The sequence below is a fragment of the Herbiconiux sp. 320_LB genome, assembly GCF_059691755.1.
This window is the reverse complement of record NZ_JCAWAD010000003.1, coordinates 627096-684766: the sequence shown is the minus strand read 5'-3', so window position 1 is coordinate 684766 and position 57671 is coordinate 627096. Positions and strand designations below refer to the sequence as shown.

The window sequence follows — 57671 nt, the reverse complement described above, 5'->3', positions numbered from 1 at the left end:
GTAGCGATCGGAACCGGCCAGCCGTGTCGTCGTGGAAACGGTCGAGAGCTGCGCGATCACGGACTCGGCGATCGTCTCGGCCCCGCCGATCACGACGATGCGGCTCGGCTGAAGGGCCCGGATCCGTTCCAGGACCACCGAAGGCACGGAGTTCTTCTGCGTGAGGAGCAGGGGCGAGTCCTTTCCGGCACCGGCGCCCCCGCTCAGCGAGTCGGCGGCGATCTCTCCGGATGCGACGAAGACCACGGGTGCGGTGTCGAACGTCGCCGCCGCGATCGCGGCCGAGACCTCGTACCTGTCCGCTCCACCGATCCGCTGGATGATCCGCCCCCGGGAGGCAAGCGCACTCTCGACGGCGAGCCCCACGGTGGCCGGGCCGCCGAGGATCACGACCCGGGTCGCTCCCAGCTCGTCGATCTGGGCGAGCGTGGTGTCGCTGATCGTGCCCTTCTGGGTCAGGAGGATCGGCGACCCGGCGACGCCCGCTGCCACCGATCCGCTCAACGCGTCCGGGAAGGTCTCGCCCGATGCCAGGAACACCGAGTCGGAACCGTTCGGGAACTCGGCCCGGGCCAGCGCGTTCGCCGTCTCATAGCGATCCGAGCCACTGACCCGGGTCGCGCGCGGCATCGTGTTGATGTTGCCGAGGAAGGTGTGCCACGCGCGGTGCTTGGGGCTGGGCGGGTAGGTGTCGGGAGTCAGGTTGGTCGCCGCGGAGGTCCAGACGACGAACCGACCGTTCGACGACAGCGACGGCACGTGGGATTCCGCGTTTCCCGGGTCGGGCACCCGGCTCCTGCTGACCAAGCCGACCTCGCCGGAGATCCGGTTCCTGCTGTAGACCTGGGCTCCACCTCCGGTCGACCCCGCCGACTCGTACGCGACCACGCTCCCGTCTGCCGTGATGGACGGAGACGAGGCGACGACGGGGCTCGACCTGCCCTCGCGGCTCTCCAGGGTCGTCGTGCCCGTCGAGCGATCGTGGACGAACACGTGCGATTCCGACGGGATCGCCGTGGGGAGGAGGTTGCCCGCGCGACTCTCGAATGCGACGCTCCGCCCGTCTCCGGAGAGATCGACGACGACCGAGTCCCCGTTGGAGGCCGTGGAGCGGGTTCCGTCGACGGTGACGAGCTCGGTGACGTAGCGGGCGGTGTCCCTCAGGTAGACCTGCCGATGGCCCGCGGTCGGGAGAGCAGTGTGCGCGTCGGAGGACAGGAAGGCCACGTAGCGGCCGTCGGTGGAGACGGACGGCCCGGTCGCGCTCAGAGACGGATCGTCTTCGACGATCGTCGTCGCCCCGGTGCGGACGTCGACCTTGTAGGCCCTCGACCGCGGGACGACGTACGGGTCGCCGGGGAGGACGTCCGTGGCGTCGGTCTCGTAGACCACCGTGCTTCCGTCTCCGGACAAGTCGAGGGACCTCACTTCGGCATTGACGCTCTGCCCGGCAGCCACGTAGCTCGTGCTGATCTTGGAAATCGCGCCCGTGGCGATGGTGTACACGAACGCCTGAGCGGCCGACGTGCCGGACCCGGGCAGGAGATACCCGCTCGCGATGAAGGCCACGTACCGACCGTCGTCGGATACGACGGGCGCACGGCCGTACAGGGAGCCGGCCGGCAGGTCGTCGTTCTTCGTCAGCATCGTCGTGGTTCCGAGCACCGTGTCGCGGAGGAAGACCTGCGAACTGACGACGGACGGTTCGCTCCCGCCGCCGGGGATGAGATTCCACGCGTTGGAGGTGAAGGCGACGTATCTGCCGTCGGCCGAGACGGACGGACGCTCCGCCTGATCCTCGTTGTTGATCGAGGCGACTCCCGGTGACGTCACATCGATGAGCTGGATCTGGCCGGGGAGGGGTGGCGCGGCGTGGGCCGCGGGCGTGCCGGTGAGCAGGGCCGCGACGGCCCCGAGGGTGATCGCACCGGCGAGCGATCGGATGTGTCGGGTCATAGCTGAGAAAATATCACTGCAACTGTCGAAAAGCACGGGTTCGGTGAGAATTCGTCGGAAACTGCACGGTCGTAGGATGGCGGGAGGTCGACGAGGGGTGACGGTGCACGTGGAGACGACGGATGCGCGAGCCGACGGCGGGGCCGGGGCCGACGCGGCGACGGCCGACGAGACCGTGGCTGTCACAGCCGCCGACGGCGAGACCGGGGCCGGGGGCGGCGTGCGGGTGGCGATCGTGGACGACCACGAGTCGGTGCGCCTGGGCATCCGGGCCGCGTGCCAGGAGGCGGGGTTCGAGGTCGTGGCGACCAGCGCATCCGTCAGCGAGCTGTGGGTGGCCCTCGCGGGCACGAGCTGCGACGTCGTGGTGCTCGACCTGAGCCTCGGCGACGGGTTCAGCGTGACCGAGAACGTGCAGCACGCCCGCTCGATGGGCGCCGCCGTGCTGGTGCACAGCATCGCCGACCGGGTGGGGCTGGTGCGGGAGGCGCTCGCCGCCGGCGCGGCCGGAGTGGTGCCGAAGTCGGCCGCGACCAGCGTGGTGATCGGCGCCGTCGCCGCCGTCGCGCGCGGGGACGTGCTCAACAACCTCGAGTGGGCGAGCGCGATCGACGCCGACCGCGAGTTCGGCAAGGCCCAGCTCGCCCAGCGCGAGCGCGACGTGCTGCACCTCTACGCCTCCGGACTTCCGCTGTCGCAGGTCGCCCTGAAGCTCGGCATCAAGACCTCTACCGCGAAGGAGTACCTCGACCGGATCCGCGCGAAGTACGTCGAGGTCGGCCGCCCGGCGCGGTCGAAGGTCGAGCTGCTGCGGCGCGCCGTCGAAGACGGCATCCTCGCGCTCGACGACCCGGGCCAGGGCTGACCCGCGCCCGCACGGCGCAGACACCCATGACGGCCAGACCCCGTGACCACCGAGCCCCGATGAGCACGCCCACCCGCACCCCACCCGGCCGCCCCGAGCTCGGCCGCACCCCACCCGGCCGCACCCGCTTCAGCCGCGCCAAGATCGACAGCACCCTCGCCCGTCTCGAGGGCCTGTTCGGCTTCGGCTTCGCACTGCTCTCCCTCCCCGTGCTCAACGCCTCGATCGACACGCTGAAGCCCGAGTGGGCCTGGGGTGTCTCGATCGTGACCTTCGGGTCGATCGCGCTCGCCTTCGTCTGCTCCCTGGTCGGCCGCGGCATCCGCGTCAGCATGGCGCTCGTCGCGCTGCTCTTCGCGGTCACCCTGCTGCTCTGGCCCCTGGCGGTCCGCACCCCGGATGCCGCCCTCGGCGTGCAGCCGTGGCTCTGGTACATCGTGATCGTCGCGGTCGGCGCGGCCGGTATCTCGTTCCCCACCCTGTGGGCCGGGGTCTACACCGTCGCGGTGCCGGTGATGTTCGCGGTGCTGCGCATCCTGCCCGCCGGCGGCGGGGTGGGGTGGCAGCTCGCGACACTCGACGCGTTCTATGCGCTCGTGCTCGGCTCGTTCGTCGTGATCGTCATCACGACCCTCCGCGCGGCGGCCTCCCGGGTGGATGCGGCGCAGGCGACGGCTGTGCGACGCTACGCCGAGGCGGCCAAGCGGCACGCGACCGAGCAGGAGCGCACCCGGGTCGACACCGTCATCCACGACCGGGTGCTCTCGTCGCTGCTCGCGGCGGCGCGGGCGGTCTCGCCCGCCGACCGGGCGCTCGCGGTGCAGATGGCCGAGCAGGCGCTGGTCGCCCTGCACAGCGCCGACGCGGAGTCCGACGGCTCGGCCGACCAGCCCGTCGCCGTGCTCGTCGAGCGGCTCCGCGCCCTCTGCGGCACCCTCGACGCGGACATCGCCTTCGACGTGGAGGGCGATCTCGGCCAGGCCGTGCCGGCGCGCGTGCTCGAGGGGATGTACGCGGCCGCCGTGCAGGCGGTGGTCAACAGCATCCGGCACGCGGAGTCGCCGGGCCCGGGTCCCGATGGATCGGAAGCGGTGGCGGCAGCAGAAGCCGCTGCAGCAGCAGAGGCCGCGCCACCCGGCATCGAAGACCTCGAAGACACCGTCCCCCTCGCCCCGTCCCGCCGCCGGGTCGCCCGCAGCATCCGGATGCACGGCTGGGGCGTCGCCGGCCTCACCGTCGTGATCGCCGACACCGGGGTCGGCTTCGACGTCGACGCCGTGCCGGCCGATCGGCTCGGCCTCCGCATCTCCATCCGCGAGCGGCTCACCGCCGTCGGAGGGGCGGCCCACGTGCGCTCGGTGCCGGGGGCCGGCACCTCCGTCATCCTCGAGTGGTCGCCCGACGGAGGCCGCCCGTGATCTCCCTGCCCCGCACCCTCCTCGTCGGTCTCGCCGCCCTGTTCTCGGCGTTCCACATCGTGCTCGGCATCTCGGCGCTCGACGTGCCGGACTCGCCGTGGCCGGCCGTCGTCGCCATGGTGCTCTACGGCGCCGCCACGGTCGTCAGCCTCGCGCCGTCGAAGCGGGTGAGGATGCCCGCGGGCCTCGCCGCCGCGAACATCGCGGTGGTCGCGGTGGGCCTGATCCTGGTGCTGACCCAGCTCGATCCGGCCAGGCAGAACGGCTACGCCACCTGGATCGTCGGCGCGGTCGGCACCCTGATGACGATCACCGCCGTGCGGCAGCGGCCGTGGTTCGCCTGGGCGGGCATCGCGCTGATGCTGCTGGCGATGACGATCTGGTCGCGCGACATCCTGGCGCTGCCGGCGCTCGGGGCGACCGGCGGCCCGGTCTGGGTGGGCGTCGCCCACGCCGCGTCGCTCGCGATCGCGCGGGCGGCCCGGGATGCGCGGCTGCTCGAGCAGGCCGAGCAGCGCGCGGCCGAGTGGCAGGCGCAGGAGGAGGCCGAGTTCTTCGAACGACGGATGCGGCTGGCCCAGATGAACCGGCGGGTCGAGCCGATGCTCCGCACGATCGTCACCACCGACGGCGCCCTCGACGACGAGCAGCGCCGCGAGTGCCTGCACCTCGAGGCCGCGATGCGGGACGAGATCCGGGGCCGGCGGCTGCTGGACGACCGGGTGCGCACCGAGGTCATGCAGGCCAGGCGACGCGGGGTCGAGGTCACCCTGCTCGACGACGGCGGCATCGACGAGCTCGACCGGGCCGATCACGCCCGGATCACCGCGACGATCGCCCGCGAGATCGGCGAGACCACGGCCGACCGGGTGATCGTGCGGACCGCGCACGACGACGAGCAGGTGGCGGTGACGATCGTGGGGCTGAAGGCCGCCGACGAGGGGGCGGCGGAGGATCCCGAGGTCGCGCTCTGGGTGGAGGTGCCGCGTACCGCGAACGGGCCTGAACAGGCCCCGGACGAAGAAGTGCCGGGGGCCGACTGACGTCGACCCCCGGCGAGTCTTCGAGTCAGGACGACAACCCGAATATCGCCCTGACTCGCCCCCGGAGACGAGCCCGCTTACCCTAGTCGACCCGTTCCGGCGGTGCCGCTCCAGAAGAGAGACACCTTGCGATACCTATTCTGGTGACCCGGGCGCAAGCGCACAGTCGGTCTTTCGGTGGACATTTTCGCGAGCGCTTTCAGGAAGCGTTCACCGAGCATCCAGACGAGCGGCCGTTCAGACGAGCAGGCGACCCGCGACTCAGGCGCTGAAGCCCCGCCAGTGCCCGGCACCCGGATGCAGCGGCGCGCGCACGGTGCGCTGGCTGCGCTCCCAGGCGGAGGGGTTGATCCGCACCCCGGAGTGCAGCTCGTCGAGCTCTTCCTCCACGGCGGCCTCGACGACCGCGACCACGGCCGCGAGCTCATCGGGGGAGAGGGCTGGGGTCAGCACGCGCAGGGGCGTGGAATCCGTCGTCTCGTCCACATCGTCGAGGCTACATTAGATCCCAGGCCGCAGTGGGCCGGGCGTGGCCGGGGCGGAACCCGGACCGCAGAGGGGACCGGGGAATGAAGAACACGCTCGAATTCACAGGGCGGTACCTGCGGACGGTGCCGCTCAGCATCGCCTTCGCCGCCATCATCCTGATCACCTCCCTGATCGCCGGCACGTTCTTCGGCACGGCGTCGGAACAGACCCAGGCCGCCTGGGCCGCGGGCGTGACCACGACGGTCGACGCGGGCACCTGGTGGACGGTCTTCACGGCCCCGTTCATCCCGTGGGACCCGTTCCAGCTGGTCTGGGGCATCGTCGGTTCGCTGGTGCTGCTCGGGGTCGCGGAGCGGCACCTCGGCCGCCGGCGCCTCGTGCCGGTCTTCCTGGTGACTGGCTTCCTCGGGGTCGGCCTCGGGGTGCTGGTGCAGTGGGTCGGCTCGCTCGCCGGCGAGTGGTGGGCCGACGGCACGAGCGCCGACCTCACGATGGACCCCTTGACCCCGATCGTCGGTTCGATCCTGACCGCGAGCGCGTTCATGACCGCCCTCTGGCGCCGACGCGTGCGCCTGGTCGCCTTCGGTCTGCTGATTATGTTCGCGCTCTACGACGGCGACACCTCGACCGTGTACCGGCTGATCGCGGGCGTCGCCGGTCTCGTGATCGGGCACTTCCTCTCCGGGCGGGAGCACAAGGTCGTCTTCCGCAAGAGCTCGTTCGGCGAGGTGCGGCTGCTGATCGCGACGATCGTGCTCATCACCGCCCTCGGCCCGCTCGTCTCCCTCCTCAACCCCGACGGCAACGGCGCCTTCGGGCTGGCCGGCAGCTTCTACGGCGACATCTTCCCGAGCGCCGCCGACATCAACGACCTCTGCCAGACCGCGACCTCCTCGGCCTGCGACGACATGCGCCGGCTCGCCGCGCTCGGCGGCGTCGGCCCGATCGTGCAGACCTTCGTGCCGCTCGCGCTGCTGCTGGTCGCCGCCTGGGGCCTCCGTCGCGGCCGGCGGTTCGCGCTCTGGCTGGCCGTCGTCACCAACGTCGCGCAGATCGTGCTGGCCTTCGTCTTCCTCGGCCTCGCCGCCTCCTTCGTGCCGCTGATCGACGGCGACACCAGCGAGCTGCAGGCCGTCGACGTCGGGGAGTACATCGTCTGGGGCGGCTCGACGGTGCTGGTGCCGCTGGCCGTCGCCATCCTGCTCGTGATCGCGCGGAGGCGGTTCGCCGTGCGGGCGCCGCGGGAGGCCGTCATCCGCTTCGCCGTCGTCGTGATCGGCAGCTTCCTCGCGCTCTCGCTGGTGTACCTCGTGGCCGGCGGCATCACGATCGGGCAGTTCACGCCGAACGGAGTCACGATCGTCGACCTCGCCTTCGACCTGCCGCGTCGGTTCCTCCCCGTGACCATGGTCGGGGTCACCGGAGACGTCGTCGTGCCCTCGGCCGGGGTGACGCTGTTCCTGTTCCAGTGGATGGGGCCGGTGTTCTGGGCGGTCTTCACCGTGGCGTCCTTCCAGCTGCTGGCCTCGATGGAGCAGTCGGTCAAGGTCGGCGACCCGCAGCGCATCCGGGCCCTCCTCCGCCGGGGTGGGGGCGGCACGCTCGGCTGGATGACCACCTGGCCCGGCAACGTGTACTGGTTCGACCAGGCCCAGGATGCGGCGGTCGCCTACCGGGTGATCAACGGCGTCGCGATCACCATGAGCGACCCCGTCTGCCGCCCGGGCGACGAGGCGCGCACGGTGCGCGAATTCGTCGCGTTCTGCGACGCGCGCGGCTGGATCCCGGTCTTCTACAGCGTGCACGAGCAGTTCCTGCCGGTCTTCGACGAGCTGGAGTGGCAGTACATGTCGGTGGGCGAGGAGACGCTCATGCACCCGCAGTCGCTGGAGATGACGGGCAAGTCGTGGCAGAACGTGCGCTCGTCGCTCAACCGCGGGGTGCGCGAGGGCATGACCACGGTCTGGACCACCTATGACGAGCTCTCCCGCTCCTACATCTCGCAGATCAACGCGATCTCCGAGGCCTGGGTCTCGGAGAAGGAGCTGCCCGAGATGGGCTTCACGCTCGGCGCGCTCGAGGAGATCAAGGATCCCGACGTGAAGCTCATGCTCGCGATCGACGCCGAGGGGAAGATCGCGGCGGTCACCAGCTGGCTGCCGGAGTTCCGCGACGGGGTCCCGGTGGGTTACACCCTCGACTTCATGCGCCGCGCCGACGGCTCGATGGGCGGCACGATGGAGTTCCTGATCGCCTCCTCGGCTCTGCACATGAAGGAGGAGGGCGTCGAGGTGCTCTCGCTCTCGGGCGCCCCGCTCGCGGTCGCACCCGTGCCCAAGGGTGAGGAGCCGCCGGCGCCGACCGTGATGACCGGGCTCGCCGAGTTCTTGGCCAAGGCGCTCGAGCCGGCCTACGGGTTCTCGTCGTTGTTCAAGTTCAAGGCCAAGTTCAACCCGACCTACTCGACCATCTACATGGCCTACCCGAACCCGCTCGCGCTGCCCACGATCGGCGGCGCGATCGGCAAGGCCTACCTGCCGTCGATGAGCGGCAAGGAGGCGGTGTCGCTGGTGCGCACCCTCATCCCGCGCCGCTGAGCGGCGACATGGGCCTGCCTAGAGCGGGATGTTGCCGTGCTTCTTCGGGGGCAGGCTCGCGCGCTTGGTCTTGAGGGCGCGGAGGGCCTTGGTGATCGCCACGCGGGTGGCGGCCGGCTCGATCACGCCGTCGAGCTCACCGCGCTCGGCCGCGAGGAACGGCGAGGCCACGTTGTAGGTGTACTCGTTCGCGAGCTTGGTGCGCACGGCGGCGACGTCTTCGCCGGCCTCCTCGGCGCGCTTGATCTCACCGCGGTAGAGGATGTTGACCGCGCCCTGACCGCCCATCACCGCGATCTCGGCCGTCGGCCAGGCGAAGTTGATGTCGGCGCCGAGCTGCTTGGAGCCCATGACGATGTAGGCGCCGCCGTAGGCCTTGCGCAGGATGACCGTGACCAGCGGCACGGTCGCCTCGGCGTAGGCGTAGAGCAGCTTCGCCCCGCGGCGGATGACGCCGGTCCACTCCTGGTCGGTGCCCGGCAGGTAGCCGGGGACATCCACCAGCGTGAGGATCGGGATCGAGAAGGCGTCGCAGAACCGCACGAAGCGGGACGCCTTCTCACCGGCCTCGATGTTCAGGGTGCCGGCCATGGCGCTGGGCTGGTTGGCGACGATGCCGACGCTGCGGCCCTCGATCCGCGCGAAGCCCACCACGATGTTCGGCGCGTACAGCGGCTGGGTCTCGAGGAAGTCACCGTTGTCGACCAGGTGCTCGATGACGGTGTGCACGTCGTAGGGCTGGTTCGGCGAATCCGGGATGATCGTGTTCAGCTTGCGGTCCGCATCCGTCACCTCGAGCTCGACGGCGCTGTCGTAGACCGGCAGCTCGGCGAGGTTGTTGTCGGGGAGGAAGCTGAGCAGGGCCCGGGCGTAGTCGAGCGCGTCGTCCTCGTCGCTGGCCAGGTAGTGCGAGACGCCGGAGATCTTGTTGTGCGTGAGCGCGCCGCCCAGCTCCTCCATGCCGACGTCTTCGCCGGTGACGGTCTTGATCACGTCGGGGCCGGTGACGAACATCTGGCTGGTCTTGTCGACCATGATCACGAAGTCGGTGAGGGCGGGGGAGTAGACCGCGCCACCGGCCGCCGGGCCCATGATGATCGAGATCTGGGGGATGACACCGGAGGCGGCCGTGTTGCGGCGGAAGATCTCGCCGTACTTGCCGAGGGCGACGACGCCCTCCTGGATGCGTGCGCCGCCCGAGTCGAGCATCCCGATGATCGGGACGCCGGTCTTCAGCGCCAGATCCATCACCTTGATGATCTTCTCGCCGGCGACCTCGCCGAGCGAACCGCCGAAGATCGTGAAGTCCTGCGCGTAGACCGCGACCTGGCGGCCGTGGATCGTGCCGGTGCCGGTGACGACCGCGTCGCCGTAGGGCCGGGACTTCTCCATGCCGAAGGCGTGGGTGCGGTGGCGCACGAACTCGTCGATCTCGACGAAGGAGCCGTGGTCGAGCAGCTGCTCGATCCGCTCGCGGGCGGTCTTCTTGCCGCGCTTGTGCTGCTTCTCGATCGCCGCCTTGCCGGAGGCCGTCACGGCCTCGTGGTAGCGGTTCTTGAGGTCGGCCAGCTTGCCCGCCGTCGTCATCATGTCGGGGAGGGTGGTGCTGGGCTCGGTGGTCTGGTCGTCGCTCACGCCGTTCACTCTACCGGCCAGTCCTCGGGCCACCTCGTTGATGAAACCCTACAAAACCACCGGGGCGGCTTGTCACGAAGTAGCGTGGGCGCATGGATCTGCCGCTGTCCGCACCCCTCTCGCCCAAGCTCGTCTGGCTGGCCCAGGCCGGTTCGACCAACGACGTGCTGGTGCAGGCGGCGACCGGGCCGGCGGGGGCGGACTGGCCCGCGTTCTCGGTCGTCGCGACCGACGACCAGGTGGCGGGCAAAGGCCGGCTCGGGCGGGTATGGACGGCGCCGGCGGGGCGTTCGCTCGCGGTCTCGGTGCTGCTGCGGCCCCCCGCATCCGTCGACCGCGACCGCTGGGGGCTGCTGCCGCTCGTGGCGGGGCTGGCGATGGCGCGGGCGGCGGACCGGTTCCTGGCGGGGGCTAGCGGGGTGACCGGCGCGAGCGGCTCGAGCGGGGTGACCGGCGCGAGCGGCGCGCCCGGCGCTCCCGTCGCCCTCAAGTGGCCGAACGACGTGCTGGTGGGCGAACGCAAGCTCTCGGGCATTCTCGCCGAGTTGCTGCCGGATGCGGCGGGCCTGGTGATCGGCACCGGCGTCAACCTCTCGCTCCGGGCCGACGAGCTGCCCACCCCGCAGGCGACCTCGCTCGTGCTCGCGGGGGCCGACCCGACGGCGGTGACGGCGGATGCGGTGCTCGCGGCCTACCTGGAGGAGCTGACCGCGCTCTTCCACGCCTGGGCCGACCACGGGGGAGACCCCGTGGCGAGCGGGCTGCTCGACGCCGTCGTCGACCGCTCGGCCACGCTCGGCCGTGCCGTGCGGGTGGAGCTGCCCGGCCCGTCGATGCGGATCGGGACGGCGCGCGCCATCGATCCATCGGGGCGCCTCGTCGTCGACACGGCCGAGGGCGAGCTCGTGGTCGCCGCGGGCGATGTGACGCATCTCCGGCACAGCGACAGCTGATTCCGGGCCGGAGCCGCCAGACTGTGCTCATGACCGGGCGGAACGAGGAGACGGAGCGCTTCGGCTGGGGCGCGCCCGCCGCCGCATCCGGTCATCCCGCCCCGCAGGCTCCGGCCTTCGACGACCTGCTCGGCGGCATCCCCCAGCCCTACGGCTTCGCCGGCCACACCGACCACACCACGAACGTCGAGCCGGTGCGGGAGCCCGCCCCCGAGACGATCCTGCTGCGGGTGCGCCCGCACGCCCGGCGCCTGGTGCTCCCCGTGCTGATCCTGTTCGCGACCGTGACGGCGTTCGGCTGGTACGGCGGCCGGTTCCCGGAGGAGTGGCAGAACTGGCTGGCGCTGGGCGCCGCCGCGGGGCTGCTGTTCTTCGGCACGATGCTGCCCTTCTTCGCCTGGCTCGGCCACCGGTACACCCTCACCGACCGCCGCATCATCGCCCGCAGCGGCTTCGTCGTGCGGCACCGGCAGGACCTCTATCTCGCCCGGGTCACCGACGTGCGCCTCCGCCGCGGTCCGCTGCAGGCGATGGCGGGCTCGGGCGACGTGCGGGTGACCGCCGGCCCCGACCTGACGCTCGTGCTGCACGACGTGCCGAGCGCGCGCCTGGTCGCCGGTCTCCTCGGGGAGCTCACCGAGCATCCGACGCCCTCCACGCCGTACTACGGCGCGGGTAAACTGGTGCCGTGACTTTTCGAGTGGGCGTGATCGGCGGCGGACAACTCGCGAGGATGATGGTGCCCCCGGCGATCGAGCTGGGCATCGACATCCGGGTGCTGGCCGAGAGCGAGGGCATGGCGGCCGCGATCGCGGCCACCGCGGTCGGCGACTACACCGACCTCGAGACCGTGCGGGCCTTCGCGCGCGACGTCGACGTCGTGACCTTCGACCACGAGCACGTGCCGCAGGCGGTGCTCCGGGCCCTGGTCGCCGACGGCGTCCGCGTGCATCCCGGTCCGGATGCGCTCCAGTTCGCGCAGGACAAGCTGGCCATGCGGCAGCGGCTCGGCGAACTCGGCGTGCCGATGCCCGACTGGGCGCGGGTGGCGACGCCGGCCGAGCTCGACGACTTCCTCGCCGACCACGGCGGTCGTGCCGTGGTCAAGACCGCGCGCGGCGGCTACGACGGCAAGGGCGTGCGGGTGGTGTCGGCGGCCGAGCAGGCCGAGGACTGGTTCCGCGCGCTCGACGAAGACGGCAACGGCGGGGCGCTGCTGGTGGAGGAGCTGGTCGACTTCCGTCGCGAGCTCGCGCAGCTGGTCGCCCGGCGGCCGAGCGGCGAGCTCACTCTGTGGCCCGTGGTCGAGTCGATCCAGCGCGACGGCGTCTGCGCCGAGGTCATCGCCCCGGCACCCGGCGCGTCGCTGAAGCTCGCCGAGCTGGCGGCGCAGATCGGCACCACCATCGCCGAAGCGCTCGGGGTCACCGGGGTGCTCGCGGTCGAGCTGTTCGAGACGACGGACGAGCGCATCCTGGTCAACGAGCTGGCCATGCGACCGCACAACACCGGGCACTGGACCATCGACGGCTCGACCACCAGCCAGTTCGAGCAGCACCTCCGTGCCGTGCTCGACCTGCCGCTGGGCGCGACCGGCATCCGCGACCCGTGGAGCGTCATGGTCAACATCCTGGGCGGGCCCGCCGACGGCGACCTCGACCGGCCGGCGGCGCTGGCGCTCGACGACCAGCCGACGGCCAAGCTGCACCTCTACGGCAAGTCGCCCCGGCCCGGCCGCAAGATCGGGCACGTCACGACCTCGGGTGAAGATCTCGACGAGGTCGTGTTCCAGGCGCGTGCCGCTGCCGCCTTCTTCACCGACTGAGACCTATCATCGGGGGCATGCCCTCCGAACAGCCGATCGTGGGCGTCGTCATGGGGTCGGATTCCGACTTCTCGGTGATGAGCGACGCCGTGCAGGTCTTGAACGACTTCGGCGTGCCCGTCGAGGTGCAGGTGGTCTCCGCCCACCGCACGCCCGAGAAGATGATCGACTACGGCCGCAGCGCTCGCGCGCGCGGCCTCAAGGTGGTCATCGCGGGCGCGGGCGGGGCGGCGCACCTGCCCGGGATGGTCGCGGCCGTGACGACGCTGCCGGTGATCGGCGTGCCCGTGCCGCTGGCGCGGCTCGACGGCCTCGACTCGCTGCTCTCGATCGTGCAGATGCCCGCCGGCATCCCGGTCGCCACCGTGTCGATCGGGGGCGCGAAGAACGCCGGGCTGCTCGCTGTCAGCATTCTCTCGACCCACGATGGTGAGCTAGCCGACGCGCTGGATGCCTACCGCGCCGGGCTCACGGAGCTCGTCGAACAGAAGAACGAAGCCCTGCAGACCCGCCTATGACCGCTATGACCGCGAACTCCACCGCGAGCCCGATCCGGTATCCGGACACCTCCTCAGCCAAGGCCATGACGGTCAGGGGCTGGTGGCTCGTGGTGCTGAACTTCCTCATGCCGGGTTCGGCCCAGGTGCTCGCGGGCAACCGCAAGCTCGGCCGGTTCGGACTGTACTTCACGTTCGCGCTGTGGCTGATGGCGATCATCGGCATCGTGGTCTACCTGATCTGGCCGCAGGTCATCTTCTCCATCGTCACCAACCCGATCCCGCTCACGCTCGTGCAGGGCGTGCTCGTCGCCTACGCGGTGCTCTGGGTCATCTTGACGCTCGACACCCTCCGCCTCGTGCGGCTGGTCAACGTCGGATCGAGCGCGCGGCCGTGGCTGGCGATCTTCTCGGTGCTGCTCCTGGTCGTCACCTCGGGCGGTGCCGCCTGGGCGGCCTACGTCGCGAACGTCGCCCAGAGCGGCCTGAGCGCCGTGTTCTCGGCCCAGGCGGCAGCCGAGCCCCCCGTCGACGGCCGCTACAACATCCTGCTGCTCGGTGGCGATGCCGGGCCCGACCGCGACGGGATGCGGCCCGACAGCATGACCGTGGTCAGCATCGACGCCGACACCGGTCGCGCGACGATGATCGGCATCCCGCGCAACCTGGAGCAGGTGCCGCTGCGCGAGGGGTCGCCGTTGATCGGCACCGACTACGCGCCGGACGGCACCTACGACTGCGGCAGCGACTGCCAGATCAGCTTCCTCTACCCGCGCGTCGAGGCCTTCGACCAGGACCTGTACCCGAACGCCGACGCCGAGGGGTCGAACCCGGGCGTCGAGGCGACGAAGGACGCGGTCGAGGGCGCCCTGGGCATGACCATCCAGTACTACGTGATGATCGACATGCAGGGCTTCTCCGACCTGATCGACGCGCTCGGCGGCGTCGACATCAACGTGACCGAGAAGCTGCCGATGGGCGGCGACGAGGACGGCAACGAGATCGAGGGCTGGATCTGGCCCGGCGAGCAGCACATGAACGGGTACACCGCCCTCTGGTACGCGCGGTCGCGGCACACCACGAGCGACTACGACCGGATGCAGCGACAGGGCGAGCTGCAGACGGCCATCCTGCAGCAGTTCCAGCCGGTGAACGTGCTGACGAAGTTCCAGGGCATCGTCGAGGCCGGCACGCAGGTCGTGCAGACCGACATCCCCCAGTCGACGCTCTCCTACTTCCTCGACCTCGCCCTCAAGACCCGTCAGCTCCCGGTCGACCGCGTCGACCTCACCCCGCCCCTCATCGACCCCGAGGCCCCGGACTGGGACCTCGTGCGGAGCACGGTGCAGAGTGCGCTGAACCCGGCGCCGGAGACGGACTCGGCTGGCTGAACAAGGGTGCCGGCAGGTGAGGGCTGACTGACGGTCTCTTGCGTTCCGGCAGGTGACGGCCCACTAACGGCATTTCCATGCCGGCAGGGGAGGGCCCACGAACGGCTTTTCCGTTCCGGAAGGTGGAGGCCAGCTAACGGCTTTTCCGTCCCGGCAGGTGAAGGGCCACTAACGGCCTTTCCGTCCCGGCAGGTGTGGGCTGAAACTGTCCCGCTGTGTTAGCTGCCGGGATGGGCGTGCTTCGCGCGCCCATCCCGGGTCGCGCCGGTCCCTGCCCGGCGCGACGCGACATGTTCGTGTGCGGTCGCTCACGCGGCCGCGCACTCACCCTGGGTCAACGAGGAAGGCCCGTAGCATTCCACCACCCAAGAACTCTTGGGACGGAGAGGAAAGCTGCGGGCCTTTGTCGACGACACAGGGTGAGCGCGTCGCCGGAGAGCTCGACCGTAGGCCGCGCTCTCCGACGGCACGCGAACATGTCGCCCGCGCCGCAGAGGCGGCGGCGCGGCAACTAGCTACAGATCAGCGTGCAACTGCCACACTTTGTCCGCCGAATCCCGCCACGAGAACGCCCGGGCACGGTCGAGGCCCGAGATCGAGAGGCGGGTGCGGAGGGCGGAGTCGCCGACGACCGCGCCGATGGCCTCGGCCAGCTGGCCGGCGTAGGCCTCGGGGGTGGTGCGGGGCACGATGAAAGTCGAACCGGCCGCGACCTCGACGAGGGCGGGCACATCGGCGTGGATGACAGGGGTGCCGAAGTTGAAGGCCTCCACGAGCGGGAGCCCGAAGCCCTCGGCGAGGCTGGGGTAGACGAACACCGTGGCCCGGTCGACGAGCAGGGCGAGGTCGCTGTCGCTGACGAATCCGAGTACGCGGATGCGCGACGCATCCACCCCGGCCGCCGCCGCGACGGAGGCGACGTCGAACTCGCCCCAGCCCTCGGGCCCGGCGATCAGCAGCGGCAGGTCGCCGGTCGCGGGGTGCGCGAGGGCCTGGATGAGGGCGCTCAGGCCCTTCCGCGGCTCGAGCGTGCCGACCGCGAGGATGTACTGGGCGGGAAGGTCGAGCTCGCGAGCGCGTTCGGCCGGCTCGGCGGGCAGGCGCAGCAGCTCGCTGACGGCGCCTCCGATCACCCGCACCCGGTCGCCGAAGTTGAAGTACCGCGACAGGTCTTCAGCCACGGCGTGCGTGGGCACCACGATCGCGTCGGCGTAGCGGGCGGCGCGCTTGGCCATGGCCTTGTGCCAGGTGACCCCGCGGGGGGTCAGGGTCTGCGGATGCGTCCACGGCACGACGTCATGGATCGTCACGGCCGTCTGCGTGCCGAGGTCGGCGCGGCGGTCGTGCTTGCGGAGCGGGGCGAGCAGGCTCGTGGCGTGCACCATGCCGGAACCGGAGGATCCGATCACGCCGTGCTGCCAGGCGGCGGCGAGCTCACGCCGGGGCAGGGTGGCTCGGTGCAGCCCCGCGAGACCCGGCAGCCGGGCCTCGATCTCGTCGGCCTTCTCGTTCGAGATCGCCGAGACGATGCCCTCGACGTCGCAGTTGCGCGGAGCCGTGGCGATGAGCTGCTTGGTGAGTTCGAGCGTGTACCGACCGATGCCGCCGGGGACGGGTGCGACCAGCTGGTCGACGATCACCCGCAGCGTGGCCATTACTCTCCAAAAACTCCCGAGGACGCCGCTTCGTGCAGAGCGGCCCGCCAGTCTCGCATGGGCTCCAATCCCGCTCGGGACCACGCGTCGTGCCCGAGTACGGAGTACGCGGGCCGCGGGGCGGGACGAACAAACTGCGAGCTGTCCGTTGGCTTGACTTTATCAGGGTCGAGTCCGGCTTCCTGAAAGGTTGCCTGGGCGAAGTCGAACCAGGATGCCTGCCCGGAGTTGGTGCCGTGGTAGACGCCGGCGGGCGCATCCGAATCGGCCAGCTCGACGAGCTTGCGGGCGAGATCCGCCGTCCAGGTGGGCTGCCCGACCTGGTCGTTGACGACGCTGACGGTGTCGCGCTCGCGCCCCAGACGGAGCATCGTGGCGGGGAAGTTCGGGCCGGCCGCGCCGTAGAGCCACGCGGTGCGCACGACGTAGCCGCCGGAGGGGTTCAGCCGCAGCACCGCCTCCTCGCCACCGGCCTTGGTGCGGCCGTAGGCGTTCAGCGGATCGCGCGGCTCGTCCTCGGGGTAGGGCGTCGTGGCGTCGCCCTGGAAGACGTAGTCGGTCGAGATCTGGAAGAGCTTGGCGCCGGTGGCGGCGGTCGCCTCGGCGAGGGTCGCCGGACCGATCGCGTTCACGAGGTGGGCGGCCTCCTCGTCGGTCTCCGCCGCATCCACCGCCGTGTAGGCGGCCGCGTTGAACACGACATCGATGCCGGCGACGGCCGCGGCCACCGCATCCGCATCGGTGATGTCGAGCTCGGCGCGGGTGAGGGCGGTGACGTCGCGGCCCGCGAGGGCGGCCTGCAGGTCGTGGCCGAGCATCCCGGCGGCGCCGGTGATGAGGTAGCGCGTCATGTCAGCGTCTTTCGTCGGAGCAGAGTGGAGCGAGGCGGATTCAGACCGAGCGTGCCGAGCGGTTCAGACCAGGGCGGCGCGGGCCTTGAGCGGCTCCCACCAGGTGCGGTGGTCGCGGTACCACTGCACCACGTCGGCCAGGCCCTGCTCGAACGGCACCAGGGGCTCGTAACCGAGCTCGTTCTGGATCTTGGAGATGTCGACCGAGTAGCGCAGGTCGTGACCGAGGCGGTCGGCGACGCGGTCGACGTACGACCAGTCCTTGCCGGTCGCATCCAGGAGCAGCTGGGTGAGCTCCTTGTTGGTCAGCTCGGTGCCGCCGCCGATGTTGTAGATCTCGCCGGCGCGGCCGCCGACCAGCACCATGGCGATGCCGCGGGTGTGGTCGTCGACGTGCAGCCAGTCGCGGATGTTGTTGCCCTCGCCGTAGAGGGGCACGTGCTTGTCGTCGATCAGGTTGGTGACGAACAGCGGGATGACCTTCTCGGGGAAGTGGTACGGCCCGTAGTTGTTCGAGCAGCGGGTGATCGAGATGTTCATGCCGTGCGTGCGGTGGTACGAGCGGGCGAGCAGGTCGCTGCCGGCCTTCGACGCGGAGTAGGGGGAGTTCGGCTCGAGCGGGCGGTCTTCGGCCCAGGAGCCCTCGGCGATCGAGCCGTAGACCTCGTCGGTGGAGACGTGCACGAAGCGGGGGAGGTTGTTGCGCAGCGCCGCGTCGAGCAGCTGCTGCGTGCCGAGCACGTTGGTCTCGACGAAGATCGAGGCGTCGCGCACCGAGCGGTCGACGTGCGACTCGGCGGCGAAGTGCACCACGGCGTCCAGGCCCGGGAACAGGTCGTCGAGCAGCTGGCCGTTGCGGATGTCGCCCTCGACGAAGGTGAGGCGGGGGTTCTCGGCCACGGGGAGGAGGTTGTCGAGGTTGCCCGAGTAGGTCAGCGCGTCGAGCACCACGACCTCGGCGCCCTCGAGGCCGGGATAGGCGTCCTCCAGGGTGCGGCGGACGAAGTTGGAGCCGATGAACCCGGCTCCGCCGGTGACAAGAATCTTCATGTGGGGAGGTCTCCTCGCGATGTGGTCGCCACCGAGTGTACCGGGAGCGCCCCCGCCTCCCCTGAAGCGCCCCCCTTCGGAGTACGACGGGTGTCGTGCGGGGGCGGGGTCAGGCGGGGGGCCTAGAGTGTGCACGTGACAGAGCCGGGCGACTCGGACGGCGCAGTGGACGCCGAGCGCGCCACCGACGGCGGCGCACCGCAACCCGGGCTGCTCCTCAGGGTGGTGAAAGACCGGAAGTTCGCGTTCCTGCTGGTGGGCGGCTTCAACACCGGCTTCGGGTTCGTGCTGTTCATCGCCTTCGACCTGACGGTCGGCGCCTGGCTCGACCGGACCGTCAACGAGACGGTCGGGTCGCTGGCCACCCTGTTCTGCGCCCACGTGATCGGCGTGCTGATCGCCTTCGTGCTCTACCGCCGCTTCGTCTTCCGGGTGCGCGGCCACGTCTGGCGCGACCTCGCCCGGTTCGAGAGCGTCTACCTGGTCTCGATCGGCATCAACGCGGTCATCCTGCCCATCCTGGTGAACCTCGGCTGGAACCGGATCCTGGCCCAGCTGTGCATCCTCGTCATCACCGTCGCGATCAGCTGGTTCGGCCACAAGGGCTTCTCCTTCCGCCGCACAGAAGAGGAGGAGCGCTGATGCCCCAGCTCTCCGTCGTCATCCCGAGCTACCAGAACGCCGACTTCATCGCGGCGACCGTGCGCTCGGTGCTCGACCAGGACCACCCCGACTTCGAGCTCGTGATCGCCGACCACTCCTCGACCGACGCGACCCTCGCCGAGATCGAGCGCGCGGCCGCCGGCGACCCGCGGCTGCGCATCCTGACCACCCCCACCGGCGGCGGCGCCGAGGCGAACTGGCGCCGGGTCTCCGAGGCGGCGACCGGCCAGTACCTGAAGCTCCTCCCGGGCGACGACCTCCTCTATCCCGGCGCCCTCACCGCGCACACCGAGGCGTTGGACGCGCATCCGGGAGTCGTGCTCGTCTCGAGCCCCCGCGACATCCTCGACGCGCGCGGCGCCGTGACCATCCGCAACCGCGGGCTGCAGGGCGTGCCCCGCCGCGTGCAGCCGGGGGTCGAGGCCGTGCGGCAGACCGTCCGCCGCGGCACGAACGTGTTCGGCGAACCCGGATGCGTGACCCTCCGCCGGGCGGTGCTCGAACAGGCCGGCGGCTGGGATGCGCGCTTCCCGTACCTGATCGACCAGACCACCTACACCGCGGTGCTCCTGCGCGGCGACTACCTGCCCGTCGACCGCACCCTCGCGGGCTTCCGGGTGAACGAAGGGCAGTGGAGCGTGTCACTCATGGACGAGCAGTCCTCGCAGGCCAAGGCCTACCACGCCTGGTGCCGCGCCCAGGCCCCGGACGTGATCGCCGAGCGCGACGTGTGGATCGGCGACCGCCGCGCCGAGGTCATGGCCCTCGCGCGCCGCGCCTACTACACGGTCAACGGCCGACGGATGAAGGCGGCCTCGTGATCGCTCGCCTGACCGGCTGGCGCTGGCTGCCCTACGCGGCCGCGGCCCTGCTCTCGCTCGTCGCCGTCTGGTACGGCCTCGACCTCTGGAACCTCGACTGGCGGGTTCCGCTCTACTACTCCGGCGACGCGCTCGCCGTGGCCTCGCACTTCAAGACGATCATCGAGACCGGCTGGTTCACCCAGCAGCCCGATCTCGGGGCGCCGTACGGCCAGTTCTACAGCGACTACCCGCAGGCCGACAACCTGCACTTCATCGCCGCCGACGTGCTGCGGCTGTTCACGAGCGACTTCGGCGTGGCCATGAACGTCTATTTCGTGATCGGCTTCCCGCTCGCCGCCATCACCGCGGTCTGGTTCCTGCGGCTGACCGGCGTGAGCCGCACGCTCTCGGTCGCGCTCGCCGTAGCCTTCGCGATCGCGCCGTACCACTTCATCAAGGGCGAAGGCCACCTGTTCCTCGCCGCGTACTTCGTCGTGCCGCTCGCCCTCGGCGTCGTCTACCGCGCCGCGCGCGGGATGCCGCTGTGGTCGCGGAAGGTCTTCTCCCGGCGCAACCTCTCGACCGTCGGCATCCTGGTGCTCCTGGGCACCGCGTCCAGCTACTACTCCGTCTTCGTGGCCCTCGTGCTCGCCGTGGTGGGGCTGGCGAAGCTCTGGCAGACGCACGGCTGGCGCCGGTTCTTCGGCGCCGCGGCGGCCGGGCTGGTGATCGCGGGCACCATGCTCGTGAACCTGACCCCGAGCATCCTGTACCGGCTCGCGAACGGTGCGAACGAGGCCGTGCTGGTGCGAAGCCCCCCGGAGGCCGAGCTCTACTCCTTCAAGCTCTCGGCGCTGCTGCTGCCAGTGCCGGGCCACCGGTTCGGCCCGTTCGCGACGCTGCGGCAGCTCTACGACGCCCACTACCCGCTGCCCTCCGAGGAGCCCGCCCTGGGGCTGATCGCGGCCGCCGGGTTCGTGGCCCTCGTGGTGATCGCCGTCTACGTCCTGCTGACCGCCGGCCGCACCCGCTGGGCGATGCCCCGGAAGACGCTCAGCACCCTGATCGTGCTCGCCGGCCTGGTGCTCGTGGCGTTCCTGTTCGGCACCGTGGGCGGGCTCTCGACGCTGCTGTCGTTCATCGACTTCCCGATCCGCTCCTGGAACCGCATCGCCATCCTGATCGCGATGCTCGCGCTCGCCGCGGTGGGGCTGCTGCTGGACCGCGTGGTGCGGCGCATCCGCTGGCGGTGGGCGGCCTTCCCCCTCGCGGCGCTCCTGGTCGTGGTGGCGGTGTGGGACCAGATCCCGCCGATCGACCCGCCCGCCCGGGCCGCCACGGTCGCGAGCTTCGACTCGGACCAGAGTTTCGTGCAGCAGATCGAGGCCGAGGTCGCGCCGGAGTGCCTGATCTACCAGCTGCCCTACATCGCCTTCCCCGAGTCGGTGCCGATCAACGGCGTGACCGACTCCGAGCAGCTGCGGATGTTCCTGCACTCCGACACGCTGCGCTGGTCCGGCGGCGGGATCAAGGGCCGCGCCCCGATCGATCAGGTCGGCGCCTACGGCTCGCTTCCCGTGCCCGAGATGATCACCGCGCTGCGGGGCATCGACAGCTGCGGCATCGTGGTCGACCGTGCGGCGTTCACGGATGACGGGGCCGACCTGATCGGTCAGCTCGAGCAGCAGCTCGGCGACCAGGGCGGCGCGACCTCCGCGGGCGCCTCGTTCGACTCGCCCGACGGCCGCTTCCACTTCCTGGAGATGACGAAGTGATAGCTTCCCGTGTTGTGCCCCACGACGACGCGATCCGCGACGTGACCGAGTACACCATCTCCGTGGTCGTACCCGTCTACCAGGGCGAGCGCACGCTGACGGCCGTGGTCGCCGAGCTCGAGCCGCTCACCCGCGGGGGAGTGACCCCCGAGGGCGTGCGCTACCGCATCTCCGAGGTCATCCTGGTGCACGACAACGGGCCGGACCACTCCGACACCGTGATGCGCGCACTGGAGCGGCAGCATCCCTTCGTCAGCATCCTCTGGCTCAGCCGCAACTTCGGGCAGCACGCCGCGACGATCGCCGGCATGGCGGTCTCGACGGGCCGCTGGATCCTGACGATGGACGAGGACGGCCAGCACGACCCCGCCTCGATCGGCGCCTTCCTCGACACGGCGATCCGCGAGCGGGCCGGCGTCGTCTACGCGCGCTTCACCAACGAGCGCCCGCACGGCGTGTTCCGCAGCGCCGCCTCGAAGAGCTCGAAGCGGATGCTCGGGGCCGCGTTCCACCTGCCCGACGCGTCCCAGTTCCAGAGCTACCGGCTGGTCCGCGGCGACGTCGGCCGCAAGCTCGCCGAGTTCGCCGCCACCGGGGTCTACCTCGACGTCGCCCTGTCGTGGGTGACGAACCGCGTGGCCACCGTGCCGACCCGGCTCCGCTCGGCCGACGGCCGGGTCTCGGGCTACTCGTTGCCGGCGCTGTTCGCCTACTTCTGGCGCATGGTGCTCACCAGCGGCACGGCCGGCCTCCGCGCGGTCAGCGTGCTCGGCGGCGTGATCGCGCTGATCGGTCTCGCCATCGCGGTCTACATCGTCGTCTCGCCCGAGGTCGGGCAGGACAGGGAGACCGCGGGCTGGGCCTCGACCATCGTGGTGCTGCTGCTCTGCTCGGGCGCCGTCCTGGTGTCGCTCGGCATCATCGCCGAGTACATCGGCGTCTCGCTCAACGTGGCCATGGGCCGCCCGCTCTACCTCGTGGTCGACAACCCCGAGACGATCATGCCCGACGACGCCCCCGGCACGATCCTCGCCGACGACGCCCCCGGCACGATCATGCCCGACACGATCCTCGCCGACGACGCCCCGGTCGCCGGCTCCCACCCCGACAGAACGGATCCCGCACCCGGTGCTCGATGAGATCGTCTTCAGCCGCCCCTTCCGCACCCCCGGCGAGCTGACGAACCTCGAAACGGTGCTCGCGTCCGACCACGCGCACGGTGACGGCCCGTTCACGGCCTCGGCGACGGCGCGGCTGAAGGCCATCCAGAACGCCGACCACGCCCTGCTCACCACCTCGTGCACCCACGCGCTCGAGATGGCGACCCTGCTGCTGGAGATCGGCCCGGGCGACGAGGTGGTGATGCCGAGCTTCACCTTCCCCTCGGCCGCGACCGCCGTCGTGCTGCGCGGCGCGACACCGGTATTCGTCGACATCGACCCGGCGACCGGCAACATCGACCCGGCCCTGATCGCCGAGGCCGTCACCGAGCGCACCCGCGCGGTCACGGTGATGCACTACGGCGGGGTGCCGGTCGACCTGGCGGGCGTGCTCGCGGTCACCGACCCCCTCGGCATCCCGGTGGTCGAGGACAACGCGCACGGGGTGGGCGGCCGGTCCGGCCTCACCGGCGACGACGGCGCGGCCCGGATGCTCGGCACCGTGGGCGTGCTCGGCACCCAGAGCTTCCACGACACCAAGAACGTGCACTGCGGCGAGGGCGGCGCCCTGCTGGTCAACGATCCCGCGCTGATGGAGCGCGCCGAGATCATCCGGGAGAAGGGCACGAACCGCGCCCGCTTCCTCCGCGGGGAGATCGACAAGTACACCTGGCAGGACTCCGGGTCGAGCTACCTGCTCAGCGAGCTGAACGCGGCGGTGCTGGATGCGCAGCTTGCCTCCTTCGACACCATCCAGACCGAGCGTCACCGGGTCTGGGACGGCTACGCGGAGAACCTCGGCGAGTGGGCCGACGGGATCGGGGCGCGGCTGATGTCGGAGGGCCCGGCCTTCGAGCACACCGCCCACCTGTTCTACCTGCTGATGCCCTCGCACGACGACCAGTCGGGCCTGATCGCGCACCTGCGCCGGCAGGGCGTGCGCGCCGCCTTCCACTACGTGCCGCTGGACGCGAGCCCGGCGGGCCGACGGTTCGGGCGCACCCTCCGGCCGCTCGACCGGAGTCGCGACTTCTCCGAGCGCCTGGTGCGGCTCCCGCTCTACGCGGGGCTCAGTGGTTCTCAGCAGGAACGGGTGCTTGACGGGGTTCGGTCGTACCGCCCCGCCGCGACTCGCGCCACTGCCGCGCGCGGCTGACCCAGTACGCGATGCCCTGACCGGGGCCGCGGTTCTTCAGCTTCATGACCTGCTTCTCGATCAGGTGCCAGCTGAGCCAGGCGCAGCCGAGCGAGAGCACGAACACGATCAGGATGAACGGCACGATGCCGAGCTTCTCGACCCCGAACGACGCCAGGAACTGCTGCAGCAGGAAGCCGTAGAGGTAGATGCCGTAGGAGTAGTCGTTGACCCGGCCCACCCGCCGGAAGGGCGCGGGGAGCGCGGCGGCCAGCCAGAGCAGGAAGTACGCCATCGCGGGGTAGCCGACGATCTCGAAGCCGCCGTAGTGCAGGCTCACCAGCACCACGATCAGGCCGCCGATGCCCAGGCGCCAGTCGAAGACGATCTCGTTCGCGTAGAGGGCGAAGCAGGCGCCCACGAGGAAGGCCAGGGCGAGGTTCACCAGCCGGGGGTCGGCCAGGAGCGGGATGAGGCCGCCGAAGCTGTCGGGGGACAGGTTCTTGGCCACCTGGAGGGCGAAGAAGACGCCCGTCACGATCAGCACCAGCGCCCGGGCCCGCTTCAGCACCCCGAAGAGCACGAAGGCGGCGATGATCAGGTAGCAGGACCACTCGTACGCCAAGGTCCACAACGAGCCGTTGAAGATGCTGAACCCGGTGATCGCGCCGTAGGGCGTGTCGTTGACGTAGATGTCGTGGATGCCGAACTGGGTGACTGTCAGGTTCCAGTTGTTGTAGAAGTAGCCGAACGGGTTGAGCGGCCCGGTCGTGAAGTAGGTGCCGAGCGTGCCGCCGTTGGAGAGCCAGACGATCGGGCCGACGATGAAGGCGCCCACCAGCAGCACCACCCAGAACGCCGGGAAGATGCGAAGGAACCGGTGCCAGACGAACTGCACGACGTCGGCGTTCTTGCCGGTCTTGGTGATCAGGTACCCGCTCAGCACGAAGAAGCCGGCCACGGCGACGCCGCCGAGGTTGGTCTGGTTGTGCGCCCACGGGCCGAAGGGGTCGTCGCCGAGCCCGCCGGTGGGGAAGGCGTGCGACACGATGACCATCGCGGCGAGGACGAGCCGGATCAAGCCGAGTGCGTTGTCGCGCCCCACGAAGGAGTTGCCGAAGGTCTTGATCACCGCTACACAGTAACAGTTGACGAACAGCGGACCCGGGGGTTGGGCCGGGCATGGTCTAATATCATGAGCCGCAATTTCACACGACGAAAGGCTCCACGATTTTCGCACTCACCGACACCGATGAACTGTTCGGTCGGCCCATCCAGGTGGGAGACGTCGTCGCCGCTCTGACCCTCTTCTCGGGCGGATCCACCTGGGCCCTCTGCGTCTCGAGCCTGCTCGAGCACACCAGCGCCGAGACCCCCATCGTCGTCTTCGACGACGCCGGCCCCAGTGAGATCGCGGTCGAAGAACTGGCCGAGGTCGAGAAGACCTACGGTCGCCAGGTCTTCTACTACCGCCAGCCGAAGAACCGCGGTGTCGTGGGCAACCTCAACACCGCGTTCGAGAAGCTCGCCCCCGCCGACGTGATCGTGCTGAACAGCGACATCATCGTCGGGCCGGAGTGGGACACGCGGCTGATCGCCGCCGCCCGCTCGCGCACCGACATCGCGACCGCGACCGCGCTCAGCGCCAACGCCACGATCTTCACCGTCGAGGGCCCGGAGTCGTGGAAGCTGCAGCCGCCGAGCGTCGGCGAGTTCGCGCAGATCGCGACGAAGGTCTCGGCCGCGTCGAAGCAGGTGCGCCCCTTCGTGCCGGTCGCCACCAGCTTCTGCACCTTCTTCGCCCGCCACGCGCTCAACGTCGTGGGCCTCCTCGACGAGGAGTTCAGCCCCGGCTACGGCGAGGAGGTCGACTACTCGCTCCGCTGCGTCGCCTACGGCTTCACGCACATCGCCGTCGACGACGTCTACGCCTACCACGCCACCGGTGAGTCCTTCGGCGAGGTGTCGCTCAACTGGCGCAAGATCGACAACGACGAGCTCGTCAACCGCCGCTTCGGCTTCTGGTACGACTGGATCACCGAGTTCGCCGCCGACGAGTCGACGCCGCTTGACCGGGTGCGCCGCCACACCTACGCGACCATCCACGGCCTCACGATCGCGATCGACGCGGAGCTCATCCACCCCAACCTCACCGGCACCTTCGAGGGCAGCTTCGCCCTCTCCCGCAAGCTCGCCCTGCACCCCGACGTGCAGCGGGTCATCTGGGTCGCCGCACCCGACCGCGTGCATCCGCTGCGGGCGATGCTGCGCGAGGCGAAGGTCGACACCATCGAGGTCACCACGCTCGGCGACCTGTACGCGCGCCACGTCGACATCGACGTCGCCTTCCGGCCGTACCAGGACTTCACCGGTGCGACCTGGCCGGCGCTCGCCGGCTACGCCCGCCGCAACATCATCTGGATGCTCGACCTGATCGCGCTGCAGAACCCCCACTACGCGAACGACTACGCCGACTTCTCCGCGAAGAACACCGTCGCCCGCCGCGGCTGGGACAACGCCGACGCGATCGGCGTGCTCACCCCGCACGTGGAGAAGACGCTGACCGCGTACTACTCCGGCACGAGCGACCACGAGAAGATCTTCGTGCTGCCCAACGGCTCGCCGGAGAACTCGGCCGCGACGCAGAACTGGAACCTCGAGAACCCGGGCATCGAATCGCTCGGCGACTCCCCGTACATCCTGGTGCTCGGCACGAACTACCTGCACAAGAACGTGCCGTGGCTCATGCGCGTGGGCCTGCGGCTGAAGTCGCTGGGCTGGGAGGGGCAGTTCGTCTTCGCCGGGCCGACCCCGGACACGGGTGACTCCTCGCAGCTGCAGAACGACCTCATCCGTCTCGCCGACGCCGAGTGCTTCAACTTCCTCGGCCGGGTCAGCGACAGCGACAAGGCGCGCTTGATCAGCGGAGCGACCCTGGTCGCCTCGCCGTCGATCACCGAGGGCTGGGGCATGATCCCCTCCGAGGCGATCCAGTACGGCTCGACCCCGATCTCCTCCCAGGGCGGCGGCCTCGGCGACATCGCGCCGGAGGGCGCGCGCTTCCTGAGCCTCCGCGACGACGCCGCCGACGCGCAGACGCTGTTCGAGCTGGTCACCGACCTGCCCGCGCGTCAGAAGCAGCAGGAGCTGTGGGCCGCGAAGGTGCAGGAGTACCAGTGGGCCGACTCGGCCCAGCGGGTCGTCACTGCCGCGTTCGACAGCCTGCTGCGCCACCGCCAGTTCCGGCTCGACGAGCGTCTGCGCAGCAAGGTCATCGCGACCGGCGGCGTCTCGGTGCGTCGCCGTCTGCTCGACCAGTCCGTCGTCGTCTTCCCGGTCGGCAGCCGTCGGCGCACGGCGCTCAAGCGCGTCGTCGGGAAGATGTTCGAGTGATGCGCAGCAGTCAGGCGATCCGCTCGGGTCGGTCGGAGACGCAGCCGCTCCCGACCTTCGTGCCCGCCGGTCCCATCGAGCCCGCCACCTGGGTGCGCGCCCACGGCATCGAGGTGCTCGTCCCCTCGGCCGACCAGGTCGTCACCCCGTACATGAAGCGCAAGCGCGAGTGGGACGGCACGGTGCTCTCGGCCGTGCTCGACAGCCTCAGCCCGACGAGCTCCTTCCTCGACGTGGGCGCGATGGTCGGGTACTTCTCGACCGTCGTGGCCAAGAAGATCCCGCGCGGCACGGTCGTGGCCGTGGAGCCGCTCCGGGCCAACCTGGAGCTCGCGAGCCTCAACCTCAGCAACTTCGACAACACCCTGCTGCTGGAGGGCGCGGTCACCGACTCGCCCGAGCTGGCGTGGTCGGTGGTTCCGGATGACGGCAACCGCGGCAACACGCGCGTCGGCGTCGACCGGGTCGCCGGCAGCGACGCCCCGCACGTCGCGACCGCGACCCTGCACGATCTGGTGCGCCACTTCAAGAGCGACGTCGTGAAGATCGACGTGCAGGGCATGGAGAAGGACGTCCTGGGTTCGCTCGACGTCTCGGGCAAGCTGCCGCGCAACCTCACGCTGTTCTGCGAGATCACCCCCTCGCAGTGGCGCGACGACCGGGAGATCCTCGCGGCCATCCGCCAGTTCCAGTCGGTCGGCTTCGACGCGTACTTCCTGACCGAGGCGAACGCCTACTCCACCTTCACCCCGGCCCGCCTGGAGCGCCTGGTGACCGTGGGCTCGTCGTGGGTCGACCACTTCGACATGATCATCACCCGCGGCCGCTACGCCGCGACCATCCGAGGGAGGGCCTGAGTTGGCCGAGCTGACACTGCAGCGAGCGGGATCGTTCCGTCTGGGGGGAACCGTGTTCGGCTGGTGGACGCTGGGTGACAAGGCGCTCGACGCCTGGGTCCACGTCCAGCCCGAGACCCTCAGCGAGCCCGAGGCCGGGCGGGTCTGGCTCTCCGAGGAGTTCCTCGCCCTGGCCGCCACCAAGTCGGACGACGACAGCGTGCAGGTGCTCAGCACCTGGTCGGTCTTCCAGCCCGAGTTCGACTGGCCCCTCGCGGCGCGCGAGTGCGGCTGCCTCGAGGAGCAGGGCTTCCCCGCTCTGGCGCGGGAGCTCAACGGCGACGCGCTGGTGCCCTCGCCCGGGCCGATCTTCGACCACTTCCTGCTCAAGGTGTCGCTGCTCGAGACGCTCGCCGCCTCGGCCGAGCTCGACGACACGACCGAGCTGCCGTTCAACCTGTGGGCCGGCGTCGTAGGGGTCGACAACGCGTACTTCGCACCCGCGTTCGTCGATCTCGGCGAACCGACCACGTTCATCCGGCGCAGCTCGCAGTCGCACCAGACCGGCGAGGCGCACGAGGCCTATCTGCGCGCGTTCGACGCCTTCTACTACGGTGGCCTGCCGGCCCGACTGGGCAAGACGAACAAGAAGGTCTACCTCGACACCCTCGAGTCACGACTGGGCTACAGCTTCGACGACCGGGAGACCGAGACGGTCGTGCGGAGCCTGTCGACGGTGAACGCGATGCGGATGCGGAAGTCGTTCTGCTGCACCTCGATCGAGACCCGGGGAGCGAAGATCTTCGCCTCGCGCCTCGAGAAGGTCGCGGAGTCGACGACGTTCGCCTGACCCGGCGCCCGCCTACCGGTAGACTCGGCGCGTGCAATTCCGCGAACTGAGCATCCCAGACAGCTACGAGATCACGCCGAAGCAGTTCGGTGACGACCGGGGAGTGTTCCTCGAGTGGTACCGCTTCGACAAGCTCGAGGCCGAGATCGGTCACTCGATCGATCTCGCGCAGGCGAACACCTCGGTGTCGAAGAAGGGTGTCGTGCGCGGCATCCACTTCGCCGACATCCCGCCGTCGCAGGCGAAGTACGTGACCGCGACGCATGGTGCGGTGCTCGACTTCGTGATCGACATCCGGGTCGGGTCGCCGACCTTCGGGCAGTGGGACTCGGTGCTGCTGGACGACGTGGACCGGCGCGGCATCTACCTCGCCGAGGGGCTCGGTCACGCCTTCGTGGCGCTGACGGACGACGCGACGGTGTCGTACCTGGTGACCTCGACCTTCGCCGCGGAGCGCGAGCACGGCATCAACCCGCTCGACGAGGAGGTGGGCCTGGTGTTCCCGGAGTCCGCCGGTGAGCTGCTGCTGTCGCCGAAGGACACGGATGCGCCGTCGCTGTCCGAGGCGGCCGCGTCGGGTCTGCTGCCGACCTGGGACGAGGCGCGGGCGTTCTACGCGTCGTTGAACGAGAAGAGCGCCCGATGAAGGGCATCATCCTGGCCGGCGGATCGGGCACCCGGTTGTGGCCGATCACCAAGGGCATCTCGAAGCAACTGATGCCGATCTACGACAAGCCGATGATCTACTACCCCTTGTCGACGCTGATGATGGCCGACATCAACGAGATCCTGATCATCACGACCCCGGAGTACAACGAGCAGTTCCGGGCCCTGTTGGGCGACGGCAGCGAGCTCGGTATCCGGTTGGAGTACGCGGTGCAGCCCTCGCCCGACGGGCTGGCGCAGGCGTTCATCATCGGTGAGGAGTTCATCGGCGACGACTCGGTCGCGCTGGTGCTGGGCGACAACATCTTCCACGGTGTGGGCCTGGGCTCGTCGCTGCGCAACAACGAGACGCTCGAGGGGGCGCGGATCTTCGCGTACCACGTGTCGAACCCGCGCTCGTACGGCGTGGTCGAGTTCGACGACGACTTCACGGCGCTCTCGATCGAGGAGAAGCCCGAGAACCCGAAGTCGAACTACGCGGTTCCGGGGCTGTACTTCTACGACAACAGCGTGGTCGAGATCGCGAAGTCGATCGAGCCCTCCGCGCGCGGCGAGCTGGAGATCTCGACGGTCAACGAGCGGTACCTCGACAAGGGTGAGCTGCACGTGCAGGTGCTCGACCGGGGCACGGCGTGGCTGGACACGGGGACCTTCGAGTCGATGATGCAGGCCTCGGAGTACGTGCGGGTGATCGAGGACCGTCAGGGCTTCAAGATCGGCTGCATCGAGGAGATCGCGTGGCGGGCCGGCTGGATCGACACGGCCCAGCTCGCGAAGCTCGCCAAGCCCCTCGTCAAGAGCGGCTACGGGGCGTACCTCGAGACGCTGATCGCCTCCGCCGACGCCGAGTAGCGGGCCTCCGCGCGGGCGCAGACACGTGTAGGGCATACTGCTAGCAGAACCCCTACTCGCGGAAAGGCCGTCATGCCGCCCCTGTTCTCGTTCGAATCACTCCTCACCGTCGTCATCGTCGGAGTCGTGGTCCTCGTCGCGCTGATCGTCCTGATCGTGCTGCTGCGCGGTATCAAGGTCGCCAAGCCCGACGAGGCGATCATCGTCACCTCGCGGCAGAAGCCGGTGAAAGAGGGGCATCCACCTCTCGGCCAGACCGCGCTCGAGGAGACCGAGAACGCCGGGCAGCGCGTGGTCTTCGGGTCGCGCGTGTTCGTCAAGCCGATCGTCGAGGCCTACTTCAAGCTGAGCCTGCGCAGCCGCCAGCTCAACGTGCAGGCGACGGCCCAGACGAAGGATGCGATCACCATCAAGGTGAACGCGGTCGCCGTCGTCAAGGTGGGCGGCTCCGAGTCGATGGTGCGCGCCGCCGCCCAGCGCTTCCTGAACCAGCAGGACCAGATCGAGACCTCCACGGAAGAGGTGCTCTCCGGTTCCGTGCGCTCGATCGTCGGTCAGCTGACCGTGACCGAGATCATCACCAACCGCCAGGCGCTCCAGGGCCAGGTGCTCGACGCCGTGCGCGAGTCGCTGGATGTGCAGGGCCTGCAGATCGACACGCTCCAGATCAAGGAGATCGACGACGACAACGGCTACATCCGCGACCTCGGTCGTGCCGAGGCCGCGCGCGTGAAGCAGGTCGCGGAGGTGGCAGAGTCGGTCGCCCGTCGCACCTCGGAGGAGGCGCGGATCGAGGCCGACCAGGCCGTCGCCGAGCAGCAGCGGAAGCTCGACCTGCGGAACGCGGAGATCCAGAAGGAGACCGACAAGGCCCGCGCCGAGGCCGCCGCCTCCCGGCCCCTCGCCGAGGCGATCTCGCAGCAGGAGGTCATCGCCCAGCAGGAGATCACCGCGGGCAAGCGGGTGGGGCTGCGCAAGCAGGAGCTCGACGCCGAGATCCGTGCCGTGGCCGACGCCGAGGCGTACTCGCTGGAGAAGAAGGCGCAGGCGGATGCCGCGGCCGCCGTCGCCGCCGCGAACGCCGAGCGCGACCGACGCAAGGCGGTCGCCGAGGCCGTCGAGGCCGAGGGTGTCGCCGACCGCAACCGCCGTCGTTCGGCCGCGGAGGCGACCGAGGCCGAGGGTGTGGCCGAGAAGAACCGCCGGATCGCGGCCGCCGAGGCGCTGCGGGCCGAGGGCGAGGCCGAGGCCAACTCGATCCGGGTCAAGGGTGCGGCCGAGGCCGAGGCCACCCGGGCGCAGGCCGACGCGCTCGAGGAACGCGCCGACGACCTGCTGCGGCAGCAGGTGATCGGCCAGCTGCCCGCCATCGTGCGCGCTGCATCCGAGCCGCTCTCCGCGATCTCGAACATGACGATCATCTCGAACGACGGTCAGGGAACCGAGCAGGTCAGCGGCAACGTCGCCAGCCAGCTGGCCTCGTCGATGCAGATCGTGAAGGATCTGGTCGGCATCGACATCGCCGAGATCGTGACCGGGCGGGCCACCGGCGCCGCCGCGGGGCAGGCGTTCGCCGAGGCGGGTGCTGCATCCTCCGGGGGTGCTGCGAAGTCGGGCCGCTCGACGGCGGTCGCCGCGAAGCCCCTCACGACCCCGTCGGTCTGACCGCGTCGGTCTGACCCCGTCGGTCTGACCGGGGGCGCGACCCGAGGCCGCGACCGCGAGTCGCGCCGGGGTCGCGCCCGGGCCGTCACCTAGCGTGGGGGCATGCGCGTTCCGTACCTCGCCCGACACGTCCGAGCCCTGACCACGGGCGCGGTGGTGCTGGCCCTGGTGGCCGCCGGAGCCGCTGCTCCCGCGGCGGCGGCGGAAGCGCCCGCCGCGATCGTCCCGGGCGCGTCGACGACACCGACCGACCCCGCCACCGACCCGCGCACAGACCCGGCCACCGAACCGGGCACAGACCCGGCCACCCCGCCGGCGACGATGAAGAGCTACGACGCGGCCGACTTCCGGGCCCTCGCCGAACAGCTCCCCGCCGAGCTCGGCGAGGCCGTGCAGCGCGACCTCGGCGAGACGACCGAGGACTACCTCGCGCGGGCCGCCGCCGCGGTCGACGCGGCCGCGGTGGTCGGCGACCTGACCGAGGACGGCGTCGGCCTCCTCGGCTCGCGCCTGGAGGGCACCGATCTCGTCGTGAACGTGGCCTCGCCCGACGACGTCCCGGCCGTCGAGGCGGTGGGCGCCCGGGCCGAACTGGGCGAGCCGGTCACCCCCGACTACTCCGGCGCCACGCTCGACGCGCTCGGCGACCTGGTCGGCGGCCAGGGCTTCTCGTTCACGACGCAGGACTACACCTTCGTCTGCTCGGTCGGCTTCAACGGCCGCACCAAGTCGGGCATCCACCTGCACGAGTTCATCACCTCGGGCCACTGCATCGAGCCGAACCGCACCTTCGGCACCGACTTCTACGAGTCGCGCCAATCCTCCGCCGGGGCCGCGCCGTCGCGTGCCGCGGTCATCGGGTCGCCGATCGACAGCCTGTTCCTGTTCGGCAACGGCGCCGACGTCGGCCCGGTCATCACCGCCGGCGGCTGGAACCCGCAGCCCGCGGTCTCGACCTGGGGTGGGGGGCAGGGCGCGCTGGCCGACGGCAACCCCATCCGCATCACCGACTACACGCCCGGCATCGTCGGCGCCCCGATCTGCAAGTCGGGGCGCACCACCGGCTGGACCTGCGGTCAGATCCTCGTCGTCAACGAGTCCTTCCCCGTCTACAACCACTCGAGCCAGCCGCGCTACGTCAACCTCACCCTCACCGACGTGTGCATGCGCTCGGGCGACAGCGGCTCCGCCGCGGTGATCGGCACCGCCGCCTTCGGGCTCGGAACCGCGGGCGACTGGGTCGGCACCTGCGACCGGTCGTCACAGCCGAACGCGATCTCCGCCTTCTTCCCGATGATCACCACCGACGGCACGCCGAACATCGTCACGTCGCTGCCGGACTGGGAGCTCTCGGTCGACGTGGCCACGCCCGTGGTCAACCCGCCCACCTTCACAGGCGACGCCATCCGCGGCACGGTCGCGAACGTGAACCCGCGCACCTACGTGCGGGTCGTCATAGACGGCACCCCGTACGCCGTCACCCCCGACGCGAGCGGAGCCTGGTCGGTGCCGATCCCGGCGAACGCGACCTCGGGCTCGCACAGCTACACGGTCAACGCCGGCTGGGGCACCATCTCGAGCTCGGGCACGGTCTCGGGCAGCTACTCCCTAAAGCCACGGCCCGCGGTGCAGCGCATCTCGGGCCCCGACCGCTACGACGTCGCCGTGCAGATCTCGCGGCAGACCTTCCCGGGCACGGCGCCCGTGGTCTACCTCGCCGCGGGCGGCAACTACCCGGATGCGCTGAGCGCCGCGCCGGCCGCGGTGCACAAGGGCGGCCCGCTGCTGCTGACCCTCGGCGACCAGCTCCCCGCCGGCGTCGCCGACGAGCTCCGCCGCCTCCGACCCTCGGAGGTCGTGATCGTGGGCGGCGCGAACTCGGTGGGCGAGCAGGTGGCCGACGCCGTGCGGTCGATCGTGCCCTCGGTGCGCCGCCTCGCGGGATCCGGCCGCTACGAGACGAGCCAGCTGGTGGTGCGCGACGCGTTCCCGAGCGCGACGCGCGCCTACGTGGCGACGGGCCAGAACTTCCCGGACGCCCTCTCGGCCAGCGCCGCCGCCGGGTCCGCGGACATCCCGGTGCTGCTCGTGCAGGGCTCGGCCCAGACGCTGGACGACTCCTCCCGCGCAACCCTCTCGGCGCTCGGGGTGCAGCGGGCGACGATCGCGGGCGGTCCGAACTCGGTGACCGAGGGCATCCGTTCGCAGCTGGCGTCGCTGCTGCCCGGCGGGGTCGACCGCCAGGCCGGCGTCGACCGCTTCGAGGCCTCGGTGGCGATCAACCGGGCCGCCTTCAGCTCGAGTCAGACCGTCTACCTCGCCACGGGCTACAACTTCCCCGACGCGCTGGCCGGCGGAGTGCTGGCGGGGGTGCGGGATGCGCCGCTCTACATCGTGCCGACCGGGTGCGTGCCGCGCGGGGTCGTCACCGACATCGTCAACCTGCGCGCCTCGAACGTCGTCCTCCTCGGGGGGCCTGTGTCATTGACCACGTCGGTGGAACAATTGGTCACATGCTCGTGATGGGGATCACATGGGTCGCCGGCGGCGACTGACCGTCCGTGCCGCCGTGGCGGTCGCCCTGCTGGCCGGGCTCGTGCCGGCCGGGATCGGCGGGCTGCCCGCTGCAGCCGCGCCGGCGGCCTCGGCATCGGCTCCGTCGGTCGCGCTGCCGGCGGCCTCGGCATCGGGGACCCCGGGCGCCGCCGTGCTCGCGGCCCAGGAGGACCAGGTCTTCGACCGGGTCAACCTCCAGCGTGCCGCCGACGGGCTGCCCCCGCTCCTCCGCGACGCCACGATCGAGGCGGCGGCCGAGGAGTGGGCGAACCACATGACCACGCTCGCGAATCCGCTGACGCACAGCCCGAACGACTGGCGGGCCTCGAAGATCCCGCCGGGCTGGCGGAGCAACGGCGAGAACATCGCGGTCGGCCAGGTGACCGCCGACCAGGTGATGAGCGACTGGATGAACTCGCCCGGCCACCGCGCGAACATCCTGAACACCGGCTACACCCGCATCGGGGTCGGCTACGCCTCGAGCAGCCGCGGCGGGATGTGGGTGCAGATCTTCGCCGGCTACGACAGCAACCCGCCCGCCCCCGTGGGGCAGCTCACCCCGGGCACGCCCACCGTCTCGGGCACCCCGCGGGTCGGCAGCCCGCTGACCGCCGACCCGGGGGTCTGGGGGCCCGGCGAGGTGGCGCTGGCCTACCAGTGGAGCGCCGGAGGGCAGCCGCTGCCCGGTGCCACCGGATCGACCTACCTCCCCGACCAGACCACGGTGGGGCGCACCGTCACGGTCACGGTGACCGGGTCGCGTTCCGGCTACGCCTCGGCCGCGCGCACCAGCGTGCCCACCGCCGCGGTGACCACGCCCTTCACGGTCGACCGCATCGCCGGCCCCGACCGCTACAGCGGCGCCGTCGCGCTCTCGGCCGCGGGCTATCCGAACGGCGCCCCCGTGGTCTACCTGGCGACCGGCACCAACTACCCGGATGCGCTGAGCGCCGGCCCCGCCGCGGCCGTGCAGGGCGGCCCGCTGCTGCTGACGCTGCCCGACGGACTCCCCGACGTGGTCGTGCGCGAGCTCGCCCGGCTGAAGCCGGCGACGGCGGTCGTGGTCGGCGGCACGGCCTCGGTATCCCCGGCGGTCGAGCAGCAGCTGCGGGCGCTCGTCCCCTCCGTCGTGAGGGTGGCCGGCCCCGACCGGTTCTCCGGGTCGCGGGCCCTGGTCGACTACGCCTTCGGCGCGGGCGGCACGAACGGCGCACCGACCGCGTACGTGTCGACCGGCTGGAACTTCCCGGACGCCCTGGCCGCCGGCGCCGCGGGCGGCGACAGCGACGCCCCGGTGCTGCTGGTCGACGGCACGGCGAACGGCACCGACACCGCCACGACCGGCGCCCTGCTGGCGTTGCACCCCGCCTCGGTGAAGATCGCGGGCGGCCCGAACTCGGTCTCCGGCGGCGTCGCCACCTCGCTCTCGCTCGTCGCGCCGGTGCAGCGCCTGGCCGGCGCCGACCGGTACGCCGCGGCCGTCGCGGTGAACCTCGACGCCTACCGTTCCGCCGGCACCGCGTACCTCGCGACCGGCCTGAGCTTTCCGGATGCGCTCGCCGGTTCGGCGCTCGCCGGGGCCCAGGACGCGCCCCTGTTCGTCGTCTCCGGCAGCTGCGTCCCGCCGTCCGTGCTCGCGGCCCTCACCGGGCTCGGGGTCGGCCGCGTGGTGCTGATCGGGGGCACGGCGACGCTGTCGCCCGAGGTGCAGAACCTCACCGCCTGCGCCTCGTAGACTGATCCAGGCGATTTCGCCGTGACCGTTCTCACCGTTATGGTGAGCTTGTATCGACTTCCGCACCCGATGGGCCCTCGTGATCACTCCCGACCTGGCAATGACTATCCTCGGCGGCGACCTCGCGGCGCCCCTCGTCGATGAGACGTTCGGCCATCTCGGGTCAATCGAGGAGCTCCGCGCACCGCTCTCGGGCCGACGCGTCGTGGTCACCGGGGGAGCGGGCAGCATCGGTGGGGCGCTCGCCGTCGCACTGATCACCGACCCCGACCGCACCGCCCCGGTGATCGTCATCGACACCAGCGAGCGGGGCGTCGCCGCCCTCAGCAACTGGGTCACCGCACTCGGGCTCTCCGCGAACCTGCAGGTGGTCGTCGCCGACGTCTCGGACCGCGATCAGATGGACGAGGTCTTCGACCGCGTCGCCGCCGAGGTCGTCGTGCACGCCGCCGCGGTCAAGCACGTCGGCACCTGCGAGGCCAACCCGCGACTGGCGCAGCGGATCAACGTCGACGCCACGCGCATCCTGCTCGAGCAGAGCGCCCAGCGCGGCGTGACCCGCTTCGTGCTGGTCTCCAGCGACAAAGCCACCTCGCGCGTCAACGTGCTCGGCCGCACCAAGTACGACGCCGAGGTCGAGGTCGCCGCCGCGGCCGTCCGCGGTCTCGCGGCGTCGGCGGTTCGGCTGCCGAACATCTGGGGCTCGAGCGGCTCGGTGATCGAGCTGTGGCGGCAGTCCATCGCGCTCGACCTGCCGGTCACGCTGTTCGGGCCGGAGACGACCCGCTACTACCAGTCGGTGTACGACACGGTGCGCATCCTGCTGCTGCTCGCCACCCATCGCGACACCGCGGGCGGCACGACCTTCGTGGTCTCCGAGGCGGTGCAGCTCAGCCTCGCCGAGGTGCTGGAGCGGGTCGCGGAGCACGCGGGAGCAGAGCTCGCCCACCGGGTCGAGCGACCCCGGCCGGGCGAGATCGCTCACGAGCGGCTGACGAGCCCCGAGGAGAGCTACGCGCCGACCGCGTGGAACGGCCTGCTGGGGCTCGTGCGGGGCTGACCCGGACCGCCGCGCTTCGGAGCGGCTGCTGCTCATCCGAGTCGACTGCCCCGCGGCGAACCCCTGTTACTCGGGGAACTCGAAGCGCGGGGGCGTGCCGACCCGCTCGGGGTAGAGCTGGTCGAAGAGGGCGAGCTTGAGGTCGACCAGCCCGTAGGACTGGTTCGTCTCGTCCATCACGAACTCGATGTCGACGTCGAGCTTGTTCAGCCTCATGCCCCGCCGCCGGGCGGCGTAGTAGGTGAACCAGAGGTCGTCGACGAAGAAGTACTCCTCGGGCAGTTCGGTGAAGAAGTCGTCGTCGAGGAAGATCGCGGAGTCGCAGATCATCCCGCCCGGGCCGACGTGGTCGACCGGGCCGCCCGGCACGGCGGGGCGGCGGTCGTAGTAGTTGCGACCCACCTCGAAGGCCCACCAGGCCGCGACGGTTCCGGGGGCGTAGGCCGCCAGGGCCGTGCTCACGAAGTCGGCCTGCAGGTTCTCGTCGTCGTCGACCACGATCGCGGGGCCGGCGCCGTGGGCCCGGGCGTGGTCGCGGGCCAGGTAGAACCGGCCCATCGACCCGAGGTTGTACGGGGTCTTGACCAGTTGCACCTCGCGGAGGGCCCCGCGGGGACGGAACTCGCGCACCACCTGCAGGTAGTGGTCGTGATCGGCCTTGTTGTTGTTCCAGATGTGGAAGGTGATGCCGGGGGTGCCGGTCTGGCCGTCGAGCGCCTCGAGCATGTCGATCAGCCGGGTCGGCCGGTTCCACAGGCACATGAAGACCGGCACGGCCGACTCGGCGGCCCCGGTGCCGTAGTGCACGCGCGTGCTGCGGTAGTGGCCACCCAGGATGCGGCGGCGGATCGCCCGCTTGGCGATCAGCTCGGCTCGACGCCGGAGTTCGGCGGGGACACTGGTCATGGCGATCAACCTCGGTTCTGCAGGCGCGTACGGATGCCCAGTCCCGCCCGAAGTACCAGGCGCAAGGGTAGCAGCAACGGGCCCGAGTACTTCTGCGACAGGAAGCGGTACGCGCTCGCGTGGTGGGCCTCCACCATCCGCTTGGACTCGCCCTCGGTCGAGTGGCCGCCGGAGTGCTCGACGACCGCGTGCGGGGCGTAGCGGTTGCGCCAGCCGTGCGTGCCGAGCCGATAGCCGAGGTCCACGTCCTCGAAGTACATGAAGTAGCCCTCGTCGAAGCCGCCGATCTGCTCGAAGGCCGCGCGGCGCACCAGCAGGCAGGAGCCGGAGAGCCAGCCCACGTCGACCTCGCCGGCCGTCTCGCCGGCCGTGCCGGCGTGGTAGAGCCTGGTCCACGGGTTGGTCTTCCAGATCTTCGAGAACAGGGCGTGACCGATCCCGATCCGCAGCGACGGGATCGCGCGCGCCGACGGGTAGGTCACGCCGTCGGTGAGCACCCGGGGGCCGACGGAGCCGATGTCCGGTGCCGACATGCCGACCGCCACCATCCGGTCGATCGCCTCGGGGTGCAGCACGATGTCGGGGTTCGAGATCAGGATCCAGGTCACCGACGGCGGCAGGGTCGCCACGGCCGCGTTCATCCCCCCGCCGTAGCCGGGGTTGTCGGGCAGCGGCAGGTACGCGGCGCCGTGGTCGGCCGCGATCCCGGCGACCCGGGAGTGCTCGTCGGGCTTGTTGTCGGCCACCACGACCACGAGGTCGGTGGCCGTCGCCCCGGGCAGGGAGTCGAGGAACGGCACCAGCTCGTCCTCCGAGGCGTAGCTCACCGTGACGACCGCGACGTAGGAGTGCTCGCTCATCGGGCCGGGGCCTCGCTTCCGCTCGTGCCGTCGTAGGCGTGCTGGTAGACCTCGGCGCAGGCGGCCCAGCTGAAGCGGCTGCTGCGCGCGAGCGCCGCGGCGGCCAGCTCGGTGCGCTCGGCGCGGTCGCTGAGCAGCACCGCCAGGGCCTTCTCGATCGAGAGGGCGTCCGGCTCGGCGTAGGCCACGGCGTCGCCGCCGACCTCGGGGATCGACAGCCGCCGGGTCGTCAGCACCGCCGCACCCGAGGCCATCGCCTCCAGCACCGGCAGGCCGAAGCCCTCGCCGAGGCTGGGGTAGACGACGACACGGGCTCCGCCGAGGAAGGCGCCGAGCGAGTCCAGCGGCAGGTAGCCGGCTTCGACGACGTCGGATGCGGTGGCCGGGTCGTCCAGGAGCCGCAGGGCCTCGTCGTCCCAGCCCCGCGAGCCCGAGAGCACGAGCCTCGGGGTCTCCGGGCGGCTCGCCCGCAGCGCGCGCACCGCGCGGATCAGGGCGGGCACGTTCTTCCGCGGCTCGATGGTGCCGAGGAAGGCGATCCAGTCCTCGCCGGGGGCGAGGCCGAGCTCGGTCCGCACCGTCTCGACGGCGGCGGCATCCGGTCGGTGGAAGACCGTGGTGTCGACGCCGAGGTAGGCCACGGTGATCTCGGGGCGGAGCCCGGGGACGTAGCGACGGATCTCGCGGGCGGTCGCCTCGCTGACCGCGACGAGGTGGTCGGCGCGGCGGCCGGCGAGCCGGATCCAGCGGCGGAAGAACTCGCCCTTGAGCCGCGAGTGCGCCTCGGGCGAGCTGAAGAAGGTGGCGTCGTGCACGGTGACCACGCGGCGGGCACGGGTCAGCAGCGGGAAGGTGTAGTGGGGGGAGTGGATGACGGAGCAGCCGAGGCGGCGGGCGAGCGCCGGCAGCCCGCGCTGCTCCCAGAGCAGGCGGGCGGGGCGGCGGGAGAGCCGGGCCGGGGCGACGTGGTAGCGGTGGCCGGGGGCGGCCGCGGTGAGGAAGTCGAGGTCGTCCGCCTTCACGACGACGTCGACGATGCGACCGTTCTGCTCGAGCCCGGCCGCGAGGCCGGCGATGAAGCGGGCGACGCCACCGCGCGACGGCGGGATGGAGGTCGCATCCAGCAGGACACGAGGGGCGTCGGACACGGGTGGTCTTCTCCTCGGTGCTGGGCGGTGCGGGGCGGTGCTGAGCGGTGCGGGTGCTGCGCGGTGCGGTGCTGCGCGATGCGGATGGTGCTGGTGCGGGCGGTGCGGCGCGGGTGGTGCGCGTTCCGCCTGCGTAATCCTAACTTCCGCAGCCGCCGCCGTCAGGCCGGGTGGGATGCGCGGTACTCCACCTCGGGCCGGCCGGGCGCGCCGTAGCGCTGGGTGCGCTGGGCGACCCCGATGGCGGCGAGGTGCTCGAGGTAGCGGCGGGCAGTGACCCGGGAGAGCGAGAGCGCGGTGCCGAGCTCGGTCGCCGAGAGCCCCGCGGGGGCGGCGGCGCGCACGGCGCTCCGCACCTGGTCGAGGGTCTCGGCGGTCAGGCCCTTGGGCAGCTGGGTCGACGACTCGCGGCGCAGCGCGGCGAAGGAGGAGTCGACGTCGTGCTGGTCGGTCACTGCGGAGCCCGCGATGCGGTCGTGGAAGTCGCGGTAGGCGTTCAGCTTCTCGGCGAAGGCGGCGAAGCCGAAGGGCTTGATCAGGTACTGCACGATGCCCAGCGAGACCGCCGAGCGCACGACCGCCGCATCCCGCACCGCCGTCACGGCGATCACGTCGGTCTCGACCCCCGCCGCGCGGAGCTGGCGGCACAGGTCGATGCCCGTGGTGTCCGGGAGGTTGACGTCGAGAAGGATGAGGTCGATCGGCTCGGTCGTGTCGCGCAGCAGGCGGAGCGCCGCCGACCCGGTGCGGGCGACTCCGGCGACCACGAAGCCGTCGATCCGCGTGACGTAGGCGGCGTGCGCCTCGGCGGTGAGCGGTTCGTCCTCGACCACCAGCACCCGCAGCGGGGCAGCGGTGGCGGTCATCGGACCGACTCCGGGTGCTGGCCCGCCGGATCGGCGACCCCGGCGGCCGCTGCATCGGCGGCCCCGGCGGACGCCGCGCGCGCCGGCAGCTCGACCCGGAAGCGGGAGTCGTCGACCGTGACCGTGCCGCCGAGGCGGCCGACGGCCTGGCGCACCAGGGCCAGGCCGATCCCGCGCCGACCGCCGAGCTCGGGCGCACCCGGTCCCGCCGCGACGGGCTTGGTCGTCGCCCCGAGCTCGAACAGCCCGGCGCCGTCCGCACCGAGCTCGCCGCCCGAACCCCGATCCGGCCCCGGCCCGCCGTCCTCGACCTCGATCCTCAGCCCGCCGTCCCGCCGCGGCTCGACCGCCACGCGCACCCACTGGGCCGACGGTTCGAGCCCGGCCACCGCATCCATCGCGTTGTCGATCAGGTTGCCCGCGATCGTGATCAGCTCGCGCGGCGGCACCACGCCGGCCGCCAGGTGCTCGGGCACCTCGACGTCGAGCCGCAGGCCGCGCTCGGCCGCCTGCGCCGACTTGCCGAGCAGCAGCGCCAGCAGCACGGGCTCGTCGGCGGCGGTCAGGATGCGGTCGGTCAGCTGCTGGCTCAGCTCCAGCTCCGAACTCGCCAGCTCGACCGCCTCGCCCGCCCGGTCGAGCTCGATCAGAGCGATCATCGTGTGCAGCCGGTTCGCGAACTCGTGGGCCTGGGAGCGCAGGGCGTCCGACAGGGTGGTCATCGTCGCCAGCTCACCGGTCAGCTCCTGCAGCTCGGTGTGGTCGCGCACGATCGTCACCGTGCCGACGAAGGGTCCGGAGCTACGGGCTCCGGGACGCGCGGCCACCCGGTCGCGGTCGACCACCAGCACGTGCGTCGGGGTGATCACGATCTCGTCCACCGCCACCTCGGCGCTCGCGAGCATCTCGCGCACCGCGGGGTCGACGGCCGGCCCCGCGAGCGACGACAGCGGCACGACCTCACCCGCCGCCACCCCGGCGGGCGGCAGCCCGAGCAGCTCGGCCGCGCGGTCGTTGTAGAGCACCAGGCCGCGCGAGGTGTCCTGCAGCACCAGGCCCTCGCCGATCGCGTGCAGCACGCCCTCGTAGTAGGCGAACATCCGGCTCATCTCCTCGGCGCCGCGGCCGGCGGTCACCCGCCGGAGGTAGCGGCTGAGGCCCCAGGAGGCGAGACCCCCGACGAGCACCGCGATGCCCGCCGCGGCGAGGACGGTGCCGATCCGGCCGCCGAGGGCGACCTGGGTGTTCGAGACCGTGATCCCGGCCGACACGAGCGCGACGACCCGTCCGTCGGCCTCGATCGGCGCCACCGCCCTGACCGAGGGCCCGAGGGTGCCGGTGTACGTCTCGGTGAACGACCGGCCCGCCAGAGCCCGGTCGATGTTGCCCAGGAACTCCTTGCCGATCTCGGCCGGGTCGCGGTGGGTGTAGCGGATGCGGTCCGGCGACATGATCGTGACGAAGTCGATGTCGGCCGCATCCATCACCGCGACCGCATAGGGCTGGAGCGAGGCGGTCGGGTCGATGGTCTGCACCGCCTCGATCACGAACGGGTCCTGCGCGAGCGTCTCGGCGACCGCGAGGGAGCGCTCGGCGGCGTCGTGCTCGACGTCGGCCCGCGCATCCGCCCAGCTGATGGTCACGGCGACCGCGGTCAGGGCGAGGACGACGAAGAACTGCAGGGCGAACAGCTTCGCCGCGATGCTCCACCGCCGGAATCCTCGGATCATGTTGCGCTCCATCGCGTCGTCGACGACCCCGGGGCGTGTGGCGGCACCGGCATCCTGACCAGCGTAGACATCCGAGGCGGCGGCCGGGCGACGGATGCCGCGAACACTATGAACACAACCCCCGCGGCGGGCTCGCGCCGGGCGAGAGTTGCCTCCACCACACGACGACGTCGACGGAAGAAGGAAGCAATGGCGCTCCACCCGCACCCAGAAGCCCCCACCGGCACCGCCCGCAGCGGCCGGAAGAGGATCGGCTCGACCCACTACCTCTACATCGCGGTGATCGTCGCGGTGATCGCGGGAGCGGTGGTGGGGCTCGCCGCCCCCGGCTTCGCGGTCGGCCTCAAGCCGCTGGGCGACGCCTTCGTCGGCCTGATCAAGATGATGATCGCGCCGATCATCTTCTGCACCATCGTGCTCGGCGTCGGCTCGGTCGCCAAGGCCGCCACGGTCGGCAAGGTCGGGGGCCTCGCCCTCGGCTACTTCATCATCATGTCGACCTTCGCGCTCGGCATCGGCCTGGTGGTCGGCAACCTGATCCACCCGGGCGAGGGGCTGAACATCGGCGGGGCGACCTACAACGCCGGCACGACGGAGGCCAAGAGCACGACGGAGTTCCTGCTCGGCATCATCCCGACCTCGCTGCTGTCGTCGCTGACCGCGGGCAACATCCTTCAGGTTCTGCTGGTGGCGCTGCTGGTCGGCTTCGCGCTGCAGAAGATGGGGGCGAAGGGCACGCCCATCCTGGGCGCGATCCGGCAGATCCAGGCGCTGGTGTTCCGCATCCTCTCGATGATCATGTGGGTCGCGCCGATCGGCGCCTTCGGGGCCATCGCCGCGGTCGTCGGCGCCACCGGGTTCGCGGCCATCATGGCGCTCGGCACGCTGATGATCGCCTTCTACATCACCTGCGCACTGTTCATCGTCGTGGTGCTCGGCACGCTGCTGCGGCTGGTGGCGAAGGTCAACATCTTCCGTCTGATGAAGTACCTGGGCCGGGAGTACCTGCTGATCGTCTCGACCTCCTCGAGCGAGGTCGTGCTGCCGCGGCTGATCGCGAAGATGGAGCACGTGGGCGTCTCGAAGCCGGTCGCCGGCATCACGATCCCCACGGGCTACTCGTTCAACCTCGACGGCACCGCGATCTACCTCACGATGGCGTCGCTGTTCATCGCCAGCGCCATGGGCACCCCGCTCGCGCTCGGCGAGCAGATCTCGCTGCTGGTGTTCATGATGATCGCCTCCAAGGGCGCGGCGGGCGTCACCGGGGCGGGCCTGGCCACCCTCGCGGGCGGTCTGCAGGCCCACCGTCCCGACCTCGTCGACGGCGTCGGCGTGATCGTGGGCATCGACCGGTTCATGTCCGAGGCCCGCGCGCTGACGAACTTCACCGGCAACGCCGTGGCCACCCTGCTGGTCGGAACCTGGACGCGCCAGGTCGATCGCGAACAGCTGACTGCGGTACTCTCGGGTTCGCGTCCGTTCGACGAGACCACCATGAGCGCCGACGATCACCTCGATGCCGAGGAGACCGCGGAGGTCGAACGGGAAACGCGGCCCTCGACGGCGGCGATCGCCGCGATCGTGGGGGAGATGCAGACGCAGGAGAGGCGACGTTGACCACCGAGACCCCAGAGACCACCACCTCGGCTGCCACAGCCACCCCGACCCCCGCGCCTCACGGCCCGGGGGTCCCGGCTGAGATCGCCCGTTCGTGGCTGCTCGTCTCGGCCAACCACCCCGACTCGTTCGACTCGGCCGCGCGCTCGCGGGCCGATCAGATCGTGCTCGACATCGAGGATGCGGTCGACCCCAAGCACAAGGCCACCGCGCGCGACGGCGTCGCCGACTGGCTGGCCGGCGGCGGCAGCGGCTGGGTGCGGATCAACGACCGGCTGAGCGACTTCTGGAGCGACGACGTCGACCAGCTGAAGGGCCTGCCGGGCCTGCGCGGGGTCATGCTCGCCAAGACGGAGTCGGGCGCGCACGTGACCGAGACCTTCGACCGCCTGGGCGGCAGCACCCCGGTGCTCGTGCTCGTCGAGTCGGCGCTCGGCATCGAGGAGGTCGTCTCGATCGCCCGGGCCCGTGGGGCGTTCCGGCTCGCGTTCGGCAGCGGCGACTACCGCCGCGACACCGGCACCAGCGCCGAGGACATCGCGATGGCCTACCCGCGGTCGCGCCTGGTCGTGGCCAGCCGGGTCGGCAACCTGCCCGGGCCGATCGACGGCCCGACGGTCTCGTCGAGCCACCCCATCCTGCGCGAGCAGTCGGCGGTCGCCGTGGCCCTGGGGCTCACCGGCAAGCTCTGCCTCGACGTGGAGCAGCTGCCGGTGATCAACGAGGTCATCAGCCCGACCCAGTCGGACGTGACCTGGGCGCGCGACTTCCTCGACGACTTCGAGGCGCGCGGCCGGGTCATCCGTGACGGCAGCGACCTGCCGCGCCTCGGCCGGGCCGAGAAGATCGACCGCCTGGCGCGCGCCTTCGGCGTGCAGCCCCTCCCGCGCGGCGGCGCCTCCTAGCCCCACTCACCCCACTTCGCCGAGAAGTCGCCTTTACGTCCAAATCTCGGGTCTTGGACGTAAAGGTGACTTCTCGGCGGGGTGGGTTCGTGGGCGAGGGGCGGGATGGGGTGCGTCAGGTCCAGGGGCGGGCGGCCCGGGCGGCCCAGTACTGCTCGGCGGGCTCGGCCACGGCGGCCAGGCGCTCCTCGGGCACCGCGGGCACGCGGGCCTGCACGGCGTCGCGCAGCTGGCGGCGGGTGACCGCTCCGCTCAGCACGATGTCGGCCCACGGATGCGCGACCGCCGCACCGATCGCGAGCCCCACGAGCGACTGCCCGTCGGCCTCGGCGACGGCGGCCGCCGCCCGGGCCCGCTGGTCTGCGGCGGCGGACGAGGCCGGGTCGGCGCCCGAGTCGGCGGAGGCGGAAGCGGAGACGGCCCGCGGCGTGAGGCGGCCGTTGGCCAGCACCTCCTTGACGACCACGAGCCACCGGGCGTCGTTGGCCCGCTCCAGGGCCGAGGCCGCCGAGGGCTCGAGCAGGTTCCAGGTCGACTGCACCGCCGAGAACGGCGAGTCGGGGAGCGCCAGTGCAGCGTCGATCACGGCCGCCTGCTCCGGACCGCTGGTCGAGAAGCCCACCCGCACGCCCTCCGCGGCCAGCCCCCGCAGCCGGTCGAGCAGCGCTCGGTCGCCGAGCGCGGGGCTGTCGGCGGTGAGGGAGTGGATCAGATAGACGTCCGGCGCCCCGCCGAGCGCCTCGAGCGTCTCGGGCCACTGGCGCTCGAGCAGTTCCAGACCGTGCTGCTTGCGTTCGTGGACCGGCGCATCCATCTGCCAGTCGCCGACGTACTCGTAGCCCCACTTCGAGCCGATCGTGAGCTCGTCCCGGCGGCCGGGATGCGCGGCGAGCCACGACCCGAGGAACTGCTCCGCCAGGCCGTACGACCGGGCGACGTCGACGTAGCGGATGCCCAGCCACCACGCGCCGTCCAGCAGGGCGTGGGCCTTCGCGCGCAGCGCCTCCACGGAGCGGTCGGCGCTGTCGCCCAGGTCGTCGTCGCGCCCGACGGTGATGTAGGCCGGGCGGCCGATGGCCGCGAGGCCGAGCCCCAGGCGGGAGGCGAGGCCGGTGTCGTCGGCGTCGGTGCCAGCGGAGGTGGCGCTGGCGGGGGTGTCGTGGTCGGTCGAGTCGTTCATCCCGTCCAGTCTCCCGCGTCGCGGCCGCTCGGGCCAGGGCCCTGAGCGACGCGGAACGTGGTCCCGACAGGGTCTGGACCGGGCGGGCGCGGGCTGGCTAGCCTGGGCTCACCCGCGCGGCGGAGACCCGTGGCGCGGACGTCATCCGACGCGGGCATCCGCACGACCAGAAGGTGGAACCATGGCCGATCTCGAAGTCCAGGCAGCTCTCTCCGAAGCCCGCAAGGCCGCCAGCGCGGCGAGCTACGACATCCAGAAACTGCCGGAGGACACGGTGGAGCGTCAGGCGCTGCACAACCTGCAGACGGCGATCGACTACCTGATCGAGGCGCTGTCGGTCGACGACGACACCGACGACGACAGCAGCGAGTAGCGGCGGTCGGCCGACGGGCGGCATCCGGCCCCGCCCGTCGGCCCCTTCCGTCGGCTCAGACCGAGTAGTAGCCGGCCCCGATGTCGGCGAGTAGCCCCGGGTGCGACGGCTGCCACCCGAGCCTCTCGCGGGTGAGCGCGCCCGAGGCGGGGATGTCGAGGGCGTAGAAGCGCGCGATCCAGCCGAAGTGGGCCGCGGCCTCCTCGGGGGCGATCGACCGGGTGGGCACGCCGAGGGCGCTGCCGAGCGCCTCGGCGATCTCGCGGGTTGGGATGCCCTGCTCGTCGACCGCGTGCACCGCGCCCGTCGCCGCCGGGTTCTCGAGGGCGAGGCTCACCAGCTGCGCCGCATCCGCCCGGTTGACCGCGGGCCACCGGTTGGCGCCGTCGCCGACGTAGCCCGCGATGCCGTGCCTCCGAGCGAGCCCCGCCAGCACGGCGACGAAGCCGTGGTCGCCCTCGCCGTGCACGCTCGGCGCGAACCGCAGGGCGACCGTGCGCACACCCTGGTCCGCGTACTCGGCGGCGAGCTGCTCTGCCCCGCCGCGCGCCGACTCGGGGCCGGAGTGTGGCGAGGCATCCTCCTCGGTCGCCACGCGGCCCGGCGCGACCAGCGCCAGTCCCGAGGCGAACAGGAGCGGTCGCCCGGAGCCGGCCAGCGCCCCGCCCATCGCCTCGATCGCCGCCCGCTCGGTGCCGCCGGAGGACTCGAGGTCGTCGAAGTCGTGCTTGAAGCCCAGGTGGATCACCCCGTCGGCGGCCGACGCCGCGGAGGCGAGCACGTCGAGGTCGTCGAGCCCACCCCGCACCGGGATCGCGCCCGCCCGCGTCAGTGCCTCGGCCGAGGCTTCCGAGCGCGCCAGCCCGGAGACCTCGTGCCCCGCGGCGAGGAGTTCGGCGGTGACCGCCGACCCGATGAATCCCGTGGCGCCGGTGACGAATACCCGCATGATCTCTCCTTCTCGCCCGACGAGTGCCGAGCATCCTGTCGGCGACACCATGTCAGCGACTGACATCACGGTAGCACGCGATGTCGGTCACTGTCATCACTGCGACCGCGCCGGTATGCTGGGGCGATGGCACGTTGGGAACCGGATGCGCGGGGCCGCCTCGCCAAGGCCGCCCTCGAGCTCTACCTCGAGCGCGGCTTCGAGGAGACGACCGTGCTCGACATCGCCGAGCGGTCCGGTGTCACCGAACGCACCTTCTTCCGCCACTTCGCCGACAAGCGCGAGGTGCTCTTCCTCAACTCGGCGGTGCTGCAGGATGCGGTGGTCACCTCGATCGCGGAGGCTCCGCCCGGGGGGTCGCCGTTCGACGTCGTCGGCCGGGCCCTCGTCGCCGGCGGCGAGAAGCTCGGCGTCTCGCGCGAGCACGCGCGGCTGCGCATGTCGGCGATCCGCCGCCACCCGAGCCTGCTCGAGCGCGAACTGCTGAAGCTCGCGACCCTGACGGCCGCGGCGTCGTCGGCCCTGCAGGAGCGCGGGGTCGCCGAGGCGACCGCGCGGCTCGTCGCCGACATCGCGGTGGGGGCGTTCTCGGTCGCGTTCGAGCGCTGGCTCGACGAGGAGGCGCCCGCCGGGCGGCCGCTCGACCTGCCGCAGACGATTGAGGCGACGCTGGCGGAGGTCAGGGAGCTCGTCGTCCCCGCCTGAGCCGGACCGACGGGATCGCGTTGGTTCGGATCGAATCGGATCGGGTCGGATCGGGTCGGGCCGGGTCGGGTCGGGCCGGGTCGCCGAACGCGGGCCCGGCGCGACCGGCTCAGGCCGAGGTGTCGGCCCGGTACACGTGCCGGCGCGGGCCGTTCTCGATCGGCTGCACCGAGGTGGTGGCGTACCGGTAGGCGCGGCCGTCGACCACCACCTCGAGCGGCACGACCGCCGAGGCGCGCACGGTCGTCACCACCGGGGGTGCGTCATCCGCGCGGAGTTCCAGGAGCACGCTCCGGAACCCCGAGTCCTGGGCCAGGAACGCGGTCCACGCGCTCCCGTCCCACCATCGGTCATTGCCTGTCTCATCGTCGTACCAGCCCGCCGGGGTCGCGGTGAAGGCGGTCTTCGGGTGCAGTCCGTCCATGACAGGTATTCGGATCGCCCCCGGAGCCGGTTCATCGGAGATCGCTGTCAAGCATCTGGGCAGAACCTGCGCACGACCGGGTCGAGAGTGCGAGAAGCGGCCGCGCCGAGGTCGAGCGCCGGCTCAGCCGCGTGTCTCCACGAGCCCGGCGGCCAGGGCGGCCGGCACCTCCTGCCGCAGCGCGAACTTCTGCACCTTGCCCGAGACGGTCCGCGGCAGGGTCTCGACCTTCCAGAGCAGTTCGGGATACTTCTGCCGCGCGATCGCCTGGCGGTCCAGGTGCGCCGTCAGCCCGGCCAGATCGACGTCCGACCCGGGGGCGAGCACCACGACCGCGCAGGCCCGCTCGCCCATCCGCGGGTCGGGCACGCCGATCATCGCGACATCCGACACCGCCGGGTGGGTGAGCAGGAGGTCCTCGACCTCTTTTGCGCTGATGTTCTCGCCCCCGCGCACGATCAGGTCCTTCCGGCGCCCGGTGATCGTGATGCGGCCGTCCGGGGCCAGGTCGGCGAGATCACCGGTGCGGAACCAGCCGTCCGGGGTGAAGGCCTCGACGTCGTCCTGCGGATCCAGGTAGCCCGCGAACAGCTCCGGCCCCCGCACCTCGAGCTCGCCGTCGGCGGCGAGCCGCGCCTCGGCCTCCCCGATCCGGTAGCCCTCCGAGGTGAAGCGCGCCGGGGCGTCGTCGTCGGGGCGCACGATGCACAGCGTCGGCATCTCGGTCGAGCCGTAGGTGCGTGCGACCCGGATGCCCAGGGCCCGATCGGCCTCCGCGACCAGGCTCGGCGGGATGTCGGCGCCGCCGCAGACGAAGGCGCGGAGGGACGACGGGGTACCGCGGCGGGCGTAGCACTCGGCGAGCCCGCGGAGGAACGGGGTCGCCGCGACGGTGAAGGCGCAGCGGTCGCGCTCGATCAGCGCGGTCGCGACCTCGGGGTCCCAGCGGTCCAGCAGCGAGACCGCGCCCCCGGTGACCACGGGGGTGAGGATGCCGTAGAGCAGCCCGGTGACGTGCGCGAGCGGCGAGGGCATGAAGACGGTGTCGCCGTCGAGGCCGAAGACCTCGCCGATCGAGGCGGCTTCGTAGAGCAGGCCGCGGTGGGAGTGCAGCACGCCCTTCGGCCGGCCGGTGGTGCCCGAGGTGAACATGAGCAGGGCGATGTCGTCGGGGAGGGCCGCGGCCCCAATGGTGGCCTCGGCCGGTCCGGGCGCTGCGGTGGCGTCGGCCGGCCTGGCCGCAGCGGGGGCCTCAGCCGGCCCGCCGCCGGATGCCGTGGGGGCGTCCACATCGACGGGCCCGCCCGCCAACACGGCGGCGAGATCGAGCACGACCGCGTCCGATCCGCTCGCCGTCACGGCCTCCCGCGCCTGCGCCACGAAATCCACCCCGCGACCCGGTGCCGCACCCGATGCAGGCGCCCCCGATCCGGTCGCCAGCACCACCCGCGGCCGGGCGCTCCCGAAGATCGTCTCGAGCTCCCGCCCCCGGTAGATCGTCGTGATCGGGTTGGCGATCGCTCCGGCGCCCCACACCCCGTGCATCGCGGCCACCGTCGACCACGCGTTCGGCAGCTGCATGCTCACCACGTCGCCGGCCCGCACCCCCGCCGCCACCAGGGCGATCCGGATGCGGTCGGCCGCGTCGGCGAGCTCGCGCCGCGTGAGCCGCGTCGCGCCGTCGACGACCAGGAGCGCCTGCGGGTCGGCGTCGACCGCCTCGGCCAGCAGCCGCGGGATCGTGGTGTCCCAGTGCGCGGCCGAGCCATAGACCGGCGCCGGTCGGCGGGCGGACCCGACGCCGCCCACGCCCCCCGCGCCCCCCGCGCGCTCAGGCACCGGTGCCCCGCTCCACGAAGGCGCGCGAGGCGACCCCGGTCATGAAGATGCCGAACAACTGCGCGGAGACCTCGTCGTGACTGAGCCGGCCGTCGGCCCGGTACCACTGGTAGGCCCAGTTGCACATCCCGAACAGGGCGAAGGAGGCGGTGCGGGGATCCTGCCACGCGATCGACCCCTCCTTCATGCCCTGCAGGATCGCACCCTCGACGAGCTCCTCGTACCGGTCGCGCTTGATCCGTGCCGAGGTCTGCAGCTCGGGCGGCAACTCGCGGAAGTACTCGAAGAACACCCGCACGTGCCCCGGCCGCTGGGCGATCAGCGAGACGATGTCGTGCATCACCCGGCGCACCACCTCCACCGGGTCCGTCGTCTCCCGGGCGGTCGCCTCGAACAGTGCGAGGAGCTCGTCGATCCACTCCTCGTGGATGGCGTGCAGGATGTCGTGCTTGGCGCGGAAGTAGTGGTACACGGTCGCCTTGGCGGTGCCCACCCGGTCGGCGATCGCCGCCGTGGTGGTGCGGTGGAACCCCAGCTCGTCGAACAGGGCGGCGGCGGCCTCGAGGATCTCGGCGCGGCGCAGTTCACCGGAGGTCGTGAGGGTGGACGTGCTCATCGATCGGTCTCCATCTCGCGAGAGGCCCGGGCGGGCGCTTTCCGTGGTTCTCATGCGGGCCGCCTCAGAACGGCTCGAGCGTCGCACGGATCGCCCGCTCGATGTCGTCGTGCTGCGGCAGCCACTCCGCCTCGAGCCCGGGGGCGTAGGGGGCGGGGGAGTAGCCGGCCCCGACCCGCCGGGGCGGACCGTCGAGGGCCCAGAACGCCTGGTCGACGACGGTCGAGACGATCTCCCCGCCCACGCCGAAGTCGGTGACGGCCTCGTGCACGACCACGAGCCGTGAGGTCTTCCGCACCGAGGCGAGCACGGTCTCGCGATCCCAGGGCGAGATCGTGCGGAGGTCGATCACCTCCGCGTCGATCCCCTCGGCGGCGAGTCGATCGGCCACCTCGAGGCACTCCAGCACCATCCGCGAGTAGCTGACGACGGTCACGTCCGTGCCGGCGCGGGCGATCCGGGCCTTCCCGATCGGCACGCGGTGCCCGGCGGGCGCCGGCAGGGAGCGGCGGCCGTAGAGGGTGCGGTTCTCGATGTAGACGACGGGATTGGGGTCGTCGATCGCGCTGCGGAGCAGGCCATAGGCATCCGCCGCCGTCGAGGGCATGACCACCGTGAGGCCGGGGATGTGGGCGAGCAGCGCCTCGAGGCTCTGCGAGTGCTGGCTGCCGGCGGATCGGCCGGCGCCGAACTGGGTGCGCACGGTCATCCCCAGGGTGGCCCGGCCGGCGGTCATGAAGTGCAGCTTCGCGGCTTGGTTCAACAGCTGATCGAAGGCCACCCCGATGAAGTCGAGGTACATGATCTCGACCACCGGATGCAGTCCCGCCATCGCCCCGCCGACGCCCAGGCCCAGCACCGCGGCCTCCGAGATCGGCGTGTCCAGCACCCGGCCGGGATGACGGGCCGCCAGCCCGCGGCTGACCGCGAAGACGCCGCCGCCCGCGGCGACGTCGATCCCGGCGAAGAAGGCGAGCGGATCGTCGGTCAGGGCATCGGCGAGGGCCGAGCGGATGCCGTCGATGTACTTGACCGGCGCGGCGGCCGGGTCGAGGGCGCCCTCGACGACCTCCGGCCGGGCGGCGGTCACGAAACGGCCGGCGTCGGCCGGGTCGGGCACGGGCGCCGACTTCGCGCGCTCGGCCGCCGCGGCCATCCGGGCGAAGGCGCCCTCGCGGAGCGCCGCGATCCGCTCGTCGGCCACCCCGAGGGCGCGCAACCTGTCCTCGGCCCGGGTGAGCGGATCGGTGGCGCGGGCGCGCCGGAGGTCGTCGGTGTCGCGGTACTGCTGCTGGTCGCCCTCGTAGTGGCCGTGCCAGCGGTCGGTCATCGCCTCGACGACGACGGGGCCGCCGCCGGACCTGACCCGCTCGACGACTCGGGCCATCCGCTCGGCGACGGCCCAGACGTCGGCGCCGTCGACCTCGAGGTACGGGATGCCGTAACCGGCCGCGCGCTCGCGCAGCGTCGCGGGGTGCCCGTCGGCCGCCGCGGTGAACTCGGCGAAGCCGTTGTTCTCGCAGAAGAAGATCACCGGCAGGCCCCAGAGCGCGGCGAGGTTGACCGCCTCGTGGAAGACGCCCTGGGCGACGGCGCCGTCGCCGAAGAAGGCGACCACGACGTCGTCGCCGCGGGTGCGGGCCGCATGGGCGGCGCCGACCGCGATCGGGAGCCCGGCTCCGACGATGCCGTTCGCGCCGAGGATGCCGATCGCGGGGTCGGCGATGTGCATCGACCCGCCGCGGCCGCCCACCGAGCCGGTCGCGCGCCCGAAGAGTTCGGCGAACATACCCTCCGGCTCCATCCCCTTCGCGAGGCAGTGGCCGTGGCCGCGGTGGTTGGAGGTGATCATGTCGCTCCGGCGCAGCGGGTGGCAGGCGCCGACCGCCGAGCCCTCCTGGCCGAGCGAGACGTGCACGAAGCCGGGGATCACGCCGTCGCGGTAGAGGTCGGAGGTCAACAGCTCGAAGGCCCTCACCCCGCAGACGGCCTCGAACAGCTCCTCGAGTTCGCCGACCGAGGGCTCGGGCAGCGCGGGGAGGGCGAGGGCGCCCGTCTCGATGATCGCCGTCATGCTCCGCTCCTTCGCGGTCGGTCGACCGGCCAGCGGGCCGGTTCTCAACGTGCTCAGCATAGCGACATCCGCGAGAATCCTGCATAATGGGCGACAGATTGACCGGCCGACCGGTCGGTTGTGACGCACGCTGGCCGTGCATCCCGTTCGACGCGTCCTGCGGGGCGCGTTCTGTTCACCGCATTTGATCGAAGGAGATCACCCGTGAGGCGAGACATCGAGTTCGTGAGCGAGGGCGACACCGTCCGCGGATGGCTGTTCACCCCCGACGAGGGCGAGGGCCCGTTCCCCACGGTCGTGATGGCCGGCGGCTGGTGCTACGTCAAGGAGATCGTGCAGCCCACCTACGCCGAGATGTTCGCGAAGAACGGAATCGCCGCCATCCTGTTCGACTACCGCAACTTCGGCGACAGCGACGGCGCCCGCCGCCAGCACATCGACCCGTGGATGCAGATCGCCGACTACCGGCACGCGATCGACTTCACCGAGACGCTCGACGAGGTCGACTCCAGCCGCATCGGCGTCTGGGGGCTGTCGTACAGCGGCGGCCACTCGCTGATCCTCGCCGCGACCGATTCGCGCATCAAGGCCGCCGTCTCGCAGATCCCGGTCGTCGAGGGCTACCTCAACATGCGGCTGGCCAACGGCACCGTCAACTTCCGCCGGCTCGAGAAGGCCATCCTCGACGCCCGCCGCACCCGCTTCGCCGGCGAGGGCGACACGATGGTGCCGCACTTCACCCTCGACACGGCGAACGAGATCTCGGCCTGGCCGTTCCCGGAGGGCTACGAGGTCTTCCACACCTTCCAGCAGAACGAGGCGCCGAACTACGACTTCGACGCCACGCTGGAATCCGTCGACCTGCTGATGTCCTACGACATCCGGCCGTTCCTGCACCGGATCGTCGACACCCCCACGTTGATGATCGTCGCCGAGAACGACGACATCACCCTGTGGGACGAGGCGATCGGCGCGTTCAACGCGATCCCCACCGCGAAGAAGCGGCTGGTCGTGATCGACAAGTCCGATCACCTCGCGCTGTACAGCAACCAGTCGCTTCTCATCCGCGCCGCCACCGCGGCGACCGACTGGTTCGTCGAACGGCTCGTGCCGGCCGGTCAGGTCGTCTGAGGTGGCCGCCGAGCCCTTCGACGGGGTCGCGCTGGTCACCGGCGGCAGCCGGGGGATCGGTCTCGCCGTCGCCCAGCGCCTCGTCGCCGACGGCGCCCGGGTCTGCATCACGGCCCGGCGCGCCGACGCGCTCGCCGAGGCCCTCGCCACCCTGCCGGCCGGGCGCGCGATCGCGGTCGCCGGCCGGGCGGAGGACCGGGAGCACCGGGCCGAGGTGCTCGACCGGGTGGCCGCGCAGTTCGGCCGGGTCGACGCCCTGGTCAACGTCGTCGGCATGAACCCGGTCTTCGGCCCGGTCGTCGACGTCGAGCTCGAGGTGGCGCGCAAGATCTTCGAGGTCAACGTGATCACGCCCCTGGCCTGGGTGCAGGAGCTGCTCGCCGACGAGCGGCTCGGCTTCGCGGTGAACGGCGGCTCGGTGGTGAACCTCTCCTCGGTGACAGGCCGTACGCCCTCCCCGGGTATCGGCCTCTACGGAGTCTCGAAGGCGGCCGTGGCCCATCTGACGAAGACGCTCGCGGTCGAGCTGGCGCCGGACATCCGGGTCAACGCGGTCTCGCCCGCCGTGGTGCGCACCGGCTTCTCCCGCGCGCTCTACGAGGGTAAGGAGCAGGAGGTGGAGTCGGCCTACCCGCTCGGCCGGCTCGGCGAACCCGCCGACGTCGCCGGCGCCGTGGCCTTCCTGGTCTCGCGCGACTCGGCCTGGATCACCGGCGAGGTGCTCACCGTCGACGGCGGCCTGATGGCGGCGGGAGGGGTCGCATGAGCGAGCGATCGGCCTCGACCGCGGCGGAGTCCGCGGCCGACCTTCAGGCGCTGGTCGAGCGGGTGCGCGTCTTCATCCGCGACGTGGTCATCCCCGCCGAGCCCGCCCCCGGGGTGCCGCTCGAGCCGGACGAGCTCGAACGGCTCCGGCGCGAGGCCCGCGCGGCCGGTGTCTACGCCCCGCACGGGCCGGTCGAGTACGGCGGGCTCGGCCTGCCGCTCACCGCGTGGTCGCCGGTCTTCCAGGCGGCGGGCTACTCGCCGATCGGCCCGAGCGTGCTCGGCTGCATGGCGCCGGACGAGGGCAACGCGCACCTGCTGGAGAAGATCGGCACACCGGAGCAGAAGGAGCGCTACCTCGGCCCGCTGGTCCGCGGCGAGGTGCGGTCGGCCTTCGCGATGACCGAGCCCCATCCGGGGGCGGGGTCGGATCCGGAGGCGCTCCTCACGACCGCGACCGAGGTCGACGGCGGCTGGCGGATCGACGGCGAGAAGCGCTACATCAGCGGCGCGGTCGGGGCCGGCTTCTTCATCGTCATGGCCAAGACCGCGGGCGGCGCGACCATGTTCCTGGTCGATGCCGACACACCGGGTCTCCGGCTCGGCCGCGACATCCGCACGACCGAGAACGCCATCGCCGGAGGCCACTCGCACGTGCACTTCGACGACTGCCGGGTCTCGGCCTCGGCCGTGCTGGGCGCCCCCGACGAGGGCTTCCGCTACGCGCAGGTGCGGCTCGGGCCGGCGCGACTCACGCACTGCATGCGCTGGCTGGGCCTCGCCCGGCGATCGCTCGACATCGCGCTCGACCGGGCGGACTCGCGCGAGCTCTTCGGCGCGCGGCTCGGCGACCTCGGCATCGCCCAGGCGCTGATCGCCGACTCGATGATCGACATCGAGGCCTCGGATGCCCTGATCACCTCGTGCGCGCAGGCCCTGGTCACCGACCCGCGCGAGGGCGCCCGGCTCTCCTCGATCGCGAAGGTGTTCTGCTCGGAGGCCATCGTGCGGGTGGTCGATCGCTCGATGCAGCTGTGCGGGGGCGACGGCGTCTCGTACGACCTGCCCCTGGTCTCCTACCTCGGGGAGGTGCGCCCGTTCCGCATCTACGACGGGGCGAACGAGACGCACCGGTGGGCGATCGCCCGCCGCGCCTCGTCGGCTCGCCGCCGGGCCAGGGCGGCGGTCGCGGATGAGTGACGCCGGACCACAACCGGCTCCAGGCCCGGCGCCCGGCCCTGCGACCGACCCGGCGCCCGGCCCGGCATCCCGCCCCGACCCGCTGCTGCCGCTCGACGTCGTCACCCGGTTCCTCGACGAGCACGGTATCGGCGAAGGCCCGGTGACGGCCGAGCGGATCGGCGACGGCCAGTCCAACCTCACCTACGCGCTCCGGCGCGGCCCGGAGACCGTGGTCCTCCGTCGCGGTCCGCGGCCGCCGCTCCCGCGCTCCACCCACGACATGGTGCGCGAGGCGCAGGTGCAGCGCTTCGTGGCCGGGCACGGGATACCGGTGCCGCGCATCCTCGCCGTCTGCCCCGACGAATCCCTGCTCGGGGTGCCGTTCTACCTGATGGAGCACCTCGACGGTGTCGTGATCACCGACGGCATCCCCGAGGCCCTCGACGCGCCCGCGGAGCGGCGACGCACGAGCGAGCAGCTGGTCGACCTGCTGGCCGCGCTCCACGCGGTGCCGGTCGACGGCGAGGATGCCGCGGGGCTCGGTCGCCCGGACGGCTACCTCGAGCGCCAGGTGTCCCGTTTCCGTCGGCTCTGGCCGACGGTCTCGGAGCGCGACCTGCCCCTGGTCGACGAACTCGCGGCGCGGCTCGAGCGGCGCATCCCGGTGCCCCAGCGCGCCTCGCTGATCCACGGCGACTACCGCCTGGGCAACCTCATGCTCGAGCGCGGGGCCCCGGCCCGGGTGCGCGCGCTGCTCGACTGGGAGATGTCGACCCTCGGCGATCCGCTCGCCGATGTCGGCTACCTGCTGGCGACCTACGCCGACGCGGATGCGCCCGCCTCGGTCATGCAGCTCACCCCGGTGACGAGCGAGCCCGGCTACCTCACCCGCCTGCAGCTGGCCGAGCGGTACGCGGCCGCCTCCGGCGCCGACCTGGCCGAGCTCGGCTGGTACGAGGCGCTGGCCCTGTGGAAGGCGGCCGTGTTCTGCGAGGCCATCCACACCCGGTGGCGGCACGGAGAG

49 protein-coding genes (2 of these 49 cut by a window edge) are annotated in these 57671 nt (G+C 71.5%); 31 read left to right on the top strand and 18 right to left on the bottom strand.

The genetic code is table 11. From position 1 onward, the window contains the following. Positions 1 to 1956, bottom strand: the 5' portion of a protein-coding gene (locus AC59HU_RS11065; protein ID WP_497223437.1) for a cell wall-binding repeat-containing protein. Its footprint begins 285 nt before the window's first position; the window shows 1956 of its 2241 coding nt (coding positions 1–1956); it begins with the start codon at positions 1954 to 1956; its stop codon lies off the left edge, out of view. Between the two features lie 175 nt (positions 1957 to 2131). On the opposite strand from AC59HU_RS11065, the gene AC59HU_RS11060 reads away from it, so the two are divergent. Genes AC59HU_RS11060 through AC59HU_RS11050 form a run of 3 tightly spaced genes read left to right on the top strand, consistent with a single transcriptional unit; the run spans position 2132 to position 5282 of the window. Further along, on the top strand, positions 2132 to 2821 hold the full coding sequence (locus AC59HU_RS11060) for a response regulator transcription factor (RefSeq protein WP_497223505.1): 690 nt from the start codon (positions 2132 to 2134) through the stop codon (positions 2819 to 2821). A 59-nt stretch (positions 2822 to 2880) separates the two neighbouring features. Further along, on the top strand, positions 2881 to 4239 hold the full coding sequence (locus tag AC59HU_RS11055; protein WP_497223436.1) for a sensor histidine kinase: 1359 nt from the start codon (positions 2881 to 2883) through the stop codon (positions 4237 to 4239). Beyond that, positions 4236 to 5282, top strand: coding sequence for a DUF8320 family protein (locus AC59HU_RS11050; protein ID WP_497223435.1), 1047 nt, complete (start codon positions 4236 to 4238; stop codon positions 5280 to 5282). Before AC59HU_RS11055 ends, AC59HU_RS11050 begins: the two co-directional genes overlap by 4 nt. 261 nt (positions 5283 to 5543) lie before the next feature. On the opposite strand, the gene AC59HU_RS11045 is transcribed toward AC59HU_RS11050, so the two are convergent. Beyond that, complete coding sequence (locus AC59HU_RS11045) at positions 5544 to 5768, bottom strand: acyl-CoA carboxylase epsilon subunit (RefSeq protein ID WP_497223434.1); 225 nt, start codon at positions 5766 to 5768, stop codon at positions 5544 to 5546. An 83-nt stretch (positions 5769 to 5851) separates the two neighbouring features. On the opposite strand from AC59HU_RS11045, the gene AC59HU_RS11040 reads away from it, so the two are divergent. Beyond that, positions 5852 to 8368 carry a phosphatidylglycerol lysyltransferase domain-containing protein gene (locus AC59HU_RS11040; protein WP_497223433.1) on the top strand — a complete coding sequence of 839 codons (2517 nt, stop codon included), beginning with the start codon at positions 5852 to 5854 and terminating at the stop codon, positions 8366 to 8368. 18 nt (positions 8369 to 8386) lie between these two features. Here the strand turns inward: AC59HU_RS11040 and AC59HU_RS11035 are convergent, their stop codons facing one another. Continuing rightward, a complete protein-coding gene (locus tag AC59HU_RS11035; RefSeq protein WP_497223504.1) occupies positions 8387 to 9958 on the bottom strand; it encodes an acyl-CoA carboxylase subunit beta in 1572 nt (523 codons plus the stop codon). A 137-nt stretch (positions 9959 to 10095) separates the two neighbouring features. Here AC59HU_RS11035 and AC59HU_RS11030 point away from each other — a divergent pair, with 137 nt between their 5' ends. From AC59HU_RS11030 to AC59HU_RS11010, 5 genes are read left to right on the top strand one after another with little or no spacing between them, the layout of a single operon-like run. Next, a complete protein-coding gene (locus AC59HU_RS11030; RefSeq protein ID WP_497223432.1) occupies positions 10096 to 10956 on the top strand; it encodes a biotin--[acetyl-CoA-carboxylase] ligase in 861 nt (286 codons plus the stop codon). A 29-nt stretch (positions 10957 to 10985) separates the two neighbouring features. Beyond that, a complete protein-coding gene (locus AC59HU_RS11025; RefSeq protein ID WP_497223431.1) occupies positions 10986 to 11648 on the top strand; it encodes a PH domain-containing protein in 663 nt (220 codons plus the stop codon). Next, positions 11645 to 12781: a 5-(carboxyamino)imidazole ribonucleotide synthase gene (locus tag AC59HU_RS11020; protein WP_497223430.1), complete on the top strand. Its 1137-nt coding sequence runs from the start codon at positions 11645 to 11647 to the stop codon at positions 12779 to 12781. The genes AC59HU_RS11025 and AC59HU_RS11020 overlap by 4 nt, the downstream gene beginning before the upstream one ends. 17 nt (positions 12782 to 12798) lie before the next feature. Further along, a complete protein-coding gene (gene purE, locus AC59HU_RS11015; RefSeq protein WP_497223429.1) occupies positions 12799 to 13299 on the top strand; it encodes a 5-(carboxyamino)imidazole ribonucleotide mutase in 501 nt (166 codons plus the stop codon). Positions 13300 to 13304: 5 nt separating this feature from the next. After that, on the top strand, positions 13305 to 14669 hold the full coding sequence (locus tag AC59HU_RS11010; protein WP_497223428.1) for an LCP family glycopolymer transferase: 1365 nt from the start codon (positions 13305 to 13307) through the stop codon (positions 14667 to 14669). 515 nt (positions 14670 to 15184) lie between these two features. On the opposite strand, the gene AC59HU_RS11005 is transcribed toward AC59HU_RS11010, so the two are convergent. The 3 genes from AC59HU_RS11005 to rfbB all read right to left on the bottom strand — a co-directional run bounded on the left by AC59HU_RS11005 (position 15185) and on the right by rfbB (position 18225). After that, on the bottom strand, positions 15185 to 16324 hold the full coding sequence (locus AC59HU_RS11005; protein ID WP_497223427.1) for a glycosyltransferase family 4 protein: 1140 nt from the start codon (positions 16322 to 16324) through the stop codon (positions 15185 to 15187). Beyond that, the gene (gene rfbD / locus AC59HU_RS11000) at positions 16324 to 17175 is read right to left on the bottom strand and encodes a dTDP-4-dehydrorhamnose reductase (RefSeq protein ID WP_497223426.1); all 852 of its coding nucleotides are present in this window, start codon (positions 17173 to 17175) and stop codon (positions 16324 to 16326) included. The genes AC59HU_RS11005 and rfbD overlap by 1 nt, the downstream gene beginning before the upstream one ends. Before the next feature lie 63 nt (positions 17176 to 17238). After that, positions 17239 to 18225, bottom strand: coding sequence for a dTDP-glucose 4,6-dehydratase (rfbB, locus tag AC59HU_RS10995; protein ID WP_497223425.1), 987 nt, complete (start codon positions 18223 to 18225; stop codon positions 17239 to 17241). Between the two features lie 135 nt (positions 18226 to 18360). Here rfbB and AC59HU_RS10990 point away from each other — a divergent pair, with 135 nt between their 5' ends. Genes AC59HU_RS10990 through rffA form a run of 5 tightly spaced genes read left to right on the top strand, consistent with a single transcriptional unit; the run spans position 18361 to position 23782 of the window. Then, the gene (locus tag AC59HU_RS10990) at positions 18361 to 18867 is read left to right on the top strand and encodes a GtrA family protein (RefSeq protein ID WP_497223424.1); all 507 of its coding nucleotides are present in this window, start codon (positions 18361 to 18363) and stop codon (positions 18865 to 18867) included. Then, on the top strand, positions 18867 to 19709 hold the full coding sequence (locus tag AC59HU_RS10985; protein WP_497223423.1) for a glycosyltransferase family 2 protein: 843 nt from the start codon (positions 18867 to 18869) through the stop codon (positions 19707 to 19709). The genes AC59HU_RS10990 and AC59HU_RS10985 overlap by 1 nt, the downstream gene beginning before the upstream one ends. After that, complete coding sequence (locus tag AC59HU_RS10980) at positions 19706 to 21466, top strand: hypothetical protein (RefSeq protein ID WP_497223422.1); 1761 nt, start codon at positions 19706 to 19708, stop codon at positions 21464 to 21466. Before AC59HU_RS10985 ends, AC59HU_RS10980 begins: the two co-directional genes overlap by 4 nt. Positions 21467 to 21480: 14 nt before the next feature. After that, positions 21481 to 22605, top strand: coding sequence for a glycosyltransferase (locus tag AC59HU_RS10975; protein WP_497223421.1), 1125 nt, complete (start codon positions 21481 to 21483; stop codon positions 22603 to 22605). After that, the gene (gene rffA / locus AC59HU_RS10970; RefSeq protein WP_497223420.1) at positions 22595 to 23782 is read left to right on the top strand and encodes a dTDP-4-amino-4,6-dideoxygalactose transaminase; all 1188 of its coding nucleotides are present in this window, start codon (positions 22595 to 22597) and stop codon (positions 23780 to 23782) included. Before AC59HU_RS10975 ends, rffA begins: the two co-directional genes overlap by 11 nt. Here the strand turns inward: rffA and AC59HU_RS10965 are convergent. Then, positions 23697 to 24893, bottom strand: a complete 1197-nt coding sequence (locus AC59HU_RS10965; RefSeq protein ID WP_497223419.1) for an acyltransferase family protein — start codon at positions 24891 to 24893, stop codon at positions 23697 to 23699. The two genes, rffA and AC59HU_RS10965, sit on opposite strands and share 86 nt — an antisense overlap. A 146-nt stretch (positions 24894 to 25039) precedes the next feature. On the opposite strand from AC59HU_RS10965, the gene AC59HU_RS10960 reads away from it, so the two are divergent. From AC59HU_RS10960 to AC59HU_RS10920, 9 genes are all read left to right on the top strand, one after another. Next, positions 25040 to 27154, top strand: a complete 2115-nt coding sequence (locus AC59HU_RS10960; RefSeq protein ID WP_497223418.1) for a glycosyltransferase — start codon at positions 25040 to 25042, stop codon at positions 27152 to 27154. Next, entirely contained in the window at positions 27154 to 28011 is an 858-nt protein-coding gene (locus AC59HU_RS10955) for an FkbM family methyltransferase (protein ID WP_497223417.1), read from the top strand. Before AC59HU_RS10960 ends, AC59HU_RS10955 begins: the two co-directional genes overlap by 1 nt. Position 28012: 1 nt before the next feature. Further along, entirely contained in the window at positions 28013 to 28840 is an 828-nt protein-coding gene (locus tag AC59HU_RS10950) for a hypothetical protein (RefSeq protein WP_497223416.1), read from the top strand. Positions 28841 to 28871: 31 nt separating this feature from the next. Continuing rightward, positions 28872 to 29486 carry a dTDP-4-dehydrorhamnose 3,5-epimerase family protein gene (locus tag AC59HU_RS10945; RefSeq protein ID WP_497223415.1) on the top strand — a complete coding sequence of 205 codons (615 nt, stop codon included), beginning with the start codon at positions 28872 to 28874 and terminating at the stop codon, positions 29484 to 29486. Then, positions 29483 to 30358, top strand: coding sequence for a glucose-1-phosphate thymidylyltransferase RfbA (gene rfbA, locus AC59HU_RS10940; protein ID WP_497223414.1), 876 nt, complete (start codon positions 29483 to 29485; stop codon positions 30356 to 30358). Before AC59HU_RS10945 ends, rfbA begins: the two co-directional genes overlap by 4 nt. 72 nt (positions 30359 to 30430) lie before the next feature. After that, on the top strand, positions 30431 to 32023 hold the full coding sequence (locus AC59HU_RS10935) for an SPFH domain-containing protein (RefSeq protein ID WP_497223413.1): 1593 nt from the start codon (positions 30431 to 30433) through the stop codon (positions 32021 to 32023). Between the two features lie 102 nt (positions 32024 to 32125). Next, positions 32126 to 34546 (top strand): cell wall-binding repeat-containing protein, encoded by a 2421-nt coding sequence (locus tag AC59HU_RS10930; protein WP_497223412.1) that lies wholly within the window; start codon positions 32126 to 32128, stop codon positions 34544 to 34546. Positions 34547 to 34556: 10 nt separating this feature from the next. Next, entirely contained in the window at positions 34557 to 36314 is a 1758-nt protein-coding gene (locus AC59HU_RS10925) for a cell wall-binding repeat-containing protein (RefSeq protein ID WP_497223411.1), read from the top strand. A gap of 100 nt (positions 36315 to 36414) precedes the next feature. Beyond that, complete coding sequence (locus AC59HU_RS10920) at positions 36415 to 37374, top strand: polysaccharide biosynthesis protein (RefSeq protein WP_497223410.1); 960 nt, start codon at positions 36415 to 36417, stop codon at positions 37372 to 37374. Between the two features lie 66 nt (positions 37375 to 37440). On the opposite strand, the gene AC59HU_RS10915 is transcribed toward AC59HU_RS10920, so the two are convergent. The 5 genes from AC59HU_RS10915 to AC59HU_RS10895 all read right to left on the bottom strand — a co-directional run bounded on the left by AC59HU_RS10915 (position 37441) and on the right by AC59HU_RS10895 (position 42884). Next, a complete protein-coding gene (locus AC59HU_RS10915; RefSeq protein WP_497223409.1) occupies positions 37441 to 38280 on the bottom strand; it encodes a hypothetical protein in 840 nt (279 codons plus the stop codon). 5 nt (positions 38281 to 38285) lie between these two features. Beyond that, positions 38286 to 39140: a glycosyltransferase family 2 protein gene (locus AC59HU_RS10910; RefSeq protein ID WP_497223408.1), complete on the bottom strand. Its 855-nt coding sequence runs from the start codon at positions 39138 to 39140 to the stop codon at positions 38286 to 38288. After that, complete coding sequence (locus tag AC59HU_RS10905) at positions 39137 to 40288, bottom strand: glycosyltransferase family 4 protein (protein WP_497223407.1); 1152 nt, start codon at positions 40286 to 40288, stop codon at positions 39137 to 39139. Before AC59HU_RS10905 ends, AC59HU_RS10910 begins: the two co-directional genes overlap by 4 nt. Before the next feature lie 161 nt (positions 40289 to 40449). Further along, positions 40450 to 41154 (bottom strand): response regulator, encoded by a 705-nt coding sequence (locus AC59HU_RS10900; protein ID WP_497223406.1) that lies wholly within the window; start codon positions 41152 to 41154, stop codon positions 40450 to 40452. After that, positions 41151 to 42884: a sensor histidine kinase gene (locus AC59HU_RS10895; protein WP_497223405.1), complete on the bottom strand. Its 1734-nt coding sequence runs from the start codon at positions 42882 to 42884 to the stop codon at positions 41151 to 41153. The genes AC59HU_RS10900 and AC59HU_RS10895 overlap by 4 nt, the downstream gene beginning before the upstream one ends. Before the next feature lie 189 nt (positions 42885 to 43073). Here AC59HU_RS10895 and AC59HU_RS10890 point away from each other — a divergent pair, with 189 nt between their 5' ends. Beyond that, entirely contained in the window at positions 43074 to 44504 is a 1431-nt protein-coding gene (locus AC59HU_RS10890) for a cation:dicarboxylate symporter family transporter (protein WP_497223404.1), read from the top strand. Continuing rightward, entirely contained in the window at positions 44501 to 45409 is a 909-nt protein-coding gene (locus AC59HU_RS10885) for an HpcH/HpaI aldolase/citrate lyase family protein (RefSeq protein ID WP_497223403.1), read from the top strand. The genes AC59HU_RS10890 and AC59HU_RS10885 overlap by 4 nt, the downstream gene beginning before the upstream one ends. Positions 45410 to 45524: 115 nt before the next feature. On the opposite strand, the gene AC59HU_RS10880 is transcribed toward AC59HU_RS10885, so the two are convergent. After that, positions 45525 to 46589: an aldo/keto reductase gene (locus AC59HU_RS10880; protein WP_497223402.1), complete on the bottom strand. Its 1065-nt coding sequence runs from the start codon at positions 46587 to 46589 to the stop codon at positions 45525 to 45527. A gap of 181 nt (positions 46590 to 46770) precedes the next feature. Between AC59HU_RS10880 and AC59HU_RS10875 the strand changes: the two genes are divergently transcribed. Further along, a complete protein-coding gene (locus AC59HU_RS10875) occupies positions 46771 to 46962 on the top strand; it encodes a hypothetical protein (protein ID WP_497223401.1) in 192 nt (63 codons plus the stop codon). Between the two features lie 55 nt (positions 46963 to 47017). On the opposite strand, the gene AC59HU_RS10870 is transcribed toward AC59HU_RS10875, so the two are convergent. Then, complete coding sequence (locus tag AC59HU_RS10870) at positions 47018 to 47911, bottom strand: SDR family oxidoreductase (RefSeq protein ID WP_497223400.1); 894 nt, start codon at positions 47909 to 47911, stop codon at positions 47018 to 47020. A 126-nt stretch (positions 47912 to 48037) separates the two neighbouring features. On the opposite strand from AC59HU_RS10870, the gene AC59HU_RS10865 reads away from it, so the two are divergent. After that, a complete protein-coding gene (locus AC59HU_RS10865) occupies positions 48038 to 48616 on the top strand; it encodes a TetR family transcriptional regulator (protein ID WP_497223399.1) in 579 nt (192 codons plus the stop codon). A 109-nt stretch (positions 48617 to 48725) separates the two neighbouring features. Here the strand turns inward: AC59HU_RS10865 and AC59HU_RS10860 are convergent, their stop codons facing one another. The 4 genes from AC59HU_RS10860 to AC59HU_RS10845 all read right to left on the bottom strand — a co-directional run bounded on the left by AC59HU_RS10860 (position 48726) and on the right by AC59HU_RS10845 (position 53569). Further along, the gene (locus AC59HU_RS10860) at positions 48726 to 49040 is read right to left on the bottom strand and encodes a DUF2510 domain-containing protein (RefSeq protein WP_497223398.1); all 315 of its coding nucleotides are present in this window, start codon (positions 49038 to 49040) and stop codon (positions 48726 to 48728) included. Positions 49041 to 49163: 123 nt separating this feature from the next. Next, positions 49164 to 50879, bottom strand: a complete 1716-nt coding sequence (locus AC59HU_RS10855) for an AMP-binding protein (RefSeq protein ID WP_497223397.1) — start codon at positions 50877 to 50879, stop codon at positions 49164 to 49166. After that, positions 50872 to 51495 (bottom strand): TetR/AcrR family transcriptional regulator, encoded by a 624-nt coding sequence (locus tag AC59HU_RS10850; protein ID WP_497223396.1) that lies wholly within the window; start codon positions 51493 to 51495, stop codon positions 50872 to 50874. Before AC59HU_RS10850 ends, AC59HU_RS10855 begins: the two co-directional genes overlap by 8 nt. A 64-nt stretch (positions 51496 to 51559) precedes the next feature. Then, positions 51560 to 53569: an alpha-ketoacid dehydrogenase subunit alpha/beta gene (locus tag AC59HU_RS10845; protein ID WP_497223395.1), complete on the bottom strand. Its 2010-nt coding sequence runs from the start codon at positions 53567 to 53569 to the stop codon at positions 51560 to 51562. A gap of 204 nt (positions 53570 to 53773) precedes the next feature. On the opposite strand from AC59HU_RS10845, the gene AC59HU_RS10840 reads away from it, so the two are divergent. The 4 genes in view from AC59HU_RS10840 to AC59HU_RS10825 are tightly spaced (at most 1 nt apart) and all read left to right on the top strand, a layout consistent with a single transcriptional unit that may run on beyond the window. Further along, on the top strand, positions 53774 to 54700 hold the full coding sequence (locus AC59HU_RS10840; RefSeq protein ID WP_497223394.1) for an alpha/beta hydrolase: 927 nt from the start codon (positions 53774 to 53776) through the stop codon (positions 54698 to 54700). Between the two features lies 1 nt (position 54701). Beyond that, positions 54702 to 55466, top strand: a complete 765-nt coding sequence (locus tag AC59HU_RS10835) for an SDR family oxidoreductase (protein WP_497223393.1) — start codon at positions 54702 to 54704, stop codon at positions 55464 to 55466. Beyond that, a complete protein-coding gene (locus tag AC59HU_RS10830) occupies positions 55463 to 56665 on the top strand; it encodes an acyl-CoA dehydrogenase family protein (RefSeq protein WP_497223392.1) in 1203 nt (400 codons plus the stop codon). Before AC59HU_RS10835 ends, AC59HU_RS10830 begins: the two co-directional genes overlap by 4 nt. Further along, on the top strand, positions 56658 to 57671 hold the 5' portion of the coding sequence (locus tag AC59HU_RS10825; RefSeq protein WP_497223391.1) for a phosphotransferase family protein. It continues 96 nt past the right edge of the window; only the first 1014 of its 1110 coding nucleotides appear in the window; it begins with the start codon at positions 56658 to 56660; its stop codon lies off the right edge, out of view. Before AC59HU_RS10830 ends, AC59HU_RS10825 begins: the two co-directional genes overlap by 8 nt.

Bases quoted from the DNA above. Each gene is read 5' to 3' on its own strand.
- AC59HU_RS11055 (WP_497223436.1), top strand. From the start codon at position 2,881: ATGAGCACGCCCACCCGCACCCCACCCGGCCGCCCCGAGCTCGGCCGC.
- AC59HU_RS11040 (WP_497223433.1), top strand. From the start codon at position 5,852: ATGAAGAACACGCTCGAATTCACAGGGCGGTACCTGCGGACGGTGCCG.
- AC59HU_RS11035 (WP_497223504.1), bottom strand. From the start codon at position 9,958: ATGATGACGACGGCGGGCAAGCTGGCCGACCTCAAGAACCGCTACCAC.
- AC59HU_RS11030 (WP_497223432.1), top strand. From the start codon at position 10,096: ATGGATCTGCCGCTGTCCGCACCCCTCTCGCCCAAGCTCGTCTGGCTG.
- AC59HU_RS11025 (WP_497223431.1), top strand. From the start codon at position 10,986: ATGACCGGGCGGAACGAGGAGACGGAGCGCTTCGGCTGGGGCGCGCCC.
- purE (WP_497223429.1), top strand. From the start codon at position 12,799: ATGCCCTCCGAACAGCCGATCGTGGGCGTCGTCATGGGGTCGGATTCC.
- AC59HU_RS11010 (WP_497223428.1), top strand. From the start codon at position 13,305: ATGACCGCGAACTCCACCGCGAGCCCGATCCGGTATCCGGACACCTCC.
- AC59HU_RS11005 (WP_497223427.1), bottom strand. From the start codon at position 16,324: ATGGCCACGCTGCGGGTGATCGTCGACCAGCTGGTCGCACCCGTCCCC.
- rfbD (WP_497223426.1), bottom strand. From the start codon at position 17,175: ATGACGCGCTACCTCATCACCGGCGCCGCCGGGATGCTCGGCCACGAC.
- rfbB (WP_497223425.1), bottom strand. From the start codon at position 18,225: ATGAAGATTCTTGTCACCGGCGGAGCCGGGTTCATCGGCTCCAACTTC.
- AC59HU_RS10985 (WP_497223423.1), top strand. From the start codon at position 18,867: ATGCCCCAGCTCTCCGTCGTCATCCCGAGCTACCAGAACGCCGACTTC.
- AC59HU_RS10955 (WP_497223417.1), top strand. From the start codon at position 27,154: ATGCGCAGCAGTCAGGCGATCCGCTCGGGTCGGTCGGAGACGCAGCCG.
- rfbA (WP_497223414.1), top strand. From the start codon at position 29,483: ATGAAGGGCATCATCCTGGCCGGCGGATCGGGCACCCGGTTGTGGCCG.
- AC59HU_RS10935 (WP_497223413.1), top strand. From the start codon at position 30,431: ATGCCGCCCCTGTTCTCGTTCGAATCACTCCTCACCGTCGTCATCGTC.
- AC59HU_RS10930 (WP_497223412.1), top strand. From the start codon at position 32,126: ATGCGCGTTCCGTACCTCGCCCGACACGTCCGAGCCCTGACCACGGGC.
- AC59HU_RS10925 (WP_497223411.1), top strand. From the start codon at position 34,557: ATGGGTCGCCGGCGGCGACTGACCGTCCGTGCCGCCGTGGCGGTCGCC.
- AC59HU_RS10920 (WP_497223410.1), top strand. From the start codon at position 36,415: ATGACTATCCTCGGCGGCGACCTCGCGGCGCCCCTCGTCGATGAGACG.
- AC59HU_RS10915 (WP_497223409.1), bottom strand. From the start codon at position 38,280: ATGACCAGTGTCCCCGCCGAACTCCGGCGTCGAGCCGAGCTGATCGCC.
- AC59HU_RS10910 (WP_497223408.1), bottom strand. From the start codon at position 39,140: ATGAGCGAGCACTCCTACGTCGCGGTCGTCACGGTGAGCTACGCCTCG.
- AC59HU_RS10900 (WP_497223406.1), bottom strand. From the start codon at position 41,154: ATGACCGCCACCGCTGCCCCGCTGCGGGTGCTGGTGGTCGAGGACGAA.
- AC59HU_RS10895 (WP_497223405.1), bottom strand. From the start codon at position 42,884: ATGATCCGAGGATTCCGGCGGTGGAGCATCGCGGCGAAGCTGTTCGCC.
- AC59HU_RS10890 (WP_497223404.1), top strand. From the start codon at position 43,074: ATGGCGCTCCACCCGCACCCAGAAGCCCCCACCGGCACCGCCCGCAGC.
- AC59HU_RS10880 (WP_497223402.1), bottom strand. From the start codon at position 46,589: ATGAACGACTCGACCGACCACGACACCCCCGCCAGCGCCACCTCCGCT.
- AC59HU_RS10875 (WP_497223401.1), top strand. From the start codon at position 46,771: ATGGCCGATCTCGAAGTCCAGGCAGCTCTCTCCGAAGCCCGCAAGGCC.
- AC59HU_RS10870 (WP_497223400.1), bottom strand. From the start codon at position 47,911: ATGCGGGTATTCGTCACCGGCGCCACGGGATTCATCGGGTCGGCGGTC.
- AC59HU_RS10865 (WP_497223399.1), top strand. From the start codon at position 48,038: ATGGCACGTTGGGAACCGGATGCGCGGGGCCGCCTCGCCAAGGCCGCC.
- AC59HU_RS10860 (WP_497223398.1), bottom strand. From the start codon at position 49,040: ATGGACGGACTGCACCCGAAGACCGCCTTCACCGCGACCCCGGCGGGC.
- AC59HU_RS10850 (WP_497223396.1), bottom strand. From the start codon at position 51,495: ATGAGCACGTCCACCCTCACGACCTCCGGTGAACTGCGCCGCGCCGAG.
- AC59HU_RS10845 (WP_497223395.1), bottom strand. From the start codon at position 53,569: ATGACGGCGATCATCGAGACGGGCGCCCTCGCCCTCCCCGCGCTGCCC.
- AC59HU_RS10830 (WP_497223392.1), top strand. From the start codon at position 55,463: ATGAGCGAGCGATCGGCCTCGACCGCGGCGGAGTCCGCGGCCGACCTT.